Here is a 55,744-nt window from a genome sequence, read left to right as displayed (position 1 = left end):
GGATTTCGGCCGTGCGGTCGACGATCGTGTCGAGCAGATAGGCCAGAACCTTGGCGCCCTGTCCGGGGGCGACCTCGAGCCGCTTCATGTCGGCTGCAAACAGGAAGAACGGTTTCGGTTCGGCATGGCGGATGGTGATCAGCCGGCCCTGGGCGAGGATGAAGCCGATATCGGTGAGGTGGGCGAGGCCGAAATCCACATTCATGACGATCGAGGCGGTCATGTAGACGGCATCGCCATCGGTATAATAGCGGCTCGACGGCTCGATATCCTTCAGCGTTTCGCGGGTCGGCAGCACCACGCCGAGACGCGATTCGATCTGGCGCATGTCGTCTTCGGTCGGATCGAGCATGTCGATCCAGATCACGTCATCATCAAGCGGCTCGGGCGAGCCGGTGGAAGACATCGGCGTCTTCGCCCCTCCGATCTTGTAGAGATGGATCATCAAAACCCCGCTTTTCGAGAGCGCGCGCCGGTAGAAGTTGACCGGTGCGCCGCGCGCCCTTGCCTCAAAGGGCTACCGAAGCATAATGAAGAGGGCAAGACTGTTTTTAGCCCGCGCCCGAGATTTCAGCCGCCATCTAGTAAAAGAGGACGAACCTGACCATCCTTTATGATCTTAGTGTCGGTCCACAAAGAAGTTGAATGATATGAATCAGTTGTGATTCCATGCAGTTGAAGTGGTTCGATGAGGGCATGGAAGCGATGTGGACGAAGGCGAACCGCGGGAAATACAATCGGGATGGTCTGCGCTATTCGAGCGACATTACTGATGTGGAATGGGCGCTGGTCGAGCCTTTGATCCCTCCTGCCAAGCGTGGCGGTCGCAGGCGTGAGGTCGATGCGCGCGAGGTTATCAACGGCCTGCTTTATGTTCTCAGCACGGGCTGCCGATGGCGAGCCGTGCCGAAGGACCTGCCGCCGAAAAGCACGCTTTTCAGCTATTTTGACCTGTGGAACCGGGATGGCACGCTGGGCCGTATTCACCGGGAACTGTACGTGAAATGCCGTGGGGCGATGGCGCGCGAGGCCACGGCGGCAATCATCGATAGCCAGAGCGTCAAAGGCGCGGAAAAAGGGGGCGTTGCATCGACCCATGCGGGTATGATGCGGGGAAGAAGGTCAAAGGCAAGAAGCGCCATATCCTCGTCGATACGGTAGGGTTGTTGCTGCACGTGCTGGTCCCGACATCCAGGATCGCGACGGCGGCTATCAGGAACCTGTCCTCGCCAAGGGCAGAAGAAAGCCATGCCCGAACTTGGCGTCGCGATCGTCAAGCGATCCGACACCGCCAAGGGGTTTGAGGTTCTACCGAGGCGCTGGGTGGTCGAACGAACGTTCGCATGGCTGGGTCGATGCCGCAGGCTGGCCAAGGATTTCGAGAACCTGTCGCGCAATTCGCTCGCCTTTCTCAAGCTAGTGGTTTGATTCCAACGTTTGGAACCCTCGGTTTCGTGCGGTGATGATGTCCTCGGGATCGGCTTTCCAGACAAATGGCTTGGGACAGTCAGCATTGTATTCGCGCACGAAACGGTTGATTGCGGCCTGCAGATCGACGACGGAATGGAAGACCCCGTATTTGAGCCTTCGCCGTGTGAGTTTGGCGAAGAAGCCCTCGACGGCGTTGAGCCAGGAGCAGGATGTCGGGGTGAAGTGGAAGGTCCAGCGCGGATGGCGGGCGAGCCAGGCGCGGACCTTGTCCTTTTTGTGTACGGCGTAATTGTCGAGGATGACGTGGATGGCCTTGTCTTGCGGCACCTCGCGCTCGATGCGGTTGAGGAAGCGGATGAACTCCTGATGGCGGTGGCGCTGCATGTTCTGGCCGATGACCGTGCCATCCAGCACGTTGAGCGCGGCAAACAGAGTGGTGGTGCCGTGGCGCTTGTAATCGTGGGTCATGGTGCCGGCACGGCCCTTCTTCATCGGCAGTCCGGGCTGGGTTCTGTCGAGAGCCTGTATCTGTGATTTCTCGTCAACCGACAGCACCACGGCATGGGCCGGCGGGTCGACATAAAGACCAACGATGTCGGTGAGCTTTTCGGCGAAGGCTGGATCGTTGGAGAGTTTGAACTGCCTCCAGCGATGCGGGCTGAGACCGTGAGCCTTCCAGATCGCCTGAACCGTCGAGGCCGCGATGCCGGCGACCCTGGCCATGGCGCGCAGCGTCCAGTGTGTTGCCTCGTGCGGCGGCGGTTCCTGCGTCAAGCGGACGATCTCGGCAACACGCTCCGGCGGGACCGGCGCCTTGCCGGGTGGCCGGGACCGGTCATGAAGCAGGCCGTCGACGCCCTCATGCATGAACCGCTCCTGCCAGCGCCACACACAGGTTTTCGACTTGCCGGTCTCGGCCATGATCGCCGAGGTGCCCAGACCATCGTCGCTCAGAAGGATGATACGTGCCCGCCAGACGTGCTTCTGTGGGCTGTTCGGGGCCGCGACGATGGCGCTCAATCGCTGCCGGTCGTCGGGAGATACCGTAAAGGAAATGTTGCTGCGCATGCCGCAGACTCGCACATCTCAAAGCGGTTGGGAATCAACCAACGGACTCCTTTGATCCGATCAATCCACTAGCGTCTATACGCCTCATGCTACGAAGGATTTGTTCATAAAGAATAACTTTCTGGACCGACTCTCAGCGACATCCACGGACCGGCTATCGCGTCGGCGATCATAGAGAGCTGCCAGACGCGATTGCTGTGGCCTTCTACAACCACCAACGCCCACACTCAGCCCTTGGTGGCAGACTGCCTGCCGTGGTCTATTGGCTACGAAATGAAACAACCAACCCCGATCAGCAGGTGCAAAGAGCGGCTTAGTTTAAGCCAGATCCTGTCCAATCGATGGGGAGTAGCTCAGTCCACATCCTCGAAATGAACGGCGACAGCTGCCGACTGGCGGAAAGCCGGGCATGAAAAGCCGCAAACCCTCACCGATAAGACCGTTGACTCTGCAATCGGAAAACTCCGGTGGGGCTACACCCTCCGGATGTTCTCCGATTGCAGTGCCAGGTGGCCGACTTTTGCGCAGCCCAATGGCCGACTTTTACTCCGCCGTTGACACGTCGCCCTGCGGAACCTGATTCATCAATTGGCTTGCTCCGCAATGAGGCGTTTGCGCACCGCTGCTCCAACCGTGTATTTGGGATCGACAAAGTTGCCCAGCCGGACGATCCCGCACTGGCTGAGCAGCATGTAGGCATCCCACTTTTCGAATCCGTAATCGGCAACCATCCAGCGGATAAGTTCGCGATAGGCGATGCGGGTGGCGTCCTCAAGTGGGCGAGCGCTGCCAATACCCATGATCAGTTCAGATGTCTCCATGCGTGGCCAGTCGATCGTCCAACCTTTGATCAGGTCGACCCTGATTGTGGTTGTGGTCGGAAACTCGACCGCCACGCCACAAACCTCTCCGTCTCCCTGGCAGGCATGCGCGTCGCCGATGAACAGACGCGCGCCGGGCGAACGAACAGGTAAATAGGTGACCGTGCCCGGCCCCATGTCGGGCAGGTCCATATTGCCGCCGTGATTGTCGGGCGTTAGCGAATTTATTGAATCTATCTCAGGAGAACAGCTCAGAGTACCGATATGCGGTTTGTAGGGTAGAGTGATCCTGTCGCTCCAATAAACATGGCTTTCGTCCAGGTGGATCTTGCGTACAATCTCGGGCAGCGGATCATTCAGGGTCGCCGTATAGGCTGTGCCGGTAAGAGCGCCAAACTCTTCGATCATGCAGCAAGTGCCCAGTGGGTTCTCGCCACGCGGCACCATTGATTCGATATAGACGGCCAGTGCGTCGCCCTTCTCAGCGCCTTCGACCATTATCGGCCCGTTTTGTGGATTGAGAAACGGCATGCGCAATTTATCCTTGGGCTTGTCGCTCTCACTCTTAATTGCGCCTTCGAACGCGTCGCGCGTCTCGACGACAATCCGATCGCCCGGCTTAACATGCAGGACTGGATCGGAATATGGACCCATCGTGTAGTGATAGGTGCCCTGTACTTCCTCGGACAGATGATGCGTATGGGTACCGGCGCCTCCGGCGACGCTGCGTCGGGCAAGAAGTGAGCCAGCGATCCACTCATGAGGAAACGGGGTAATGACTCGAGTTGTTGGATTATTGTTCATTGCTTTCCTCCTTTAGGGCACAGATCTTCCCCTCCCGCAGCGCGTACGCTGTGGGCTGAAGTTCCTGTTCAGCCAGTTTCGCTATTTCATTCGGGTCGATGTTTCCGGCCCGTTTCGTAACCTCGGCGGCAACGAATTCTGGGTATTGCTGATATTCAATTCAGATTTTGACAGAATTTCGTGGCTCATCTCCTCGATACTCATCTGCTGTTTCATGCTGAGGTCGCGTAAAAACCTGAATGCCTCGTCGTCTCCTATTTCGTGCACCTCCATCAATTTGAGGATGGTGCGCACGACAATTGGGCGACACCTGATGCGCTCGTTCAGTTCTTCGATCTCGACTCTCGCGCGGGCGGACTCCGCGAAATTCGAGAACGCCACGAAGAGTGCATGGAACACGCCGCTCGATCCGATCGGCTTCAGCAGATGGGAAGATGGTTTCTGGCTCAGCGCCCATTCAAGCCGGCCTGGTGCCTCGGAACCAACAATCGCTATCAGCGGAACGGGCGGCTCGCCAGCAGGCCAGTTGAACATGCCATCATAACCCCGGTCCACGTCGAAAAAGACGACATGGTGCAGGTGTTCGGTGCTAGGAATCGGAGGCCACTGGACGTCGACCTCGAGGTTCAGGCGCTTAAGCTGGGCCTGCAAATTGTCCCGGTTGGCGTCCCTGGTGAGAAGTATCAGGGCCTTCAGCGATGAGAAATTCGGCAAATGGGTTCTCATTGCCAGCTCACCGGAAGCGAGGTTGACCTGAACCCGGTCGAGATGTCGAGCGGGTCGTTGGCTACCGGCTGACGCAGGGACAATAGGTAGGGATCCGGTTTGACCGGCGCCGATTCGGTTTCCAGAATATCGAAGCTCGCATTCTTGGCCGATCGCGCCAGGCGCGGTGTCAGGTAGCAATGATTGTTGTCGGGATCGACCCAGATCGGACCCTGTGGCGCATCCAGAGTGATGGCAGACAATGCACCGCGCACCGCGTCGATTTCCGCGCTGCCGGCCCGATGTATCGCCTGCGCGAGCAAGGTCACGGAATTGTAGGAAGCCTCAGCGTCAGCTGAAGTGACCCGACCCGAACCGAAGCGATTTCTGTAGCGCTGGATGAAACTGCGGTTGACTTGACTGTCGATCGTTTCGAAATAGACGCTGGAGGCGATGTGACCAACCGCCGCCAAACCGCCGATCTGAAGCAATTCGGGTTCCGAAAGGCTGCAGCTTACAATGGGGGTGGTCTCTGGCCGGAAGGTGGGATCAGAGAGGCCCACCTCATGGTATTTCCTGAAGAACTCGTAGCTGGATTCGCCGATCAGCGTATTGAAGATGAAGTCCGGCTTCATCCGTCTTATGTCATCGAAGAACCCATCGACATCTGTTGAGCCGATGGGCAGGTATTTCTCCGCCAGCACATCGCCGCCTGCCGCATTCAACATGGCACGCATGACGCGGTTGTTTTCCCACGGCCAGATGTAATTGGAGCCGCAGCAATAGGCGTTTGCGCCGTGGTTCTGGATCATGTAGCGGGCCAGCGGAACGATGTGCTGGTTGGGTGGGGCGCCGATATATATCGTGTTGGCGCAGCTCTCGAACCCTTCGTAGTGCGAGGGATACCAAAGCAGCGCGTCGTATTTCTCGATGACCGGTATGATTTCCTTCCTGCTCCAGGAAGTGTAGCAGCCGATCACGTGTTTTACGGCTCCGAGACTCAATATCTCCCTGCCTAACGTGGCATAACTGACCGCATCGCCACCAGGATCCCTGATCGTCGGCGCCAGTTCGAACTCGAATTCGCCTGACCGGTTGACTTCTTCGATCCCCATCAATGCCCCGGCAAGCATCTCAACGCCCACCGCGCTGTAGGGTCCGCTGGTCGAAAAAAGCACTCCGATTTCGATCTTCGGCATCTTTGTCCGTGTATGCATCTCCGCTTCGTCCCAATACACCAGCAAAACAAAAAGCCCCAAAGGCCTTCCGGCCTTCAGGGCTTCATCGCCGCAGTGACCGGCAGATGCCGCGCCACCCTATTTGTGTCTCGCCACTCCCAAGCCATTGCTTGGTCGAAAGTTCGAATCATGGTTTCTCAATTCGCCGCAGTTGTCAACTGCATGTTTTACCGGCGTCACTTTTCCTTGGCGACCGCGAAATCGCGGCCCTGATCTCGCGGCTGTTTAGATTGAAGCTTTTGTCGACGGGGATGTGCCCATCGGCGATCTTGGCCGACGCGGCGCGAACCAGGGCGTCGGAGTGGGACCGCGAAAATGCCAGGCAGTCTTGTGCGTCAGGGCTGAATCCCACGATCGTTCTGATTGCGAGTTTGTGCACCACGCAACTGCCCCGATGTCCGCAGGGTCGGAACTCGATCGCATTAATTTCAGCGCGCCAGCGGAACTCCGGGTGGGGCATTGAATTCCTGCATCCATGTCTCTGCCAGTCATTGGCCTAGTAAAATCATATGTTATTACAGAGTGATAGCGTTATATAAAAATTTATTCTGTCCTCATTGACAATTCACAATTCCTGTATCTATGATGATTCATTCAATCCGAAGAGGTCGCACTTAAGCGGCGGTTTTTCGGGAAAATAGATTTGCAGGGCACCACTCAGGCGCCGCGCAAGTTAGGCAACGAAGCCCAATCGCTGGCAACAGCGGTTGGGCTTTTTTTTTGGTCATAGGGGAGATCGATGGGAACGGTACTGGCGACAGCTTTGAGTGTGGGAATTCTTGGTGCGGTCTGCACCTGGTTCTTTCTTACGGCGGGCACGATTCTGGTGTGGGCCGCCTTCGTGGCATGGGCTTGTTTTTTTCATTCCGGCGGTGACGCCGCCGCCCTGAAGAGCACGATGATTTCCAACCTTTTCGGATCGGTCGTCGGCTGGGTCGGCGCCCTGATGATCCTGACAATCCCGCTCAGCGATGTGTTGACGCCCAATGTCTGGGCGGGAGTGGTCGTCCTGATAACCGTTGTCTTCTACATCATGTCCTCGCAGATTCCGGCGCTCGTTTCAGTGCCCGGCACTACATACGGATATGCTTGCACTTTCGCGTTTCTCCTACAAACTCAGGGCAAGCTGGATCTCGGCGTTATGACATCGGTCAGCCTGGACAACGCGGTGATCGTGGTTCCGATTTCCATGTGGCTCGGGGCATTGTTCGGTTTCGCGTCCGCCAAGTTCGCGGCCTTCCTGACCAAGCCGGAAGCCGCAACCGCATAACCCGATCGGCAGAACCTGAATTAAGCAGCCAAAACCTCAAGGAGGCATAAAATGGCACAAGCGCAAGAGAATGTTCTCATTCCCGATGTTGGTCTGAGAGTGAAAGCCCTGGAATCCCTTTTAGCGGAAAAGGGGGCGATTGACCCGAAATCGCTCGACCTGCTTGTCGAAGCCTTCGAAACCCGAATCGGGCCGAAGAACGGCGCGAAGGTGATTGCCAAGGCCTGGGTCGACCCCGAATACAAAAAGTGGCTCATGAAAGACGGTTCAGCAGCGATCAAGAGCCTGGGCTACTCGGGTGTGCAGGGTGAGAATATGGTCGTGATCGAGAACACGCCGACCGTTCACAATGTCGTCGTTTGCACCCTGTGCTCCTGCTACCCGTGGCCAACCCTCGGACTTCCCCCGATCTGGTTTAAGTCGGCTCCGTACCGGGCTCGCGTCGTGATCGAGCCCCGCGCGGTGCTGCGGGAATTTGGCCTCGAGATAGCTGATGACGTGGAAGTTCGCGTCTGGGACAGCACTGCCGAGTTACGCTACCTGGTCATGCCGATGCGTCCCGCCGGAACCGAAAATTTCAGCGAGTCTCAACTGGCCGAACTGGTCACACGCGATTCTATGATTGGCACCGGTCTGGCACTGGCGCCGGGAAAATAAAGGAAGGGGAATTAGATGAACGGAATTCACGATATCGGCGGTAAGCACGGTTTTGGGCCCGTTGTCGTCGAACAGAATGAGCCATATTTCCACGAGGAGTGGGAAAGCCGGATGCTTGCAATGATGATCGCCTGTTTTGGTGCGGGGGTCTTCAACGTAGATCAGTTCAGGCGTCCCATTGAGACGATGAAACCCGCGCATTACCTGCTGTCAAGCTATTACGAAAAATGGCTTTGCACGGTGGAGCAGAATTGCATCGACGTGGGTGTAGTCACCCGTGAGGAAGTTGATGCGCGTCACAGGCAGCTTATGAAGGAGAAGGTGGCATGATTACCAAGGTAACAGTCGAAATGATGCCTATCGTCCTTGCAACTGGTGATCCGGCACGCGTCGACGAGCCCATCCCTGCCAAGTTCAAAGAAGGCGACAAAGTCGTCGTTCTGGAGGTTAACGCGCCAACGCATAATCGCCTGCCGTCCTACATCAAGGGCAAGGTCGGAACTGTAACATTCGATCATGGTGTGTTCGTGTTTCCCGACACCAGCGCCCACAGGAAGGGACCCAAGCCGCAGCACGTATATACGGTTACGTTCACGGCGCAGGAAGTCTGGGGTGATGCCGGACATCCGTCCGACCGGCTGTATGCTGACATCTGGGACGACTACATGCGGCACGCCTGATCCGGGTTTCGATACCCGCAAGATGCCAGGGAAAGGAGATATCGATGGATGAGAAACTGCAATTTCGAGAAATTCCGAATTTGCCCCGCAACGAGGAGGGGCCCGTATTTGCAGAGCCGTGGCAACTAACGGCCTTCAGTATTGTTCTTGCCCTGCACGAAAAAGGTTTTTTCCAGTGGCGCGAATGGGTCAACTACCTGAGCGCTGAGATCGACCTTGGAAAGGACTACGGTTCCAGCGACTACAACACGATCTACTACAACCAGTGGCTGGCGGCATTGGAAAACCTGGTGAACGACAAGGGTCTGTCAACATTTGACGAACTCATCGCGCGCAAGGAAGAATGGCGCCACGCCGATGAACACCGCGGGTTTGGCGAACCGCTGGTGCTGAATGGTCACCAACATGACCACGATCATCATCATGATCACGGCCATTCACACAGCCATGGCGAAGCCAGCGCTAAGCCCCTTACGGTAGACAAGGCCTGCCGTGCACCGGCGCAACGACTATCGCATTAATTTCACGGCGTGGCGCCTGCCCCGGATCCATCGATTCCGGGTGAGGGTCTGCCCCGTCGCCAGATCAGCAAATCACAGGAGAGATCCGATGACCGCAGAAATTTCGACATCCAGGCTGGCCCAGGGCCAGATCGCTACCAGTTCGTCCACTTCCCGCCACATCCAGGCGACGATTTCACTGGCATTCGGCCTGTTCATTGTGGGCATGGTGGGGTTCTCCCCGCTTTCGGTCGCGCATAATGCCGCCCACGACGCGCGTCACGCCTACGCGTTTCCTTGCCACTAGGAGCAGGTAAGATGCACACCTTGCGATCGATCATTTTCGCATCCGCGCTGTCCGGCCTTTTGGCCGGGCTGGTGGTGACCGGCATCCAGATCTTTGGAACGACGCCGCTTATCCTCCAGGGGGAGGCGTATGAAACCGCCGAGCCGGCGGCGTCGGAGGTTGTGCATCAGTATGGCGTCGAACATCAGCATGACGCGGTCGCCGTCGATCACCAGTCCGCGGCCGGGCACTCTCACGACGAAGAGGCCTGGGCGCCGGCCGACGGCGCCGAAAGGTTTTTCTATACGGCCGGTGCCAATATTCTCATCGGGATCGGTTTTGCCATCGTGCTGACGGCCCTGATGTCGCTGCGCGGCACGCAGGTAAGCGCTCGAGAGGGAATTGTGTGGGGACTGGCGGCATTCACCTCGGTCATGCTGATGCCGTCGATCGGTCTGCCACCGGAGCTTCCGGGATCGGCAGCCGGTCCGCTGCTTGCACGACAGGCATGGTGGATTGTCACGGCGGTGGCGACCGCGGGTGGCATCGGGCTCTCGCTATTGAGGCGTGAGTGGTGGGCTTATGTCGCCGCGTTTGCACTGATCGTGGCTCCGCATTTGATCGGCGCCCCGCAACCGGCGGCTGGAGAGGTCTCTCTTGCCCCGGCGGCGCTGGAGCAGCGCTTCATTTTGGTTGCTCTCGGCACCAGCCTTGTCTTCTGGCTGTTGCTCGGTCCGCTGAGTGCCGCCTTTCTCGGGAGGTTGCGCGATCAGCACCACGCCTGAGGCCACGCAAAGGGGTCAGTGAGGGGTAATGCTCTCTCTTCCCCTGATCCCTGCAACCAGCTACACTGATACGACGAATTCTTACGCTGTTCTGTTTGTAGCGTATGCCGATCAAATACTGCGCAAACACAATAGTTTACTGGTCGTGCCCGTCGTCAGAGTTTTCCGGAGCGCTTGGGCGCTTTTCCTAACGGAGGTTTTGGCTCGGTTTTCGTTTCAGTTTCCGGCCATCAGTATCCTTCCGCCAATCGGACATGACCAAGAGAGCTGGCAAAAGTTAACGCCAATAGGGCATTTCGCCCACGAAGCGGGACGACATGCTCAGGTGAAAGGGGCTTGCCGGCGGGCTTCGTGTTGATCGGCGTCACCTCCATCGTCCCACTTTTGCTGTCCTTCTATTTCAGCTTCACGGATTACGCGCTGCTGGCCCGGAAGGGGTTGGTTGCAGCAAAACTGCCGGAAGCATCAGTGAGCCGGGTCCTGGTTCAGTCGGGGGCAACAATGAAGGGACAGCCAGCCCGGGTGTGGAAACGCGAAGGCTGAATCCGGCAGGCCTTCGCAGCCAGTTTCGCCTTGCAAAGCAGGCTCTAGTTCTCGCCGAGAACCACGACAATCTTCGCTGCCGAGACTCCTCGTTTGTGCGCCTCGAGTGCGGCTTGAAGGCTTTCCAGGCCTTGACCAATCACATGGGCGGCGGGAGCGCAGCGAAATCTACCAGCCGCCAAAGTTTCCGGAAGGAAGTCCGCATAGACCGCTCGGCTCACCTCATTATCCTTGAGGCTGGTTCCGAAGATCAATTTCGTCTCCACTCCAGCCGGTCTATTTTCAGGTGCCGGGAGCGTGGTCGACACGAATTGGCGGCCACCAGACCGGTTGACAGCTTCGAAACACTGATGCATATTCCCGGTGGCGTGCAGCGCTCCAGCGAATGCCTTTCCCTCAAGAGCGCGCACTACGCGATCGACGACTTGCGGATCGGAATGGTCGAAGACGGCGCTGGCCCCAGCTCTTCAACCAGCTTCATGTTGCTCGCAGAAGCGGTCGTGACACACCGATATCCCGCGGCGACAGCGAGCTGGATCGCATTGCATCCGACGCTCGACGAACCGCCCCAGACGAGGATCGCCTCGCCTGTCGGCTGAGGCGTCAGCGTCGGGTGTCGCAAAGCGAGATGATCGACCTCGAACAGGCCACATGCGGCCGTCCCCAACCCCAGCGGCAGGACGGCCGCCTCCGTGAAGGAGAGACTCGGAGGGAGCTGCGACGCCATATTCTCAAGGATGAGGGTGTGCGTCTGGAAGGCTCCATGGGAAGGGCTATTGGTTGTTGCGCCGACCGACTGCCCCAGCACCCGATCTCCGACCTTGAACCTGTCCACGTTGCTTCCGACCGCGACGACCTCGCCGGAAACGTCGCTTCCAAGAATTGTCGGGTAGTCGAGCCATGGAAAGATTGGAGTTTCCTGGAGGATCCAGTCAACGGGATTGATCGCGATCGCGCGGTTGCGGACGAGGATCTCCTCCGGGCCGGGTGGTGGCGTTTCGACCTCGCCGATTTCGAGAGGAATTCCGACAGCCTTCTGCCAAGCCGCTAATGATCGTTCCATGTTCTGTCCTCTCTTGGCGTCAGTCATTCGAGCTTGCAGTTCGAAGGAGAATCTTGCCGACTACCGTTGCCGATTTCTGGGCTGCGTGAGCCTTGTGGATCTGGTCAAGAGGGAGCTCCATTCCGATATGGGGGGTGTGGGCGCCGGCGGACAGGCAGGCGGTCACGTCTTTCACCGCGAGCCGTATAGCATCCTCCGGAATTGAGGGAAGGAAGACGAAGCGGAGTACGTGGCTTCCCATCATCGTGCTTCTGAACGGCATTGTGAGAGTGGCTGACGGATCCTCTGTGGCATATGCCGCTACAGTGCCGTTCGTTGCCAAACATGCCAGATCGACGTCGATGTTGTGGGCGAGGTCGACGTCGACGATCCGGTCGACGCCGATACCGCCTGTGGCGCTTCTGATTTTGGCGGGGATGTCATCCGCATGTCTGTTGATAACGAGGTCGGCCCCCGTCTCGCGAGCGATCCTTTCCTGTTCCGGACGGCTGACGGTAGCTGAGACCCAGGCCCCCGCCCATTTCGCCAGCAGGATCGCGGCGGCACCGACGGCGCCGCCGCCGCCCTGAACAAGCACCCGCAGGCCGTGAACATCGCCGTCGGCAAAGAGGCACCTGTGTGCTGTCAGCGCCGCGATGCCAAGGGAGGCCCCCGTTTGGAATGACGCATTTGCGGGTAGAGAAACGGCCAGATCGGCAGGCACAACCGAATATTCGGCGGCTGTCCCGAATGCGCGACCGAACTGGGCGCGCGATATCCAGACACGTTCACCGATCCTGCTCTCAGAAACGCCAGCGCCGACCTTGTCGATCGTCCCTGCACCATCGTGATGGGGGACGATGCGCGGAAAGGCCATCGGCATGCCCGCGAAGCCAGACCTTGCCTTGACGTCTGTGGGATTAAGCCCGGAGTAGATGATCCTGACTCTCACTTCACCGTGTCCCGGTTCAGGGTCCGGGAGGTTTCCGACGACGAGGACTTCGTCGGCAGTGCCCTGCCGGTCATAATAGGCTGCTTGCATTGCGACATTCTCACTATTGCTGATTTGTGGTTAGGCGGAGACCGCGCGTCGGGCTGCATTTCCCAACGCAACAGACCAATCTTGATGTCCGAAACCGACGGCATCGGCGCTGGACAGGCTTTCGCGCAGCGCGTCCAGGACCTTCGTCGGAACGGACGCGTTTCTGGAGACGGCGGACAAAAGCGACATGTCCTTCATTGGCAGCGCCAGGCCGCTTGGCTGAAGGGGACTGGCCCCAAGGACGGAGGCGGCATAGTTGCGGTAGACCGGAGAAGAGAACAGGGTATTCGTCATTAATGACATGAATGCGCCGGCGTCGCCGTCCGTGGCACGGACGAGCCCTGCCGCTTCCGCCATGGCCTCGATCGCGGCCCCGATCATGAAGTTCCCGCAAAGCTTCGCGACGCTGGCCTGCCGCGGCTCCACGCCGACCCTCCAGACACGCCCGAAGCATTCCAGATAAGGCCGGGCCCTCTCGATGGCGGCCTCACCGCCCGCGACACAGATGTTGGCCTCACCGCGCGCGACCGCCTCAGGACGGCCGAAGAGCGGCGCCGCAAGATAGCCCACCCCAAGTGACGCGTGCAGACTTGCCAGCTCTTCCGTCAAATCCGGACTGACGGTGGAGAGGCAAACGTGCAGCGATCCAAGGTCGGAAGCCCGTTCAAGTCGTGCCGGGGTGAACACCGAACGAACCGCCTCGTCATCGAAAAGTGCGGACAGGACGATATCGGCGGCGAATGCGTCCGAAATATCGGACGCCGGGATCACCCCAGGCCTGATGAGCTTGTCGATGGCGGTCCTGGAGCGGTTCCAGACGATTACTTTTTCCCCGAGAGACAGCAAACGCGGGACGATCGCCGAACCGATCTGCCCAAGTCCAATGACTGATGCCGACATGCGCTTTCTCCTGTTTGCGAAAACGATATCGTTCATGTTATTCTGTTACTATATGACTTTTATCCTGTTGCTATGGTGATGGGTCTTCAGGAGAGAACATTGAACTCGACAAGACTGTCCCGCGTTCCTGAGCGTCAGGAATTGTCCGATTTCGTAAGGTACTGCCGGGAGCGCGCTTCACCGGAAAAGCTCGGCCTGCGGGACAGCGGGCGGCGTCGGACGAAGGGTCTGCGGCGCGAGGAAGTCGCAACGCTCGCCGGTGTCGGACTGACTTGGTACACTTGGTTTGAGCAGGGGCGTGACATCCATGTGTCGGACGATTTTCTCGCTCGCCTTGTTCGGGGGCTGAAGCTTGAACGCGCGGAGCAAGAGCATCTCTACGCGCTTGCTGGACGCGATCTCAAGCCGCGCGTGGTGGAGCGGTCCGATGTCCCTACCGCCCTTGTCGCGATGATTACTGCCCTGCCAAATGCGGCCTACATCCTGAATCTGCGGTGGGACGTGCTGGCGTTCAACGACGAGGCCGAACGGCTGTTCCCGGCCTTGCGCGAGCCCGATCCGAACATGCTCGGGATCGTGTTCTTTTGCGAAGCCTATCGGAATATTGTCCGAGATTGGGAGCGCTCGGCGCGACAGATGTTTCTCAAAGCCCGGCACGACTACCTCACAACCGGGAAGGACCCGATCCTTCGCTGTCTCCTCGACAAGGTGATGGACGAATTCCCCACCGCGCGAGACTGGTGGAAAGACCCCGAGGTCGTCCGTATCGGCAATACTATGAAGGAGTTGCGCGCCGGCGCTGGCTGGAAGCGCTACGACCTGAGCGTACTCCTCTACGAAGGTCGGCCGGATATTCGGATCGTCGTCTACGGGCAGCAAGCGTGACTAGCGTCAGATCCAGGTTGCCGCCCTGCATTTAATCGCAAGTTTTCCAAGCCATTTGATAGGGGAACAAAGCTCGCTTCGGCGAAACTCAGCAAACGCCTCTGACCAATACGCCCCCGGAATTGCACCGCCTCCTCGGATGCGATTGCCCGCTCTGTCACTCCGTGGGCGGGCAGGCCACTTGCTTCTGAACGCCGCGCTCAAAAAGAACGCCAGCTTGAACGGCGTTACAGCAGCGCCCATGGCGGCAATTTTCTATCAGCCTTTTTGTGTATGCAAGCTCAACGGATGAAATAACAGAACCGAAGCGCTAGTTGTCTGAAATTGAGGGGAATACGCCCTTGCGGACATTTCGGAGTTCTCTAGCCTAACATTTCAGCAAAGGCCTACTCGGCAAGGTCACGTTAAAAAGTGGCGCCGACCGGCCATCGGGAAGAGAGGAACCGGAAGGTGACCACGACTGCGCACGCCTCCGAAACGCAACCTATTGCCACCTCACCCTGCGGCACATTCGCTGGCGTGACTGATGATAGCGTTTCGATTTTCCGTGGTGTCCGCTATGGCGCCCCTCCGATTGGCTCGCTTCGCTTTGCGCCGCCTCAACGTGCGGAAGTCGCTGAAGGTATTGTGGATTCATCGCAGTTCGGATCGATATCGCCTCAGGATATCGATCCGCTCCCCATGGCTGTTCCCGGGACCGAGGCTATCTACTACGCGTCGCAAAGCGTGTCGGACGAAGATTGCCTTAATCTGAATATCTGGACACCGGATATTGCCGGTAAGGCGCCTGTCCTCTTCTGGATCCACGGCGGCGCATTCCTGTGCGGTTCGGGCAGCGGTTCGTGGACCGATGGCGCTCGCATGGCGCGCGACCACGGTATCGTCGTTGTCAGCGTCAACTACCGGCTGGGCTATCTTGGCGGGCTCTTCCTTGGCGATTACGACGAACGATACAGCAACCAGGCAATCCAGGACCAGACACTCGCCCTGAAGTGGGTTCAACAGAACATCGCCGCCTTCGGTGGAGATCCGGACCACGTGACAGTCGGCGGGCATTCGGCGGGGGCAGTTTCCGTAGCCTCGCTGCTCATTGCACCCGGCGCACGCGGCCTTTTTCGCCGTGTATTCCTGGAAAGCGGACATCTCGAGATGATGACTGAAATCGGGAAAGCGCGGGAGACGACCGATTTCCTCCTGCGTCAGTTGTCGGTGGACCCGGCGGGAGATGTGCTGGCCCAGCTTCGCGACATTTCCATTTTCCGCATCCTTGCCGTGCAGCGTATGTTCGGCATCGGGCGTCGGGTCTTTCCCACTGTGCTGGATGGCGTTACGTTGGCGTCGGATCCCTACGCCGCGCTCTCCGAGCGGAGTGACATCGATATCCTGATTGGCTCTACAAGTGAAGAGGACAGGCTGTTCCCGATCACCGGATGGGCGCCGCCGGAGCGGTCTCTGCCAGCGACAATTGCTGCTTATCTGCGTGACCCCGATGCACAGTCCGAGGCCGCCGCGCTCTATGCGCCCGTGTTGAAGGCCGTCGGAGGCGATGCTGCAAACGTAGGACACGTGATCGCAACAGAACATGGATGGGGCGAGCCGGTGCGTTACCTCGCCCATAGGCATGCTGCGGCGGGTGGTCGCGGCTTCGTTTATGAATTCGGCTGGAAATCACCGGGGCTTGGCGGGCGGACCGGCGCTGCCCATGTCGTCGACCTGCCGTTCTTTTTTGACAATCTCGATGCAACGGGCGTGGCCGATATGCTGGGGTCGGAGGTCCGCGATGCGCCGGTGCGGGCACTGGCCAAAGGGCTGAGCAGCGCGCTCGCGGCATTCGTCAAAACCGGCGATCCGAGCGGTCCGCTGGGGACTTGGCCGGCCTACGCGTCGCGTCAACGCGCAACCATGATCGCAGATCTCGAACCACACGTGAAAACTGATCGACTTGCCGAGAGGCTCGACTTTTGGGAGCGGCACCGCGACAGTTCCGCTCCTGTCCTGTCAAACATCTTCGGCACTGAATTCGAACAGAGAAAAACGGGGGACGCCGGCGCATGAGCGCGGTGCGAGGGTCCGTTTCCGGCGAAATCGGCAGACTGGCACCCGGGATGGCTTCGGCTGATGCATTTCTGCAAGGACGCTCTTTCCGGGCGCCGGCCATACTTGGTCTGGCCCGACGAGGGTGTTGCCGGCCGCATAACCAGGAAGAGGGCGTTTCCTATCCAGCGCCATGACAGGAGGACACGATGACATTTACTTTGCCGGAATGCCGCACGAGACCCATTCCGCTCATTGGCGCCGCTGCCATAATTGCCATCCTCGGTGCCAGCCTTCCCACCCAGAGCATCGCGGAGACCCTGACGATCGCCGCAAGTTCCGCGCCGACAACGCTTGATCCGACGCTGAGCGCAAATGGGCTGCCAAGTGTCTGGTACCCAAATCTCGCTTACGCTTCGTTGATCCGGCGCGCTCCGGACGGTACCGCGCAGCCAGGGCTTGCGCTCGACTGGGCCTATTCCGAGGACCGTCTGTCGTTCGTCATGAACCTGCGCGAGGGCGTAAAATTCAGCGACGGCACCGACCTGACCGCCGAGGGCGTGGTCGAATGGCTGGAACGCTATAAGGAGAAGGGCCAATTCACCGCATGGCTTGCCAATGTTTCCAAGATCGAGGCGTCTGGCCCGTTTCAGGTGACGCTCACGCTGTCGACGCTCGATCCTATGCTGCCATACGGTCTGGACCAGGGCGGCATGGCCGGTGCAGTCGTTTCACCCGGCGGGTTGGCCGACCCGGATAAGCTTGGCACCGCTACCTTCGGCGCCGGACCGTACATGATCGACAGCGAGCGCACGATCATCGAATCGCAGTACGTATATGTGAAGAACCCGCACTATTGGAATCCTGACGCCCAGTACTGGGATGAAGTGGTGATCAAGGTCATCCCTGACGGCAATGCCGTCCTGTCTTCGTTGCGAACGGGCCAGGTGCAGGTTGCCGAGGGACAGGCGACGGACGCCGAGGCCGCAGAAGCGGCCGGACTCAAGATTTTCAGCGCACCTTCTGCCATGGTCGGGGTATACCTCGGCGATATTGGCGGCAACATCGTCCCGGCATTGGCGGATGTGCGTGTCCGGCAAGCCCTGAACTTTGCAATCGATCGCGCCGGGATTGCCGCGGCCCTCTATGGAGAATACGGCGCGCCGACGACCCAATTCGTTCCGGACGGAATCGGCGGTTATGTGGCCGAACTGGAACGCTTCTATTCCTACGACGCTGAGAAGGCGAAAGCGCTGCTGGCCGAGGCGGGATATCCCGACGGTTTCTCCTTCGATCTGTTGCTTCAGCCAGCCGTTCCCGGCGGCGACCTTCTGGGGCAGGCCATGGCCGCCAACTGGCAGGCGGTCGGCGTCGACGTGACACTGAAACCGAGCGAGGGCTTCTCGACTTATGTTCCGATGTATTTCTCAGGCGACTATCCCGCAACCACGCTAACGTTTCAGTACTCCGTTCAACTGACCGATACGCAGCAACTGGTGACCAGTGATGCCGTGTACAATTTTTCGAAATTCGTGGATGAGAAAGCGGATTCTCTGGCGGTGGAGCAGCGCAAATACGACATCGACACGCCCGAAGGCGTAGCAGCCGCCGAGGCATCCGAGCGTTACATGGTCGAGAACGCATTCCTTGTGCCGGTTGCCAGCGTCGACGCACTGATCTTCGCGAGCGACGACGTCACGGGTCTGGACTTCACCACCTATCCCTGGCCCGACCCCTCGAACTGGAAACCGGTCGAGTGACCAGAAAACCACGTCACTCTCGACCAATAGGATGGCCGGAGTACAGGGCGGGACGATGAAGATTCTTCAGGGACTGGGCTTCAGGTTCATCGGTTCGCTTGTGCTTCTGCTGGTGATCCCCACGATAACCTTTTTCCTTCAGGGCTTGTTCCCGTCCAACATCACACGCGGGATACTCGGGCTTCAGGCTTCGGAAGAGGTCGTCCAGGCGTTCAACAGGAAGCTCGGCCTCGATCAGCCTTTGCTTGTGCGATATTTCGACTGGCTCGGCGACGCGGTTCAGGGCAATCTGGGAAATTCCTACATCAGCGGGCAGTCCGTGCGTGAAATCCTGGCGCCACGGCTGGGCGTAAGCCTGTCGCTGATCTTCGGATCGCTCATCGTATTTTCGATCGTGGGCGTAGCACTTGGCGTGCTCTCTGCCACGCGCGGGCGCTTTGTGGGCCGGTCAGTCGATGTCGTGTCGACGCTCGGGATCGCGATCCCCAACTTCTGGTTCGCCGTGATCCTGATCGCGATCCTGGCGGTCCAGATCCCGATCTTTCCCGCAACGGGTTTCGTGTTCTTTCATGACAGTCCCTATTGGTACTTCATGTCCCTGGTTCTTCCCGTGATCGCGCTTGCTTTCGGGGGCATCACGGCGGTGGCGAAGCAGACCCGTGACCAGATGCTGGTCGCCATCGCCAGCCCCTGGGCCCGCACCCTGCGCGCAAACGGAGCATCCGAACGGTCGATCATCTACAAGCACGCCCTGCGCAATGCGGCGGCCCCGGTCATCACCGTCATGGGGATCATCTTCGTGGGGTCGCTCAGCGGGTCGGTCGTGATCGAGAACATCTTCGTATTGCCCGGCCTCGGCTCGCAATCGCTGGCATCGACGCTGGCGTCTGACCTGCCGGTCGTCCAAGGGATCGCCGTCTATTTCACCATCATCGTGGTGCTGGTCAACGTCGTCATCGATGTTGCCACCACGATCCTCAACCCAAGGATCAGATAGCCATTTCCATTACCGCAGACAGGACCGAAGGAGCGGCCACAAGCGCCAAAAGCAGACCTGCAGCGCGCTTTCGCTTGATGCGCGGTTACCTGCGCCAGCCCCTCGGCGTTGCGGGGGGGCTGTGCCTTGTTTTTGTAGTGCTCGCCGTCATAATCGGCCCCAGCCTCATGTCGCAGGGGCCATTGGACGTAAACCTGACCAATGCGCTGTCGCTCCCTTCCGCCGAACACCTGCTGGGTACCGACAGGCTGGGCCGTGATGTTCTGAGCCGGCTGCTGTGGGGCGGTAGGGTCAGCCTTGGCGGATTGGCGGAAGCGCTGGCTATCGCTTTGATACTCGGCATCGCGCTGGGGCTGCTGGCTGGATATTTCGGCGGACTTGTCGACAACACAGTCTCACGCGTGACCGAAATTTGCATGGCGACACCAGCCATTGTCGTGATGCTGATGATCTACGGTATCAGTGACAATAATTCGCATCTGGGGATGATCACGCTGGGCGTCCTGACCTCACCCAATATCACCCGCGTGACGCGAACCGCCGCCCGCGCCGTGCGCGAGGAAACCTATATCGCTTCCGCACGCGTTCTGGGGCTCGGGCGTTTGCGCATCATCTTCGATCACGTGCTGCCGAACGTCTGGGGCCCGATCATTGTCAATGCAGCGGTGCTTGCTGCAATCATCCTGGGCGTACAGGGCGGACTGAACTACATCAACCTGGGCGTAAATCCGCCTGAACCCAGCTGGGGTGGCATGGTTGCTGACGCGCAGAAGGTCCTGTCAAAGCAACCCTATCTTATGCTGCCGGGCGGTATGACGCTGACATTGGTCATCATGTCCTTGCTGCTGGTCGCGGACGGGTTGCGCGATGCGATGGCACTTGGCCGGGAGCGCTTCGAGCCGCATGAGGGCATCGCCGCGCAGCCGGCGACAAGATCAGAACCGGCGAACCCGGCGAACCCGGCGACCGCCCTGTCCGTTCGCGGCCTGTCCGCGTCGATCCGTGGGTTGGAGCTGGTGCGGAACGTATCTTTCGATCTGGCTGACGGAGAAACGCTTGGCATTGTGGGCGAAAGCGGTTGCGGCAAGTCGGTCACCGCCTCGGCAATCCTCGGTCAGCTTGGCGACGGCTTCGCAATAGATGGCGAGGTGCATTTCGGACAGGTAGAGCTGAACAGCGCGCCGCGCGGCGTCAGGGCTAGCAGCCGGGGCAGCGGAATTGCCTATGTCTCACAAGACCCGATGGTTGCCCTTGATCCGTGTTTCAGGGTCGAAAGCCAGCTTGGCGAGTTGGTTGGCAGGCACGATAAGCTGCGCGGCCGCATGCGCCGGGCGCGCGTGCTGGAGCTTCTGACCCAGGTTGGGTTGCCGGATCCGAAAGACACCGCTGCACGTTTCCCACATCAGCTTTCAGGTGGGATGATGCAGCGCGTGGCAATCGCATGTGCGCTGGCCGGTCGTCCGCGCGTTCTGATCGCTGATGAGCCGACGACCGCGCTGGACGTCACCATTCAGGGCGAAATCCTCGATCTGCTGCGCCGACTTGCAGCGGAGTCTGGCACGTCGATCATTTTGATCACCCATGACCTGGGCGTCGTTGCGGATATTTGCGACAAGGTTGCCGTCATGTATGCGGGAGAGGTCGTGGAGGTTGCCGAGGTTGCGGATCTGTTCATGCACCCAGCACACCCCTACACCAGGGCAATGCTTAGCTCCAACCCGACCGCAGCCGTGCCCGGTGCCAAGTTGCCCACAATTCCCGGAATGGTCCCCGCCCCGTCGCAATGGCCGCGCGGATGCCACTTCCATGACCGCTGCGCCAGCGGACTGAATGCTTGCACCCTGGATGCCATACCGCTTTCAGATGTAATCGGGAGTGACGGCCATGAAGTCCGTTGCATCCGGGCCGACGAACTGGCCGTTGCCAGCAACAGCGAGGAAGCTGGGCATGACTGACGATCGCGCCGTGCTCGAGGTGAAAAATCTGAAGGTCACTTATACGCGGGGTTTTGCGCGGGCTCCGGTTACGGCAGTTTCGGACGTTTCCCTTGCAGTGCGACGGGGCAAGACGGTGTCGATTGTCGGAGAGTCCGGCTCAGGAAAGACCACGATCGGCGCCGCAATCCTCGGTCTGCAGTCCGTCGCAAGCGGCTCCATTATATTGAACGGCAAAGATATAACCGGTCTGACGGGAAAGGAAAGGCGTACGATCAGGGGAAAACTTCAGGCGGTGTTCCAGAATCCGTCAAGTTCCCTCGACCCCAGCAAAACTGTCGGTCACGCGATTGCCGAGCCGCTGAGCGTCGCGCAGCCGGATCTTGGCGCCGGCGCGGTTCGCAACGCTGTGGTTGCGGCACTGGAGCGGGTTGGGCTGAAAGCGGAGGCGATGTACCGCTATCCAGGGGAATTCTCCGGCGGCCAGTGCCAGCGCATCGCCATTGCCCGCGCCCTGATCATGAACCCGGAGGTTGTTATCTGCGACGAAGCGGTCAGCGCGCTGGATGTCTCGGTGCAGGCGCAAGTGCTGAACCTGCTGGACGATCTGCAGCGCAAGGACGGAGTCAGTTACATATTCATTTCACACAATATGGCTGTCGTGCGCCATATCTCGGACCGGGTGGTCGTGCTCTATCGCGGAAGGGTGATGGAAGACGGACCGGCCGAGGCTGTCTGTAATGATCCCGCGCATCCCTACACTCGCGCCTTGCTGGCTTCGGTTCCGGTTCCTGACGTCGCGGCTCAGAAAGAGCGACGCAGATTGCGCAACGAAACGGCGCAGGCGGCATCGCCGGCCGTCCCCCTTCTCACCTCCGGCTGCCCTTTCGCGCCACGCTGCGCATATGCGCGCTACGCCTGCACCCAGGCGCTTCCACCGCTTTCGACCATGGACGATGGAAGGAAGGTCGCCTGTGTTCGTATTGATGAGATTGAAAAGTCCAACAGACTAGAAGCGCTTTCTATCAGCCCGATTGTTTTGCCTAAAACGGATACTCTAGTGGTTTGATTCCAACGTTTGGAACCCTCGGTTTCGTGCGGTGATGATGTCCTCGGGATCGGCTTTCCAGACAAATGGCTTGGGACAGTCAGCATTGTATTCGCGCACGAAACGGTTGATTGCGGCCTGCAGATCGACGACGGAATGGAAGACCCCGTATTTGAGCCTTCGCCGTGTGAGTTTGGCGAAGAAGCCCTCGACGGCGTTGAGCCAGGAGCAGGATGTCGGGGTGAAGTGGAAGGTCCAGCGCGGATGGCGGGCGAGCCAGGCGCGGACCTTGTCCTTTTTGTGTACGGCGTAATTGTCGAGGATGACGTGGATGGCCTTGTCTTGCGGCACCTCGCGCTCGATGCGGTTGAGGAAGCGGATGAACTCCTGATGGCGGTGGCGCTGCATGTTCTGGCCGATGACCGTGCCATCCAGCACGTTGAGCGCGGCAAACAGAGTGGTGGTGCCGTGGCGCTTGTAATCGTGGGTCATGGTGCCGGCACGGCCCTTCTTCATCGGCAGTCCGGGCTGGGTTCTGTCGAGAGCCTGTATCTGTGATTTCTCGTCAACCGACAGCACCACGGCATGGGCCGGCGGGTCGACATAAAGACCAACGATGTCGGTGAGCTTTTCGGCGAAGGCTGGATCGTTGGAGAGTTTGAACTGCCTCCAGCGATGCGGGCTGAGACCGTGAGCCTTCCAGATCGCCTGAACCGTCGAGGCCGCGATGCCGGCGACCCTGGCCATGGCGCGCAGCGTCCAGTGTGTTGCCTCGTGCGGCGGCGGTTCCTGCGTCAAGCGGACGATCTCGGCAACACGCTCCGGCGGGACCGGCGCCTTGCCGGGTGGCCGGGACCGGTCATGAAGCAGGCCGTCGACGCCCTCATGCATGAACCGCTCCTGCCAGCGCCACACACAGGTTTTCGACTTGCCGGTCTCGGCCATGATCGCCGAGGTGCCCAGACCATCGTCGCTCAGAAGGATGATACGTGCCCGCCAGACGTGCTTCTGTGGGCTGTTCGGGGCCGCGACGATGGCGCTCAATCGCTGCCGGTCGTCGGGAGATACCGTAAAGGAAATGTTGCTGCGCATGCCGCAGACTCGCACATCTCAAAGCGGTTGGGAATCAACCAACGGACTCCTTTGATCCGATCAATCCACTAGGATGAAGCCGAGGGCGCTTACATTTAGCTTGTTGTAGCGCGATGCTATTCGGCACCATTGCTTGCGTTTGGGGAAGAAACCCTCGATCGCCTTCTTGATAGCGGTCAGTTGTTTGCCCGTTGGCGAAAGGGCAGATTGATCGATTGCAAAACGCAGTTTAGACGAAATACTTTTTTGATCTATCGAGTTTTATCCCAAAAAGAAGTCAGAAATTCTGCTCTCTCTCCATTAGAGTTTTCGAAGAGGGACGCAATGAAAGCAATCCATTCTAGATCACTCGTCGTTTCCAATGGGATCACCCCTGCACAGGATCAACTCAGGCGGATGATTTTCATCTTTGTCTTGTTGGGTTTCGAGGGCGGTTCGCAGCTTAAAAATGCTGCATTCGGCTGCAGGACGATGCCGTGGCAACAGCCCTGAATTGTCCTGGCGCCCGCTGCCTGGAGTAATGGCACGCGCGGGGCGTGCTCTCAATCTTGCCGATTTGCGTCTGGTAGATGGAACTTTGAGGAATGAAAAGGTCGATAGATGATGAACAGCGGCTACCGAGCGCATCCAGAATATCGTGATCACGAGAAGGTGGTATTCGTAGAGGACGAGGGCTCGGGATTGCGGGCAGTCATCGCCATTCACTCGACCGCTCTTGGGCCCGCAGCGGGTGGATGTCGAGTCTGGCGCTACGAAAACGAAGAGAACGGGCTCCGCGACGCCTTGAGGCTGTCGCGCGGGATGACCTACAAGAATGCGATCGCCGGTCTCGATCTTGGCGGCGGAAAAGCGGTGATCATGCTGGGTGAGCGTCAGACAAAGACCGACGCCATGATGCTTGCCTTCGGCCGGGCGGTCGAGGAACTGGGCGGCCAGTACTACACCGCTGAAGATGTGGGCGTGAACATCGCCGATATGCAACTCGTATACACCCAGACCCGTTTCGTGGCCGGTCTTTCGCAGGGGCAATATGCAAGCGGAGACCCGTCTCCGATCACTGCTCGCGGGGTTTTCGAAGGGATCAGGGTCGCCTGTTCGAAGGTCTTCGGCACTCCCTCGCTCGATGGCGTTCGGATCGCCGTTCAGGGCATCGGCAATGTCGGATGGAGCCTTTGTTCGCTGCTTTCGCAAAGCGGCGCCGAATTGATCGTGACCGATGTGGACGCCAAAAGATGCGACCGTGCGGTCGAGGCCTTCGGGGCGAAACCCGGCTCATTCGAGCGCTTTCATGCCACGGACTGTGATGTCTATGCGCCTTGCGCGCTGGGCGGCGTTCTCACCCGCCTTTCCATTCCGCAGATCAAGGCGAAGATCGTTGCCGGAGCTGCCAACAATCAACTTGAGCGGGAGGCCGATGCCGATGCGCTGCACGCGCTTGGGATCACCTATATGCCTGATTTTCTGATCAACGCCGGGGGCATTCTCAACGTGGCAGCCGAAATCCGGCAGGTCGGCGACCCGCATTGGCTCGACGGCAAATTTGCTTCTTTGGTGCATCGTATGGGATTCGTTCTCGACGCGGCAGCTGATCAGAACATTTCGCCAAACCGGGTCGCTCTGGATCTCGCGGAAGAGATCATCAGGCGTGGTCGGCAAATTTGATCCTGATCGTCAAGGAGGGATTTTCCCATCGACGCATTGCTTAAGCACAGGCGTTTCAAAGGGTGCAACGTCGCTTCGCGGACGTCGTTTGCTGGCGATAAGCGAGGCTGACTTGCTTGACGAAGAGCGTTGGGATGATGGCGGCATTGGTGGCCGAAAAGGTTGGAAATCCGCCCTTGCAGACATTGATATCGGGCTTTAGCCTCAAGACTATAGACAAATCCAGCCATGGCTCCGGCAACCGCTTTCAGCATGGATGAGAATGACCGCACAAGCGGCAAAAAGGGGAATAATATGCGTGTTTTGAAAAACTCTGGTAATTTATCTCGGAAACGACGCACGTGGTTTGCCACGGTCGCCCTGACGCTTGGTGTACTCGGCGTCTCGGCCTTGCCTTCGGCCGCCGAGATTTCCGACGGTGTCGTCAAGATCGGCATATTGAATGACCAGGCAGGTCCCCTGTCAGATCTTGCCGGTCCCGGCTCGGTCGTGGCGGCCAAGCTGGCCGTGGAGGATTTCGAGGCGATGGGCGGAAGCCCGCTCGACGTGGAAATCGTAACGGCCGATCATCAGAACAAGGCCGATGTCGGTGTGCAGATTGCACGGCGCTGGTATGACGCCGAAGGCGTGGACATCATTGCCGATATCGGCAACTCTGCCGTCGCGCTGGCAGTGCAGTCGCTTGCCCGCGAACAGGAAAAGCTGGTGATCTACGCCGCCGTCGGCACCACGGAAATTACCGGTAGTCAGTGCTCTCCAACCGGTCTTGCCTGGCTGCACGACAGCTATAATCTGGTCTCTGGCCCGGTCAGGAAGCTGGTCTCGGATGGGCAGGACACCTGGTTCTTCATCGCCGCCGACTATGCATTCGGTCATAATATGGTGAACGAGTCGGAAGCCATTCTGACCGAGGCTGGTGGCACCACCGTCGGTTCGGTTTTCCACCCTCTCGGCAATGCCGACTACGCGTCATTTCTTTTGCAGGCGCAGAGTTCCGGTGCAAAGGTGGTCGCTTTTGCCAATGCCGGAAGTCAGCTTGTGAGTTCAATGAAGCAGTGGCAGGAGTTCGGGCTGGATGCAGGTGGTCAGAAGCCTGTGGCCGAGCTCATGTTTCTCTCCGATGCTCACGCCATGGGAGTGGAAACCGCGCAGGGCCTCAACACCGTCACAGCCTGGTATTGGGATCTGAATGATCAGACCAGGGCATTTGCCGACCGCTTTTACGCCGCCAACGGCACCATGCCGACCGCGCCTCAGGCGGCGGTCTATTCCATGGTCCTTCACTACCTGAAAGCTGCCGCAGCCATCGATTCCGATGACACGAACGAGGTTATTGCGCAGATGCGGGCCACCCCGGTGGACGACTTCTACGCGCCCGGCGCAACATTGCGAGAAGACAACAAGCTGATCCATGACTTCTATCTCGTTCAGGTGAAGACCCCTGAGGAAATGGACAAGCCCTGGGCCTATTATAACGTCGTCGAAACGATCCCTGCATCGGAAGCCTATCGTCCGCTGAATGAAAGCGATTGCCCGTTCGTCGTGAAATCAGCTCAGTAGGGCTGGACGTCGGTTTCAATCTCAATCGCAGCGGGGCAAGTCCATTGACAGACTACCTTGTCGAGACCGCAAGGCTCACAAAGGAATTCTCGGGTTTTTTCGCGGTCAGCAACGTTACCCTGAAGGTGCGCAAGGGCACGATCCACGCCCTCATCGGTCCCAACGGGGCAGGCAAAACCACCTGCTTCAATCTGTTGACGAAGTTCATCAGGCCGAGCACCGGCACGATCAAATACAAGGGCAGGGACATCACCGGCCTCGGGGCTGCGGATGTCGCCCGCCTGGGTATGGTGCGGTCGTTCCAGATATCTGCGGTGTTCGCGAAAATGTCCGCCCTCGACAATGTTCGCGTTGCCCTGCAGCGCGAACGCGGCGGCTCGTTCGATTTCTGGCGATCGCGCCGCGTGCTTGACCGATACCGCGACAGGGCGGCCGAACTGCTCGACGATGTCGGCCTGTCCGAATACGCATCGGCGCCTGCGGGCGAACTATCCTATGGTCGTAAACGGGCGCTCGAGATTGCGACCACACTGGCTCTCGATCCCGAAATGCTGCTGCTTGATGAGCCGATGGCCGGCATGGGCCAGGAGGATATCGACCGTATCGCGGACCTGATCCTGCATGTCGCGCGGAAGAGGACAATACTGATGGTTGAGCACAATCTCAACGTAGTGGCAAAATTATCGGATGAAATCACTGTCCTGACGCGGGGGCAGATACTGACCAATGGCAGCTATGACGAACTGACAAGAGACCCGCGGGTGCAGGAAGCCTACCTTGGAGCCGGGCATGGCTGAAGCTGTGTACGGAGACAGAATGGACGCCGCGACGGCTTCGGAAAACCTTCTGGAATTGCGAAATGTCGAGGCATGGTACGGTGAATCCCATGTGCTGCACGGTATCGACTTCGCTGTTGCCAGGGGTGAGGTCGTTACATTGCTCGGCCGCAACGGTGCGGGCAAGACCACCACGCTCAAATCGATCATGGGCATCATCGGTAAGCGCAGCGGTTCGATCTGTTTTGATGGAGCCGAGCTGATTGGCAAGTTCTCCGACAGGATCGCCCGCGCAGGGGTTGCCTATTGTCCGGAAGAGCGCGGTATCTTCTCGAGCCTCACAGTACGCGAAAACCTTTCCCTTCCGCCGGTCGTGCGCAAGGGCGGCATGACCTATGACGAGATCTACGCGCTGTTTCCAAACCTCAAGGAACGCACCGCGAGCCAGGGCACCAAATTGTCCGGTGGCGAGCAACAGATGCTGGCAATTGGCCGCATCCTGCGAACCGGGGCCAGATTCGTGATGCTGGATGAACCCACCGAGGGGCTGGCTCCGGTGATCGTCCAGCAGATCGGCCGTACCATCGAACAGCTGAAGGCCAAAGGCTTCACGATCCTGCTCGTCGAGCAGAATTTCCGCTTCGCCGCCAGCGTGGCCGACCGCCACTATGTGATCGAGCAGGGGAAGGTCGTCGACAGCTTCTCCAACACCGAGCTTTCGAGCAATACGGACGCGGTCAAAGCCTATCTCGGCGTCTGATCGGCAACCTTTAGAAATCAGGACGATATTCGTGCAGGCACTCTTGGCGCAATTACTGGTGGGACTGATCAACGGCTCGTTTTATGCGTTGCTCAGTCTTGGACTTGCCGTGATCTTCGGCATGCTGAACATCATCAATTTTGCGCATGGCGCGCTCTATATGATTGGCGCATTCTGCGCCTATTTCCTGCTGACTTATCTCGGGCTCGGCTATTGGTGGTCTCTGCTTCTGGTGCCGATCATCGTTGGTGGGTTCGGCATACTGCTAGAGCGCTTGCTGATACGGCGGGTCGCCAGCCTCGATCATCTTTATGGCCTGCTTCTGACCTTCGGTCTGGCCTTGGTCTTGCAAGGCGTGTTTCTGGCCTGGTTCGGGTCGTCCGGGCTCCCTTATCCGATTCCCGCGCAGATGAAGGGGGCGATCAATCTCGGCTTCATGTTCCTGCCGAAATATCGCGCCTGGGTCGTTGTGTTTTCGCTGCTGGTCTGTATCGCCACATGGTACATGATCGAGCGGACGCGCCTGGGGTCTTATCTTCGGGCGGCGACCGAAAATCCGGCGCTGGTTCGTGCCTTCGGCATCAACGTGTCGCTGATGGTCACGCTGACTTATGGTTTTGGTGTTGCGCTCGCTGCACTCGCCGGCGTTTTGTCGGCGCCGATCAATCAGGTTGCGCCGCTGATGGGCGCCGATTTGATGATCGTGGTGTTTGCGGTTGTCGTCATCGGCGGCATGGGATCGATCATGGGATCGATCATTGCCGGTTTTGCGCTCGGCGTTGTGGAAGGTCTGACCAAGTATCTATACCCTGAAGCTGCAAGCACGGTGATTTTCGTCCTCATGGTGCTGGTCCTGCTGCTGCGGCCGTCGGGGCTTGCCGGACGACAGACTGACGCCAAGCCTGCGTCCGATGGCGGGCAACCCGCTGGCGCTTCCTCGGGCAGGGCCTATGAAAAATACGCAATTCCCGTGCTTGCCTGCATCCTGCTGCTGCTGCCGCTGACGCAGATTTATCCGTTCTTTGTCATGCAGGCACTTTGCTTCGGGCTGGTCGCAAGCGCCTTCAGCCTGCTGATCGGGTATGCCGGGCTTCTGTCGTTCGGACATGCGATGTTCTTCGGAACCGCCGGCTATATTACTGCGCATGCACTCAAAGTCTGGGGCGTGTCGCCCGAAATCGGCATTGTTCTCGGCGTCGTGTCATCCATGCTTGTTGGCGTGGTTGCCGGGTTCATCTCGATCCGCCGGCAGGGCATCTATTTCGCGATGATTACCCTCGCATTGTCGCAGATGATGTATTTCGTCTACATGAAAGCACCTTTCACCCATGGGGAGGATGGCATTCAGGGAATTCCGCTCGGCCATCTTTTCGGAATTTTCGATCTGTCTGACACGAACACGCTTTACTACGTGATTGTCGCTGGCTTCCTCATCGGCATCATGTTCGTTTACCGGATCATGAACTCGCCCTTTGGCGAGGTCCTGTTGTCGATCCGGGAAAATGAGCAGCGTGCCATATCGCTTGGCTACAAGGCTGATCACTACAAGTTTCTGGCATTTGTCCTTTCGGCAGCCCTGGCCGGGTTTGCCGGTTCGCTCAAGGTTTTCGTGGGGCAGAACGCTTCGCTGACCGATGTCCATTGGGCGATGTCGGGTGAAATTGTCCTGATCACGCTGATCGGCGGGCTGGGCACGCTGATGGGCCCTGTGGCCGGCGCATTCGTCATCATCGCCATGCAGCAATACCTTGCGGGTTTCGGCCAATGGGTAACCGTCATGCAGGGCGCCGTTTTCATTCTCTGCGTTCTGGTTTTCCGTCGCGGTCTGGTGGGAGAAATTGCTTCGCTTGTGCAAAGGGTTCGCCCGTTCAAAGCCATCACCGCCGCAGAAAAGCTGCAGGTTGAATGAGATCATGTGCCCCGCTTTCCCAGGCGTTGCCGACAACGCCCTTCTCGAACACCTCGACCGGCTCATCGCCTTCAACACCGTAAGCGCCCGTTCCAATCTCGCGATCATCGGCTGGATCGAGCACTATTGCCGAAACCATGGCGGACGTACACGCCGCTTTGAAAACGAAGGCGGCGACAAGGCCAATCTGCTGGTCAGCTTTGGTCCGGACAGGCCCGGTGGCATTGTGCTTTCGGCCCATACCGACGTTGTTCCGACCGAAGGGCAGGCGTGGAGGGGCGACCCGTTCCGGATGCGCCGCGGCAATGGCCGTCTGATCGGGCGCGGTACCGCCGATATGAAGGGTTTCATCGCATGCTGCCTTGCGGCGGTGCCTGAGGTTTCGCAAATGGCGCTGGAACGCCCTCTGCATCTGGCCTTTTCCCATGACGAGGAGACCGGTTGCAACGGTGTCAGGCCGATGGTGGACTGGATCGCAGGATCGGGACTGGCGCCACGGCTCGCCATCATCGGAGAGCCATCTTCCATGCAGGTGGTCAATGCCCATAAGGGCTGCCTGATTACGCGCGTGCGGGTTTCGGGAAAGCCGGGACACTCCTCGAAACCGGAGATTTGTGTGAACGCGGTCACCGTCGCAGCACGGCTGATCACCGAAATCGAACATCGCCACGTCGCTTTACGCGACGGCCCGCGCTTCGAGCGACTGGATCCGCCCCAAAGTACGACGCAGGTCAACAGGATTGTCGGCGGCAACGCGCTCAACATTGTTGCGGAAGACTGCGAATTCCTGTGGGAGGCGCGCTTCATACCCGGGGAGAATGACCAGGTTCTGCTCGATGACATCAGGGCATTTGCGGCAGCAGAACTGGAACCTGCCATGAAGGCGGTCGAGGCGTCCTGCGGCATCGATTTCAGCATTGAAGCCCACGTTCCGGCACTTGAGCCGAATGCCGATCCGGCGCTTGAACGGGACGTCATGGCGCTTCTCGGTCAGAGCGAAGCGGACGCGGTTTCCTATGGTTCAGAGGCCGGCATTTTTCAACGCGCCGGCATTCCCGCCATCATCTGCGGTCCCGGCGATATGGCCGATGCACACCGGGCAGAAGAATATGTCACCGAGGCCGAACTGCGGACATGCGTCGACTTCCTGGGATCGTTGATCGGCAAAATGAATATTTCGCCACAGCTTACGGCGTCTAGATTTTAAGGTCAGGTTCGCATGGTTTCCGGTTCAGTTGGGAATGACCGAATGCATGCGCTTCAGGCAGCGCAGCGTGAAACTGGAGCGGGAATGGCGTATGCCCGGAACCTTGTAAAGTCTGGTGCGCAGGAATTCCTCGTAGCCCGCCGTTCCGTCGACGGCGACCTTCAGAAGATAGTCATACTCGCCGGTGGTGAGATAGACCTCCAGCACTTCTGGCATCGACGCCATGGCGCGCCCGAATTTTTCGAGAACGTCATCATCGTGGCGATCAAGCGTGATCTCGATGATGACAGTCTCCGCAGCCCCGAGAAGGGCCTGGTCCAGTATTGCGATGTAGCCGGTGATGTAGCCGTCGGATTCAAGTCTGCGGATGCGCTGCCAGCACGGACTTGGCGACAAGCCGACACGTTCGGCAATCTGGGTATTGGAGAGGCGGGCGTCCTCAAGCAGCAACCTGAGAATTTTGCGATCGATTGCATCAAGGGGTTTCAATGAATGAACTCCAGATATTTGGTTGCCGATATCGTGAACTGCAGAGTTATCATTCGCATAAATTCGCATTTTGCAGTCAAAAAATATATAAAATTCTTCATTTGCAGAAGAAATAGTTATCTTCGTGTTTGTGGGCTTGGAGCATTGAAACATTCGGGGAAATTCGGTCATGGGCAGTATTGAATACGACCTCCTGATCAAGGGCGGGCGGGTGATCGATCCCGAAAGCGGTTGCGACGAGATCGCCGATGTCGGCATTCGTGCCGGCAAGATCGTGAAGATCGGTGCGCTTCAGTCTGGCAGAAGCATCATCGACGGGTCGGGCAAGGTTGTCTGTCCGGGCTTCATCGACCTCCATGCCCATGGCCAGTCGGTGGCGGCCGACTGGATGCAGGCGTTCGACGGGGTAACGACGGCGCTTGAACTCGAAGTCGGCGCGCTGCCGGTTGCCGCCTGGTACGAAAGCCAGCAAGCCAGAGGACGGGTTCTCAATTATGGCGCAGCCGCAAGCTGGATTTTCGCGCGAAAGCAGGTGATGGGCGGGATCGTACCCGTTCCCGGCAAGCATCCGATGGAGATGATGGGCGAGGGGGCCGACAATCGCGGCGGCTGGTCGAGCGACGTCGCCGATCCAACGTGCGTTGCCGACATCTGTTCCATTGTCGAGGCGGGAATACGCGAAGGGGGCATCGGCATCGGAATTCCGAGCGGTTATGCTTCGGGCGCCGGCGTCAAGGAGATGACGCAAATCTGCAGCCTTGCCGCGCGCTACGGGATGCCGACTTTCACGCATATTCCGTTCATGTCGAATGTCGATCCTGAGAGCTCGGAAGAGGCTTACATCCGCATTATCGGTTACGCGGCTGCAACCGGCGCCCACATGCATATCTGCCATCTCAATTCGACGTCGCTCGGCGATATCGCCCGTTGCCGGGAGCTGTTGCTGAATGCCCAGGCCCGTGGTCTGCCGATTACCGTCGAAGCCTATCCCTATGGCACCGGTTCCACCGTGGTCTCTGCCAGTTTCTTCGCAGCCCCGGATTTTACCCAGCGCACGGGGTCCGGTTATGACAGCATCGAGCTTGTCCACAACCGCCACCACATGCGCGACCGCGACGAACTCATGGCTGTCCGCAGCGAGGAGCCGGCTGCCCTCGTTGCCTGGCATTTCCTTGATGTCGAAGCCGATGAAGCCAATCAGCGACTGCTGGATCTGTCGGTGCTCTATCCTGGCGGCATCATCGCATCCGATGCCATGCCGTGGGTCGAGCCCGACGGTACGATCTACCGGGGAGAGGAGTGGCCCCTGCCGCCAACGCTTTCCGCCCATCCGCGCTCTGCGGGCACGTTTACCAGGTTCCTTGGCGAGTATTGCCGGCTTGGCGGCAAGATCGGGCTTGTCGAGGCGATCGCCAAATGCACCGTCCTTCCCGCCCGTGTGCTCGAACCCTGCTTGCCCGCGTTCAGGCGCAAGGGACGTCTTCAGGAGGGTTGTGATGCCGATATCGTGGTTTTTGACCCGGCGACAATCTCCGACAGGGCGCACTTTGCTGATATGACGCGCTCTGCGGTCGGCATGGAAGCGGTCATCGTCGGTGGCACGCCGGTGATTGTCCACGGCGAACTGGACACGGCTGTCCGGCCGGGCAGGCCACAGAGGACGGAGGTGGCCCGTGGCTAGTTTTCCGGTATGCGAGCCGGTGCCGGTAGTGCTGGTGACCGGATTTCTCGGCGCGGGAAAGACGACCCTGGTCAATGGACTGCTTGAGGCAGATCATGGACTGACGCTGGCGGCGATCGTCAACGACTTCGGAGCTATCAATATCGATGAGACGCTCCTGTCGGCGGCAGGGCAGCCGGTCTACGGCCTGGCCAATGGCTGCATCTGTTGTTCGCTGCAAGGCGATTTGCTGAGGACGCTGCGCTTCATCCTTGCCGTCAAGCCTCACCCCGATGCAATCGTCATCGAGGCGAGCGGCACTTCAGATCCGCGCGGAATCATCGAGACCCTTTGCGATCCGGTGCTGCGCGATGCGGTAAAGCTCGATGCGGTGGTGACGGTGGTCGATGCCGAAGACTTCGACGAAAGAGACGCGCTCTGGCGTTCCCAGCTCTATGCTTGTGATTTCGTGGTGCTGGCAAAGACTGAAGGCGCAATTCCCGAAAGGCTCCAGGTGCTCGATCTGATATTATCGGAGGCGAAAAAGGCGCACGTTTTCAAGTGCGGTATCAAGGACAGAATTCCTGTGGACGCTTTGCTCGGCAATAGTCGGGATCGCCCATCTGCGTTTATGGCGCGTGGGCCTCTACCAATTCGCGATGAACGTTTCCGGCGACTGGACTGGTCGCATCCGGAACCAGTTTCACTTGAACGGTTTCAAAGCGTGATTCAGCACCTCGTGCCGGTTCTGGTGCGGGCCAAAGGGTATGTGAGGGTGAAGGGAAAAGCCGGGACCTATCTCTTCCAGCTGGTCGGTCGCCGCGCCAGCATGGCGCCTGTCGAAACACAGCATCTCGGTTCGCAACTCGTCTTCATCGGATACGCGGAAAAATTCGATGCAGAGGCTGCTGCCACTGAGCTTGAAGCCCTGAAGCGCGGATAATCCGTTTATCGTATCCACGGAGCAATCATGTCGGAGATCATCGTTCTTGGTGCCGGAATGGTCGGCGTCGCAACAGCCCTCTCACTGCAGGCGAGAGGGCATGATTGCGTCATCGTTGATCGGTCGCCGCCAGGGAGGGAAACCAGCTACGGCAATGCCGGTATCATTCAAGCAGAGGCTGTCGAACCCTATTCATTGCCGGCCAACCCGCTGCTGCTGCTGGCAATGGCGCTCGGCCGCAAGAACGCGGTTCGCGTTGACTGGCTGACGCTTCCCGCGCAGGTGCCGGCGCTCCTGTCCTACTGGCGTTCGTCGATGCCCGGTTCGCTTCGCAAGATCATTCCCGTCTGGCGGGGGTTAATCGAGGAAGCCATCCCGCGCCACGCGGCGTTGATCGAGGCTGCGGGCGCTGGAAACCTGGTCCGCGAGAACGGCTACTGGGAAGCCTATGAAACGGAGGCAGGTCTGGCCGCAGGTGTGCTGGCGGCCGAGCGGCGGAGAGCAATCTACGGGCTTGAATTCACGACGGCCGACCGGGATGCGCTGCAGCGGGAGGAGCCGGCGCTAAAACGGTCGCTGGCTGGTGCAATAAACTGGTCGGCCGCCTGGTCGTGTGCTGATCCCGGCGAGCTCGTCGGCTCTTATGCCGCGCTGTTCGAAAAACGGGGCGGACGGATCATTTCCGGCGATGCCGCATCGCTTGAACGGTCTGGTCACAGGTGGTCCGTTGCCGGAGAAACCGCCGCCGCAGTGGTCGTTTCGCTCGGTCCCTGGTCGCCGCAACTCGTCAGTCGCTTCGGCTATCATGTCCCGATGGTGCGAAAGCGCGGCTATCATCGACATTACCGAAGCGACGAGACGTTGAGCCGGCCAATGATGCTTTCCGACCATTCCGTAGTCATGTCGCCAATGCTCAAGGGGCTGCGCATCGCATCTGCGGCCGAGCTTTCCAGCGCGGCACCAAGCGATGATCCGAGGCAGCTTTTGCGCGGCGAAGCGGTGGTGAGAACCTTGCTTGATATCGGCGAGCCGGTTGAGGCCAAGCCGTGGTCGGGGACCCGCCCGTGCCTTCCGGGAATGTTGCCGCTGGTCTGCAAGGCACCGCGACACGAGGGGTTGTGGTTCCATTTTGGTCACGGCCATCAAGGCTTCACGCTCGGGCCGGTCACCGCGGAGCGGCTGGCGCGTGCCTTTGACGGCGATGGCAGTGCGATCAAGGGGCTCGACGCGGCTCTGCTCCGGTAGCTGGCCGCGCCTTGCGTCTTCACATCCGTGCGGCGGCCTCAGCAACGAGTTTCAGGCGGCGTTTCTTGGCTGTCTTGATCCTGTCTTGCATGATGGCCAGCACCTCTGCGGGAGCGGTGTCGGGGGAGCCGGCATCGAAAGGCGGCGCCGGGTTGTATTCGATGCGCAGCTGGATCGTTTCGGCGGCCTGTTGGCTCACAAGTTCGGCGATGACCGTCAGACCGAGATCGATGCCGGCGGTGACGCCGCCACCGGTAATGCGATTGCGGTCGATGCAGACCCGTTCCGTCGACACGATTGCGCCGAGCATGGGCAGGGCTTCACGCGCGCTCCAGTGGGTCGCGGCCCGGTATCCCTTGAGCAGTCCTGCGGCAGCGAGCACGATGGAGCCTGTGCAGACCGAGGTGACATATTGCGCATTTTCAGCTTGCCGACGCAGGAATGACAGCACTTCCTCGTCAGCGAGCAGATCATCGGTTCCATAGCCGCCCGGCACGCAGATGACGTCGAGGGGAGGGCAGTCTGCGAGCGTCATCGTCGGGGTGATGAAAAGTGGCGTATCGCTTTGAACCGGATCGAGGCTCTTCCAGAGAAGATGCACTTCTGCGTCGGGATGACTTGCGAAAACCTGAAGCGGGCCGGTCATGTCCAGCTGGGTGATGTTTGGGAAGACGAGAAGGCCGATTTGCAGGGGTTTGGGCATTTTGGAACCTCAAAAAAATCTTGACCTCGGCAAACTGCCATGTTCAAACTTTCATCGAAATGTCTTAGTTCCCTCATTTACGGACATATGCGTTGATCGCCATACTGATCTTTCCCGATTTTCAGTTACTCGATGCTACCGGCCCGGCCTCGGTGTTCGAGATCGCGCAGCGCTTTGTCCCCGTTCCGCCGAATATCCGAATGGTCACCGCGCAACCCGGCCCGGTGCGCAGTTCATCCGGCGTCGAGGTTCTCGCCTCGGGCCTCAGGGCGGACCGAGCGATCACCACGCTTGTGGTGGCCGGAGGCCTCGGCGTGGAAAACCTGTTGGCTTGCGACAAGACCATGTCTTTCATTCGCAGGATGGCCAGGCGAGGGGTGAGAATTGCGAGCGTATGCTCTGGCGCCTACCTGCTTGCGCAAGCTGGTTTGCTGAAAGGCCGAAAGGCAACGACGCACTGGTGCCGCACCCAGGACTTCGTGACGCGTTTCCCGGATGTCAGGCTCGACCCGGAGCGGATTTTTCTGCGGGACGGAAACATCTGGACATCTGCGGGGATCACCGCCGGCATAGACCTCGCGCTGGCGATCGTCGCTGAAGATTTCGGTGATGATATCGCCAAGGAAACCGCGCGCCAGCTCGTGCTTTATCATCGGCGTGGCGGCGGGCAGTCCCAGTTCTCGTCATTGCTCGAGTTGAAGACACCGGATGGCCGCTTTGCGCCCTTGCTTTCATGGGTGCGCGAAAATCTCGACAAGCGCCATACGGTGGAAAGCCTTGCCGAGCGCGCAGGTCTCAGTCCTCGTCATTTCGCTCGCGTGTTTACTGCGGAAACGGGCGCCACGCCGTCGAAAGCGATCGAGCGGTTGCGGCTGGAGGTAGCACGAGAGCGTGTGCAGTCCTCTGGGGAGTTGATCGAGCGCGTGGCGGAAACGACCGGCTTCGGCGATGCGGAGCGCATGAGGCGCGCATTCGTGCGCGCATTCGGCCACCCGCCGCAATCGGTACGCAGGTCGGCACGTTCAGAATAGAGCGCTGCGGCGCGGATCAGACATGCAGCGCGCGTCCCAGCACGCGCAGAGCCGCTTCCTGAAAAGCCTCTCCAAGCGTCGGATGGGCATGGATGGTTGCAGCCACGTCTTCCGCCACCGCCCCCATTTCGAGCGCCAGACCGAAGGCCGCGCTCAGTTCAGATACGCCGTTTCCGACCGCCTGAATGCCGACCACCAGTCCATCGGACTTACGGCAGGCCATCCGCACAAATCCGCTGTCGTCCTGCATCGTCATTGCGCGCGCGTTGGCGGAAAACGGGAAAATCGCCACATCGACGTCGGTCCCCTGTCGTGCCGCCTCCTCCGGCGAGAGGCCGACGGTGACAATCTCGGGGTCGGTGAAACAGACCGCCGGGACCGACACATGGTTCCAGCGTCTTCTGGCGCCCGAAATAAATTCTGCAACCAGCGTTCCCTGCGCCATGGCGCGATGCGCAAGCATCGGTTCACCGGTAACATCGCCGATTGCGTAGACTTCGCGCATGGATGTCCTGCACCGGTCATCGACACGAATGAAACGGCCATCCATCTCGAGATCCAGCTCCTCAAGCCCCCATCCTTGCGTGAGTGGATTACGCCCGACCGTGACCAGTATCTTGTCGGCAGCAATCTCGCGCATTGTTGTGCCGATCCTGACACGCAGCGCATTGCCGTTTTCCGTCAAACCTTCAGCGCTTGCGCCGGTCAGTACCTCCATTCCAAGCGCGGCCAGCCGGTTGGCGACGGGTTTTGTCAATGCCGCATCATATTGCGGCAGAATGCGCTCGCCGCGTTCAATCACGGTCACCCGGGAACCAAGTTTCTGATACGCGGTCCCGATTTCGAGCCCGATATAGCCACCGCCGACAACAGCCAGTTTTTCAGGCACGGCCTGGAGCGACAGGGCTTGGGTCGATGAAATCGTGTCGCCGCCAAAAGGCAGTTGCGGCAGGCTGATCGGCTGGGAACCGGTGGCGATAACCACATGCTCGGCGCGTATGCGGATGATGCCGTTTTCGGTCGTCAGGTCTACCGTTTTCCCGTCGACAAAACGCGCATGGCCGGTAAACTGGCGCACCTTGGCCTTCTTGAGAAGGCCGCCGACCCCCGATGTCAGCCGCGACACGATCTTGTCTTTCCATCTGATTGTCGAAGGCAGGTCAATGGTGGGGGCGCCGGCGGCGATGCCCAATTCGTTGTTCGCCCCGAAAGACCTTGCCCGCGCAAACTCCTCGCCCGCATGAATGAGAGCCTTGGAAGGGACGCAGCCAATATTGAGGCAGGTCCCGCCCACGCTGCCGGCATCCACTATGACGGTGTCGAGACCCAGTTGCCCCGCGCGGATCGCGCAAACATAGCCCCCCGGCCCGGCGCCGATCACCAGTACCCTGCACTTGATTTCGTCCATACTATCCCTCGACAAACATGACTGCGGGACCTTCGAGCAGCACCTTCAATTTCTGCACGAAAACCGCGGCGTCCCAGCCATCGATCACCCTGTGATCGAAACTGCATGAAATATTCATCATCTGGCGCGGCTCGAACGCGCCCTCGATCCAGATAGGCCGCCGCGCAATTTTGTTGATGCCGACAATGGCGACTTCCGGGCGGTTGATGATCGGTGTCGTTGCCAGCGCGCCGAGTGCACCCAGCGACGAAATCGAGATCGTTGAGCCACTCAGTTCCTGGCGGGTGGCAGCACCCTTGCGCGCGGCCTCGGCCAACCTCGCGATTTCTGTTGCTGCGTCCCAGAGCCCCATTGCTTCAGCATGGCGGACGACTGGCACCATAAGGCCGTTCGGTGTTTGCGTGGCGATGCCGATGTGAACTGGCTCGAACTGGCGGATAATATTCTCGTCATCGAGAAAATGTGCATTCAGGCCGGGTTGTTCGGCGACGGCGCGCACAATTGCGCGCATGATGAAAGGCAGCATCGTCAGTTTGCCCCGCACGACCGCGTGATCCCCATTCAACAGCCTGCGCAAGTCTTCCAGCGCGGTAACGTCCACCTCCTCGACGATGGTGATATGCGGGATATGGCTATTGGCGGCTGCCATGCGCTCGGCGATTTTCCGCCTCAGTCCCACGACCTTGATATCCTCCACAGCGGTTTTGCGGTGTGGGCCCGCTGCGGCTGTCGCGATATCGGCATCCCCCGAATAGTCGGTGAGATCGTCATGGGTGATCCGCCCCGCAGGGCCGGAGCCGGGTACAAGCCGCAAGTCGATCCCCGTATCAAGGGCGCGCTTGCGTACGGAGGGAGATGCGACCGGTCGCGTTGCGACAACACGGGCGGGTGAAAATGACTGTTTTCGTTCGTTCTCGACCGTGGCCGTTCTTGTTTGTTTGACCGGATCCGGCGACGGCGCGGGAGGCGTCTCCACCTCTGGTGCCTTCCGGGGGGCATCAGCCGCTCCGTTCTCTTGGTTGCCAATTTTCGTGGTGGGCTCGCCAGATCCGGATTTCAACGGCCCGGTATAATTGCCTTCGCCTTCCACATCGAGGTGGATGAGTTCGGCGCCGACGGCAATCCGGTCTCCTATGTCCCCTGCGAGCCAGATCACCTTGCCGCTTACGGCCGTGGGAATTTCTACCGTCGCCTTGTCCGTCATCACGGCGGCGATTACGTCGTCTTCACGGACGATATCGCCCGGCTTGACCTGCCATTCGACCAGCTCGGCCTCTGCAATACCCTCGCCGACATCTGGCATTCTGATCGCATATGTGCCCATCTAAGCCTCCTGCATCACACGTGCATACGCCTGTTTCACGCGCGCGGGGCTGGGAAAATAATCCCATTCCTGCGCATGCGGATATGGCGTGTCCCAGCCGGCAACCCTCTCGATACCGGCTTCGAGGTGATAGAAGCAGCGCTCCTGAACTATGGCGGCCAGTTCCGCGCCAAACCCCGATGTTCGTGTCGCTTCATGAACGATGACGCACCGTCCGGTTTTCTTTACCGATTCAGTGATGGTTTCCTCATCGAGCGGCAAAAGCGTGCGCAAATCGATGACTTCGGCGTCGATGCCGCTTTCCTCCACCGCCGCCAGCGCCACATAGACCATGGTTCCATAGGTCAGGACGGTCAGTGCCTTGCCCTCACGCCGGATCGCGGCCTTGCCGAGCGGCACGGTATAGTGATCGTCCGGCACCTCGGAGAGCGCATGCTTTTTCCACGGCGTTACCGGTCGGTCGTGATGCCCATCAAAAGGTCCGTTGTAGAGGCGTTTGGGTTCCAGAAAAATGACCGGATCAGGGTCTTCAATGGCTGCGAGCAGAAGCCCTTTGGCGTCATAAGGGTTCGACGGCACGATCGTTTTTAGACCTGCGACATGGGTAAAAAGCGCTTCGGGGCTTTGGCTGTGGGTCTGCGCACCGAAGATGCCGCCACCTGTGGGCATGCGGATCACCAGCGGACAGGTGAATTCACCAGCCGAGCGATAGCGCAGTCGTGCCGCCTCCGACACGATCTGGTCATAGCCGGGATACATGTAATCGGCGAACTGGATCTCGACGCAGGGACGCAAGCCATAGGCCGCCATGCCGACTGCTGCGCCAACAATGCCCAATTCGCTGATCGGCGTGTCAAAGCAACGGTGATTGCCGTATTTCTTCTGCAGGCCCGCCGTGCAGCGAAACACGCCGCCAAAATAGCCGACGTCCTCGCCGAAGACGACCACCTTTTCATCGGCGTCCATAGCGACATCCTGCGCATTCTGGATTGCCTCGATCATCGTGCGTCGCGTCATGATCAATACCCCGCCTGATGTCGTTGGCGGACGAGATGCGGCGGCATCACCTCGAAGACGTCCTCGAAGATGTCGCGCTGTGAAGGCATCCGACCGGATTGCAGCGTGCCGATGGCTTCAGATGTCTTCTGGGCTTTCAGGACAGTCTCCATGATTTCCGCCTCGGCCTGCACATGGCGCTCTTCGCTCCATATCCCACGGGCAATCAGGTGCGCTTTGAGCCGCAGGATGGGATCACCTAGCGGCCAGGCATCGCTTTCCTCCTTGGGGCGATAGGCTGTGGGGTCATCGGAGGTGGAATGCCCGCCCGCACGATAGGTTACATACTCGACAAGGGTGGGGCCGAGATTGCGCCGGGCGCGTTCGGCAGCCCATTTCGCCACCGCGTGAACGGCGAGAAAGTCATTGCCGTCAACGCGCAGCGACGGAATGCCGAAGCCGTGACCGCGCGCCGCCAGGGTTCCCGAACCGCCGCGTGCTATGCCCTGAAACGTGGAAATCGCCCATTGATTGTTGACGATATTGAGGACCACCGGGGCCTTGTAGGTCGATGCGAATACAAGCCCGGCGTGAAAGTCGCTTTCTGCCGTCGAGCCGTCGCCGATCCAAGCGGCGGCAATCTTGTCGTCACCCGAGATCGCCGAAGCCATCGCCCAGCCAACGGCCTGAATGTACTGGGTCGCGAGATTGCCGGATATCGAAAAGAAGCCGTGTTGCCTGGAAGAATAGAACACCGGCAACTGCCGCCCGCGCGCACTGTCGCCGTCATTGGAATAGACCTGGTTCATCATCGAGGTCATCGGATAGCCGGCCGCAATCAACAGACCAGCCTGGCGATAGGTCGGGAAATTCATGTCTCCGGCTTCAAGAGCCTTGCCGAATGCACAGCTGATCGCTTCCTCACCCAGATGCTGCATGTAGAAGGAGCACTTGCCCTGACGCTGGGCAATCACCATGCGCGCGTCATAGATACGCAGCGTCATCATGTCCTTCAGCCCGGTTTTCAGTTCCTCATCGTTCAGCAAGCCCGCCCAGGGACCGACAGCCTCTCCTTCGCGGTTCAAAACGCGGATAATCGAGAAGGCCAGGTCGCGCATGCCTTGCGGATCCTCGTCAATCGCGGGGCGACGCACCTCGCCGGCGCCATCGACCTCAACCCAGGAAAAATCAGGCTTGTCGCCGGGCCGGAATTCGGGTTCCGGCACGCTCAAGGACAAGGGCGAATGGGGGGCTTTCATCTTACCTGTATCCGGCAATTCGCAGACCTTCCGTTTTCGCAGACATTTCAGCGCTTGCGTCGTCAGCCTTGATGTCGCAGCAGTCGAACACGCCCGGCATTTTCCGAACGCGCTCCATCCAGGTTTCCGCGCGCAGAGGACCAACCGGTTCATAATCGATACGCACTTCCGCGATATCGGTCTCGTCCGTGGCAATTGTCGCGATTGTCATCGAGACAAGCACGAAGTTCATTCTCCGCAACTCGTCGAGCGCGCGCATCGCATGGTCGAACACAGTCGTCGTTCTGAAGCGGGATGTTCTCATGTTGCCTCCGAAGAACATTTTAGCGGAGAGGCTCGAAAATTTTTCACTTATCTTTGGGGATATTTGCCTATCCCAGAAATTTTCTTCTGAATTTTTCGTCCTGTTCCGGCGATTGTTTCAACCAATAATCACTCGGAGACGTGCGTTCTCGCGGATCCCGCCTATCCGCAAGCCTATTTGTTCCGGAAAACCGGCTCACGCTTGTTTGCGAAGGCGTCCATGCCCTCTTTTTGATCTTCGGTTGCAAACAGCGAATAGAAAGCCCGGCGTTCGAACCGGATACCCTCCTGAAGGGGCGTCTCGAAAGCGCGGTTGACGGCATCTTTTGCAAGCAGGACGGATGGCCGGCTAAAGCCGGCGATAGCCCTGGCCGCTTCAAGCGCCACAGTCATGACCTGATCATGCGGGACGATCCGCGCGACCAGGCCGGCACGTTCTGCTTCCTCGGCATCCATCATGCGCCCGGTCAAAATAAGGTCCATCGCCTTTGCCTTGCCCACTGCATGCGTCAAGCGCTGGGTGCCGCTCCAGCCGGGGATGACCCCAAGCTTGATTTCGGGTTGCCCGAATTTCGCCTTTTCCGATGCAATGACGATATCGCACATCATCGCGATCTCGCAGCCGCCACCGAGCGCGAACCCGTTGACCGCGGCGATCATCGGCGTACGGGTGGCCGCAAAGCGTTCCCATTCGGCCTGCTTGTCGGCCATGAACATATCCATATAGGATTTGCCGGCCATCTCCTTGATGTCCGCACCGGCGACAAAAGCCTTGTCCCCTGCACCCGTCAAGACGATGCAGCCGATTGCCTCATCCGCATCAAACCCGGCGGCGGCGGCCAGCAATCCGTCCATGACCGTGTGATTGACCGCGTTCAGTGCCTCCGGGCGATTGATGGTAATGATGCCGACGCCGCCATCTATTGAAGTCTCTATTTCGCTCATATTATCAACTCCGCGCCGCTGTTTTCAGATACTCAATGATGCCCGAGAAATCCTTGCCCGCTCCGCTTCCAGACGCGAAGCGGTCGTAGAGTTGTCTGGCATTCAAACCCATTGGCGTCGATTGTCCCACCTGGGCTGCTGCCTCCTGGGAGAGGCCAAGGTCTTTGAGCATTAATTCTGCCGCAAATCCTGGCTTGTAGTCGTTGTCAGCGGGGGATTGCGGACCAATGCCGGGCACCGGACAATACGTATTGACCGACCAGCATGCCCCCGAAGATGTCGATATGACGTCAAAGGCAGCTTGCGCGGAAAGCCCCAGCTTTTCGGCCAGAGCAAACGCTTCGCAAGCACCGATCATGGAAATGCCCAAAAGCATGTTGTTGCATATTTTGGCGGCCTGTCCCGTTCCCGCTTCCCCGCAATGGACCGCCTTTTGCCCCATGGTATCGAACAGCGGCTTTGCCATTTCAAATGCCGCGTCGCTGCCGCCGACCATGAAGGTGAGCGTGCCGGCAGCGGCACCGCCGATCCCGCCGGACACTGGCGCGTCAAGCGGCAACAGGCCGGCCGCTGATGCCATCTCGTGCGCCTTTTTGGCGCTGCCTACATCGATGGTCGAGCAATCGATGATCGCGGCGCCTTTTCGGGCAGCGGGAACCACATCTTCAAACACTCTGAGAGCGATAGCGCCATTGGGCAGCATTGTGATGATGAACGCGGCGTTGCCCACGGCTGCGGCCGCATTTTCAGCAATGGTCATGCCCTCTGCACCTGCCTTTTCGCGGGCGGCGGCAATGGTGTCATAGACGACGAGGTCGTGCCCCGCTTTTTTCAGGTTCACGGCCATTGGCAGGCCCATATTGCCAAGCCCGATGAAAGCAATCCTGCTCATTGGCGCATCTCCCTAAGCCTTGATCTGCAACTCTTCCGCACCCAGCGGTGCAAGCATGGCGCAAACCGTCTCGCGGTCAACGTCCTCCAGTCGTGTAATCCGCCATTTCGGATTGCGGTCCTTGTCTATGATCTGCGCCCGAATTCCCTCGAGAAAATCGCCGTCAGACATCGACCGGTAGGTGAAGCGGAATTCGTGCCGCAGCGCTTCCGACACTGTTTCCAGCGATCGCGCCTGACGGACAAGTTCAAAGGCACAAGCGACAGCGAGTGGACACCCGCGCCTGATCATCGCCGCAGCCCTCTGCGCGAACTCGGAATCATCGGCCTCAAGCGAGCGCAGGCAATCCAATGCAGTTTCACCCCCGAAGTGGCGCTCGATAACGTCGATATGGCGAGCAAGAGCGCTCTCGCCTGCCGAACGTTCAAAGGCATCGATCGCGTCGGGATCGGCCGTTTCCTCAAGTCTGGTCTTCAGCGCTGCGAGATCGCCTGCGTTCACCGCAATATCGGCAAATCCGGAAAAAATCGCATCGCCGTCATTCATACGCCAGCCGGTCATGGCGAGAAATTCACCCAGATGGCCTGGTGCGCGCGCCAGGACGAACGAACAGCCCACATCGGGTACCAGGCCAATACCGCATTCCGGCATCGCTATCATCGAGCGTTCGGTCACAATGCGGTGTGAGCCATGAGCTGAAATTCCGGCGCCGCCGCCCATGACAATGCCGTCCATCAAGGCGACATACGGGGTAGCGCAACCGGCGATCAAGGCATTCATCCGATATTCGTCCGCCCAGAAACTGCGACTGCAGGAAAAATCACCCTCTCGGCCGGTTTGATAAATCTCCGAAAGATCGCCACCGGCACAGAAGGCACGTTCACCCTCTGCGTCGATCAGGATCATGTCGACGTCACCGGTTCTCGACCAGTGATCCAGCGCATGCTCGATCTCCAGCGTCATTTCATGGTTCAACGCATTGAGTGCCTGCGGGCGACTCAGGGTAATCCGACCGGTGCGGCCGACGTTGCGGATATGTATATCGTTCGTGGCCATTCTAGTTGTCCGCCAGCATTTGCCGGGCGACGATCACACGCATGATCTCGTTTGTGCCCTCAAGGATTTGATGCACCCTCAGATCACGCACGATTTTCTCGATCCCATAATCCTCGAGATAGCCATAGCCGCCGTGGATTTGCAGCGCCTCGTTGGCCACGCGGAATGCGGTGTCTGTGACAAAGCGTTTGGCCATGGCGCAAAACTTGGTTGCCTGTGGTGATTTGGCATCCAGATAGGACGCGGCCTGATAAAGGAAGGTTCGCGATGCCTGTAGTTCAATCTCCATATCGGCGAGTTTGAACTGGATACTTTGCAATTGGCTCAAGGGCTGCCCGAAAGCCACGCGTTCCCGCACGTAGACGACTGACTTATCCAGCGCAGCCTGCGCACCACCAAGCGAACATGCGGAGATGTTAAGTCGCCCGCCGTCGAGACCCGCCATGGCATATTTGAATCCGTCGCCCTCTTCGCCAAGCAGACAATTGTCGGGGACAAAGCAGTCGTCGAGCTGCACTTCGGTCGTGGGCTGCGCCCGCCACCCCATCTTGTGCTCCAATGCGCCAAAACCCAGCCCATCCGAACCGTTCTCGATCAAATGCGCCGAAATGCCCTTGGGGCCTTCCGCGCCGGTGCGGCACATTACGACATAAAGGTCTGAATAGCTGCCGCCGGAGATGAAGGATTTGGTGCCCGAAACCCTATAGCCGCCAGCCACTGAAACCGCTTTGGTACGCAACGCCGCCGCATCTGAGCCGCTACCGGGCTCGGTCAGGCAATAAGAGGCGACTTTTTCAAAGGCGCAGAGTTGCGGTAGCCATTTCCCGCGCTGCGCATCGGAGCCGAACCGGTCGATCATCCAGGCGCACATATTGTGAATTGAAATGAATGCGGCGACCGACGGACATGCCGCCGACAGCGCTTCGAAAACAAGCACCGCTTCCAGCCGCGACAATCCCGACCCACCATGTTCGGGAGAGACATATATGCCGCCCAGACCGAGCGCACCGACCTGTTCGAGAAATTCACGCGGGATCGTGCCGGCCCTTTCCCATGCGGAAGCATGCGGCGCCAAGTGTTCGGCGGCAAAACCGCGCGCCGTCTCGACAATGGCTCTTTGTTCTTCGGTCAGATCGAAATCCATGGCCTTATGTCCAATCAGTTCATGGTTGGAATGGCGAAATCGGCACCTTCCTTGATGCCAGAGGGCCAGCGCGAGGTGATCGTCTTGGTCCGGGTGTAGAAGCGGAAGGCATCCGGGCCGTGCTGGTTGAGATCGCCGAAGCCCGAACGCTTCCAGCCGCCAAATGTGTAATAGGCCAGCGGCACCGGAATCGGCACGTTGATGCCGACCATTCCCACGTTGATCCGGCTGGAGAAATCACGCGCGGTATCGCCGTCCCGGGTGAATATCGCGACCCCATTGCCATATTCATGGCTCATGGCGAGGTCTAGGCCTTCCTCATAAGTCTTCGCGCGCACAACGGATAATACCGGCCCGAATATTTCCTCCTTGTAGATGCTCATGTCTTTGGTGACATGGTCAAACAAGCAGGCCCCCATGAAGAAGCCGTTCTCATAGCCCTGCATCGAAAAGCCACGACCGTCGACGACAAGCTCAGCGCCTTCCTCGACACCTTTGTCCACATAACCGCGCACACGGTCCAGCGCAGTGACGGTAACAAGCGGCCCGAAATCAGCGTCGTCGCCGGCCGAGTATGGCGCGATTTTGAGGTTCTCGACCCGCGGCGTCAGCTTGGCCAGCAAGCGGTCGGCGGTATCTTCGCCCACCGGTACCGCAACAGCGATCGCCATGCAGCGTTCACCGGCGGCACCGTATCCGGCGCCAATCAGCGCGTCTACAACCTGATTCATATCCGCATCGGGCATGATCAGCATGTGGTTCTTCGCGCCGCCGAAGCACTGCGCCCGCTTTCCGTTGGCGCTGGCGCGCGTGTAGACATATTCGGCGATCGCCGTTGAGCCGACAAAGCCCACTGCCATGATGTCGGGGTGATCGAGAATACCGTCAACCGCAGCTTTGTCGCCGTTGACGACATTGAGAATTCCGGCGGGCAATCCGGCCTCCACCATCAATTCAGCCAGCATGAGCGGCACGGACGGATCGCGCTCGGACGGCTTCAGAATAAATGCATTGCCCGCTGCAATGGCGGGGCAGAACTTCCACATCGGGATCATGGCGGGAAAATTGAAAGGAGTGATACCGGCGACCACGCCGAGCGGCTGGCGCACCGAATGGATGTCGATGCCGGGACCAGCGCCATCGGTGAACTCGCCCTTCAGAAGGTGCGGGGCGCCGATGCAGAACTCCGCCACTTCAAGGCCTCTGATGATATCACCCCTGGCGTCCGGCAGCGTCTTGCCGTGCTCGCGCGACAGTGCTTCGGCAAGCCTGTCCATGTCGCGGTGCAGCAGTTCGACAAACTTCATCATAACACGTGCCCGCTTTTGCGGATTGGTGGCGCCCCAGCCAGGTTGGGCGGCCTTTGCATTTGCAATGGCTGCGTTCAATTCGGCGCCGCTGGCCAAGGCCACTCTCGCCTGCACTTCGCCTGTGGCCGGATCGAATACATCGGACGTCTGCCCGCTCGTTCCCGCCACAGCCTTGCCGCCGATGAAATGGCCTATCTCGCGCATTGATACCCCTCCTGAAAACTCTGAAACCGGAAAGTAATATGATTGATTGCGCAAATCTATGCGCTTGATTGCCCTTCTATTGTGCGGATATGATCATATCCATGAGTTTTGACTGGAATGATTTGCGCTATTTCCTTTCCGTTGCGCGTACCGGGCGGCTGACCGAGGCGGCGCGGCGTATGGGGACCGATCATGCAACGGTCAGCCGCCACGTGACCAATCTGGAAGGCCGGTTGGGTGCGGAGTTGTTCCGCCGTTCGCCACGCGGCTATTCCCTTACCGATGCGGGCGAAAAGTTATTGGTGCGCGCCGAAACAATGGAGAGTTCGGCAGCCAGTATCGAAAACGATATCGCGGGCGAAAAATTCGCCCTGGGCGGCATGGTCCGGATCGGTGCCCCGGAGGGTTTCGGATCGGTTTTTCTTGCGCCGCGCCTGGGTAATCTCACCTTGCTTCATCCCCAGCTGGATTTGCAGATCGTGGCCATGCCCCGCGTCTTCAACCTCACCAAACGTGAGGCGGATATCGCGATCGGCCTGGAACGGCCGGAGAAGGGGCGGCTTTATTCCCGTAAGCTTACAGATTACACGCTGCATCTCTACGCCGGGCGGCGGTATCTTGAACAAAACGGTCCGATCCAACGCCGGCAGGATATCGCCAGCCATCCTCTGATCGGCTACATTCCCGAGCTTATCTTTTCGCCACAACTCGATTATCTCGGCCAGATCGATGACCGGGTGGTTCCGCGGCTTTCGAGCACCAGTCTGTTCGCCCAGCTTCATGCCGTAAAGGCCGGCGCCGGGCTTTGCATCCTTCCCGATTTTATGGCGGCTGAAGATCCGAATATTGTTCCGGTTCTAACGCACGAGATCGAACTCCTGCGCACGTTCTGGATCATTGCTCATCTGGATGCCCGCGAATCCTCGCGCATACAAACAGTGATCAACTTCGTCGCGGAGGAGGTCTCTGCGTGCAGGTCCACATTCCTGCGAAAGCGATTGTTTTGACCGGACGCATTATCAACAGAGGTGATCCCTCTATTGTGAACTCATTTTGCGCCGCCGCTCGCACAAGACGATCAGCCGGATTTTCCGTTTTCAGGGAAAAACCGCTCCGCGAGCGGCAGGCAGGCAGCACCCAGCGTCAGCGGTTTACGAGCGCGCGAACCCTGGTGTACGGCGACCCGCGAGGCTTCGCCGTGATTGACCTCGCCGAGCGTCTCGTGGACGGCCAGCACGAGGCGTTGCAGCGCCTGGTGGTGTAGGGCGCCATCAATGATGACGGTATTGCAGCCAACAATGCTCAAGGCGGCATGGCTGCATAGCCAAGACCGTCAGCCAGCCGCCGCAATTTTCGGGATCATCCAACTCCTTTTCATCGGCGGAGGCGAGCGTATTGAGCGGTGCCATCCCGCCTGCGCCGTCCGGGACCATGATAGTCTAGCGTAGTTTGTCCTTCGATAGTACGCGAAAGACAACGATAGGCAGTGCTTCGTCCGCAGCAGTAAGCGCGGATCGCTTCTACCAACAACAGGTCGGCCAGCCGTGCACTGACGATTTCGCCGCCAATTCTGTCTCTCTGGATCTCGTCGTTCATCAGGTTGAGGATCGTTGCTATTGCTCCCGACCCAGGTGTGGTGCGGGAGACGAGCAGAAAGTCCGGCAGCATGCCGAGCAAGAAGTCTGCATTGTCAGCGGCAAATGTGACCGTTCCTCCGATCCCTATTGTGTCATCGCCGCCGAAGCGCGTCACATCGCAGCCGGAAGCTCCATAAAAGACCTGTCCGTCGATCGGCGTTTGCGTCGGATCGCTGGCCACGACATAGGGGGTGCATCCAATCAGACAGACGTCGCCCGCTTGCAGAAATTGGGGCTCGCGCGACGGCAGCAGCATCCAGCTTGTGCCACGCGGCACCGCAACGAACTTGAGCCGATCCATCGCGGGAAACGCGAGAGCCCAGTCCCCTGCGGCCTCCATGCGGGTGCGCCGCGTCACCCTCGCACCAAGGGCATCGAGAACATTCGATAGTGGGTCGGACACCAGTTTGGACGATCGCGACAACTTCATAGCCTGCAAAGCATAGAGCATCTTCCTAAGCGTGGCCATTTTCGTCCGAAGGACTCGGTAATGGAGATCGGCAATGAGCGTCGAAGGCAAAGTCGTCGCGATTACGGGGGCGAGCAGCGGCATTGGATGCGCCACCGCTAAACTGCTGGCCGAACATGGCGCTTTCGTCGTGTTGGGCGCCCGCAACGAGAAGGCGCTCGCAGCGATCACGGACAAGATCACCGCTGCAGGCGGCAAGGCCGCGTTTCAGAGGACCGATGTCCGCCATCGCCAAGATCTTGAATCGCTTATCGCGTTGGCGGTCGAATGTGGCGGCAAGCCTGATGCCATCATCAACAACGCTGGGATCGGGCCGATCTCACGCTTCGACGTACTGCGTGTCGAGGATTGGGATGCCATGATCGACGTCAATCTTCGTGGCACACTTTATGGGATCGCCGCCGCGCTGCCCGTGTTTACGCGGCAGGGAAGCGGTCACGTGATCAACGTTATCTCGACGGCGGGCCTCAAGATACTACCGATAATGGGCGTCTACGCCGCGACCAAGAATGCAGTCCGTACGGTGACGGAAGCCCTGAGGTAGGAGGCGGGACCGAACCTTCGTGTCACAGAGATTTCACCGGGAATGGTCGCCACCAACTTCGGAGATTCGATTACAGACCAGGCAGTCAAGGAGGCCATCGGGAAGCGCTTAGGAGATATCGCAATCCCTCCCGATGCCGTCACACGGGGCATTCTCTTTGCACTCGAGCAGCCGCCCGAAGTCGATGTTGGCAGCCTAGTCATACGACCGACAGCGCAAGACTGACGTAAAGGCGGCTTGCCAGATACTGGAGATCGAGCCTGGCGAGTTGATGGCCGAGTGTCGGCCAGCGCTTACCCCGACCAGCAAGAGCGGATTGGAAGCAGAGATCTTACTCTATGACACGCTTTCTGGCGGCGCCGGTTTGTCGTGGCCAAGCGTTGCGCTTCGGCGCTCATCGGCTTCGACATGCCGCCCGTCTTGCTGCCAGGCCAGGCGACTCGACGGTTATCGAAATCGATCCGGGCCCGTTCCAGTTTGAGAATCTCCGACATGCGCGCCGCGAATTCGAACTGAAGCCGGATGGCGAGAAGGATGAAGGGATGTTCCAGTCCTTCGGCTTCGGCACGGTCGAGATATTCGTAGAGCTTCCGCAACTCGCCATCGGTGATCAGGCGGGTCTTGCCGCGCTCGGGGTACTTGGGGACATGTCGGCAAGGGTTCGATCCGTCGGGGCGCATGCCTCAGACTTCCGCCATGTTGAACATCTTTCGGATGGCGGCGAGCACCCGGTTCGCGTTGGTGGGACTGTGCCCCATCTTCTTCATGAGATGCGAGATATCGGCTCGCGTCACGTCCGGCACTTTCAGGTGTCCGAGGATCGGAATGATATAGCGCTTGCCGTAGCCACGGTTGGACTTGACGGGCGAAGGCTTGTTCCTGCTTTCGGAATAGTCGGTCATAAACTGGTCGAACAGTTCCTTGACCGTGGGCGCCTGACGGGCGGCAGCCCGTTTGGCGCTGGGATCGACACCGCGCCGGACCTCGGCGAGCCAATCCTGGGCGATCCCGCGTGCCTGCTCGACGGTGATTTCCCCGTACCGGCCAATCGCAGGCTTTCGGCGTTGATCGTTGTGCGCCACATACGCGACCATGAAAATCTTGCGGCCAGCCGGGGTGACCTTAACGAGAAAGCTGGGTATCGTCGTATCCCGGAGTTCGTAGTCGCGCTCCTTCGGGGTCGCTGCGTCGACAGCAGTCTTGGTGAGTTTGATTTTGGGCATTCCTAACCTCCGTTGAGGTCGGATTTCAGGTGCAATATAGGGGCACCATCTTCTCTGCATATCGCCGCCCGCCAATCCGGGACGTCGCTCCGATTGCTCCGGGGTAGCGGCCTTATTCGCCGTTCTTTTCCGCACTCCGCGCATGGCGGCCGCGGTGCCAGCGCGAACGTCGCGGCGCTATCCGTTGGGCGGGGTGAGGGAAGGTGATCTCGATCTTCAGCCCGTCCTCGCCATACTGACGGTCGATCGTGCCCTGCAACTCGCCGATGATGTTGGCGTCGATCAGGCGGGTGCCGAAGCCCTTGCGTTCCGGCGGGGCGACCGGGCCGGCGCCGGTTTCCTCCCATATCAGCTTCAGCTTGCGCTGGGCGCCTGTGCCCTGAAAGCTCCATGACACCTTCAGCCCGGCGCCGTCGCCCGACATGCCGCCATATTTCAGCGCATTGGTGGCAAGCTCGTGGAAGGTGAGGCTGAAGGCCTGGGTGGCCTTCTCGTCGATCTCCGCAGTCGGGCCATAGACCTCGTAATGCGATTCGCCATCGCCGAAGACCTGTTCCAGTTCCTTGTTCAGAAGCTCCTTCAGGTCGGCGCGCTGCCAGCGCGAACGGGTCAGCACGTCCTGCGCCGTCGACATCGCCTGCAGCCGGGCGGAATAGGATTCCACGAACTGCTCCAGGCTTTCGGAGTGATGGGCGGTCTGGCGGGCGATTGCGAGCATGCGGGCGATCGAATTCTTGATCCGGTGCTTCATCTCCTGAAGCATCAACTCGCGTTCCTGCAAAGACTTCTCCGTCACGCGCTGAACCTCGCGGGCCGCGGCCAGCGCCTTGATCTGCCACTGCGCGGCAAGCGCGAGAGCGACCGCCAGAAGCAGCGCGACACAGCCGACGATAAACGGCGTGATATCGAAGGCGGCCTTTTCGAAAGCCGCGCTGGGCGTCATCTCCAGCACCCATGTCCTGCCCGCGATATCGACCTCATCGTGGACCGAAAGCGCGCTTCGCGCCAGTGCGGAATCATAGGTCTCGGACTTGAACAGCAGGGTTTCGGGCGCGTCCTTGTCATAGGCTTCGATGGCGACCGGCAGCGCGGGGGAGGTGTTCATCACCGCCCGGTAGAGGTCGCCGGCGCGAAAAGGGGCGTATATGAAGCCGGAAAGCGGCAGGTTGCCTTCCGCGTCGTTCTCTCCGCGATCCATTTTCAGGGGCAGGTAGAGCAGAAAGCCGGGCTGCTTGTTCTCGGTGATTTCCTGTACCAGCTCCACCGGCCCGCTGGCGCGCGGCGTGTCGGTGGCGAATGCCTTGGCCATGGCGTCGCGGCGCACCGGATCGGAGTACATGTCGTAGCCGATCGCCGCGCGATTGCGCTCATTGTCCGGCTCCAGCATCACGATCGCGGCCCGGAAATCCTGGTCGGTCTCGGGCCAGATCCTGCGGTGCTCGCCATTGGCGCGGCCGATCATGTCTTCGGCGCTGCCTTCATTGCCGGTATAGATCATGCGGGCAAAACCGATGCCCTGAATGCCGTCATAGCGGTCTTCGGTATCGAGACCGCCGACATAGGTCCGGAAGGCGGGGCGATCGATGTTTCCATCGGTTGCCTCGAAGAACGCCTTGGTGGCTTCCAGCAGCGACATGTGCTGGTAGAAACGGTTGACGATCCTGTCGGCGGCATCGCCCGCAACGCTCTCGAATTTCGCGCGGCGCTCCACCTCTGATGCCCGGTAGATCGAAAACGACATGCCGAGGCCGATAATGGCGACCACCAGAAAGACCAGTGCGGGAAGCACACGGCTGATGGTCGAAATATTGCCGTTATCGGGCTTGTCGAACAAATTGAGCATGTCTTTTTCGCCGGTCGACCGGTTATAGCCGGCCAATTTCACTCATTCGCGCCAAGAAAGTGAAACGACTTCGGGTATTCGCGAGATTGTACCGATAGAAGCGCGTGACCGATGAAGCATTTGGTTCATTTTGCTTGTGCGCACCGGCACCAGGTGCCTGTGATCGTACATTCCTGTTTTTCGGAGGCTTGTCAATCATCGGCGGCGGGATGGAACTCCCCTCCGCGGTGGCGCGTTTATCCGGCATAGTCAAAGCTAAGCTGAAAGGAGCAGGCTTATGAATTGGGACCGTATCGAAGGCAACTGGAAACAGTTTACCGGCGAAGTACAGGCCAAATGGGGCAAGCTGACCAATGACGATCTCGACGTCGTCGCCGGCAAGCGCGAAAAGCTCGTCGGCAAGATCCAGGAGCGCTACGGCAAGGAGCGCGATGAAGCAGAACGCGACGTGGACAACTGGATGAACAGCTCCCGCTGATATCGCGGCATCAAGAAACATAAGGGCGGTGACGCGAAGGCGTCGCCGCTCTTTTTTGTTTTGAAAGCGCAGCGAAAAACGCGGGCCGCCCGAAGACGACCCGCCCTTATATGTTGGAGAATTTCTTTCCTATCGGCTGCGCGCGAAGTTCACGATGACCGCGACGGCGAAGAACAGCAGAAACAGGAAGAACAGAATCTGCGCGATACCTGCTGAAGCGCCGGCGATACCGCCAAAACCGAGGGCGGCGGCGATCAGGGCTATCACCAGGAAAACAGCGGCATAGTAAAGCATGGGCATTCTCCTTGTGTTTTGTACAAGGAAAACGCCCGAGTGCCGGGGGAGTTCCAAACCCGACGAAAAAGGACGACCGGAGCCGCCCCTCATGGTTATCGATCGGTTGACGCCTTATGCAGCCTGTTCGTGATGCTCCTGGAAGAACAGCGCCTGGCTGATCAGCGCCTTGACCATGTCGGGGTTGAACGGCTTGGTGACCAGGAAGGTCGGTTCCGGCCGTTCGCCGGTCAAAAGTCGTTCCGGGAATGCGGTAATGAAGATCACCGGCAGCGATTCGGCGGCGAGGATATCGTTGACCGCGTCGATCCCCGAACTGCCGTCTGCAAGCTGGATATCGGCGAGCACCATGCGCGGGCGCGAGGATTTGAAAAGCTCCACCGCTTCCTTGTGGGTGCGCGCGATGCCGGTGACGCGGTGGCCCAGACTTTCCACCATCTGCTCGATATCCATGGCGATCAGCGGTTCGTCCTCGATGATCATGATATCGGTGGCAACCTGCCGGGCGATTTCCGAGGAGGCGTCGTCGACGAGGTCGGAAATCCGGTCGCTCTCGACATCCAGAATTTCGGCCGTTTCCTTATGGCTGAAGTTTTCGAGCGAAATCAGCAGAAAGGCCTGACGGGGCTTGGCCGGCAACGCCATCAGGTTGGCCGCGGCGCGTTTTTCCCAGGAGAAGGGCGATTCGATTTCCCCGATTTCGATTGTCGTGGAACTGAAGAGCTGAGAGAAGAGTTTATAAAGCGAGACTTTATCATCGCCGTCGTCAGGGAAAAGCGAAACATCTTCAATCAGCGTTTCGAGCACGGCGGCAACGTAGGCGTCGCCCGATGTCTGGGAGCCGGTAACGGCACGTGCGTAACGCCTCAGATAGGGTAGATGGGCGGCGATACGGGTTGAAAGCGACATGTCTGGTAGTCTCCTGCCTCGATAGGTCGTTGCGGGTCA

General features: G+C 59.2%; 58 protein-coding genes and 2 pseudogenes (1 of these 60 running past the window's edge). 31 read left to right on the top strand and 29 right to left on the bottom strand.

All coding sequences use genetic code 11. The annotated features are described in order from the left end of the window. Positions 1-445, bottom strand: partial view of a magnesium transporter CorA family protein gene (locus HQ843_RS03075; protein ID WP_180899882.1) — the beginning only. It extends 533 nt beyond the left edge of the window; 445 of the gene's 978 nt are visible here — the first part of the coding sequence; its start codon is at positions 443-445; its stop codon lies beyond the left edge, outside the window. Between the two features lie 224 nt (positions 446-669). Between HQ843_RS03075 and HQ843_RS29950 the strand changes: the two genes are divergently transcribed. Both HQ843_RS29950 and HQ843_RS29945 read left to right on the top strand, forming a co-directional pair. Then, positions 670-1,161, top strand: coding sequence for an IS5 family transposase (locus tag HQ843_RS29950; RefSeq protein ID WP_371822082.1), 492 nt, complete (start codon positions 670-672; stop codon positions 1,159-1,161). Between the two features lie 87 nt (positions 1,162-1,248). Further along, positions 1,249-1,428, top strand: a complete 180-nt coding sequence (locus tag HQ843_RS29945; protein ID WP_371822083.1) for a transposase — start codon at positions 1,249-1,251, stop codon at positions 1,426-1,428. On the opposite strand, the gene HQ843_RS03065 is transcribed toward HQ843_RS29945, so the two are convergent. From HQ843_RS03065 to HQ843_RS03050, 4 genes are all read right to left on the bottom strand, one after another. Then, the gene (locus tag HQ843_RS03065) at positions 1,417-2,499 is read right to left on the bottom strand and encodes an IS630 family transposase (protein ID WP_180899062.1); all 1,083 of its coding nucleotides are present in this window, start codon (positions 2,497-2,499) and stop codon (positions 1,417-1,419) included. The two genes, HQ843_RS29945 and HQ843_RS03065, sit on opposite strands and share 12 nt — an antisense overlap. Positions 2,500-3,083: 584 nt before the next feature. Continuing rightward, the gene (locus HQ843_RS03060; protein ID WP_180899883.1) at positions 3,084-4,124 is read right to left on the bottom strand and encodes an acetamidase/formamidase family protein; all 1,041 of its coding nucleotides are present in this window, start codon (positions 4,122-4,124) and stop codon (positions 3,084-3,086) included. Positions 4,125-4,205: 81 nt separating this feature from the next. Beyond that, positions 4,206-4,850, bottom strand: coding sequence for an ANTAR domain-containing response regulator (locus HQ843_RS03055; protein ID WP_180899884.1), 645 nt, complete (start codon positions 4,848-4,850; stop codon positions 4,206-4,208). After that, positions 4,847-6,088, bottom strand: a complete 1,242-nt coding sequence (locus HQ843_RS03050; RefSeq protein ID WP_246710262.1) for a transporter substrate-binding domain-containing protein — start codon at positions 6,086-6,088, stop codon at positions 4,847-4,849. The genes HQ843_RS03055 and HQ843_RS03050 overlap by 4 nt, the downstream gene beginning before the upstream one ends. Before the next feature lie 718 nt (positions 6,089-6,806). Here HQ843_RS03050 and HQ843_RS03045 point away from each other — a divergent pair. From HQ843_RS03045 to HQ843_RS03010, 8 genes are all read left to right on the top strand, one after another. After that, positions 6,807-7,337: a DUF1097 domain-containing protein gene (locus HQ843_RS03045; RefSeq protein WP_180899885.1), complete on the top strand. Its 531-nt coding sequence runs from the start codon at positions 6,807-6,809 to the stop codon at positions 7,335-7,337. 51 nt (positions 7,338-7,388) lie between these two features. Continuing rightward, on the top strand, positions 7,389-7,994 hold the full coding sequence (gene nthA / locus HQ843_RS03040; protein WP_180899886.1) for a nitrile hydratase subunit alpha: 606 nt from the start codon (positions 7,389-7,391) through the stop codon (positions 7,992-7,994). Positions 7,995-8,009: 15 nt separating this feature from the next. Then, a complete protein-coding gene (locus HQ843_RS29760) occupies positions 8,010-8,324 on the top strand; it encodes an SH3-like domain-containing protein (protein ID WP_180899887.1) in 315 nt (104 codons plus the stop codon). Beyond that, entirely contained in the window at positions 8,321-8,674 is a 354-nt protein-coding gene (locus HQ843_RS29755; protein WP_180899888.1) for an SH3-like domain-containing protein, read from the top strand. Before HQ843_RS29760 ends, HQ843_RS29755 begins: the two co-directional genes overlap by 4 nt. A 44-nt stretch (positions 8,675-8,718) precedes the next feature. Then, the gene (locus HQ843_RS03025) at positions 8,719-9,195 is read left to right on the top strand and encodes a nitrile hydratase accessory protein (RefSeq protein ID WP_180899889.1); all 477 of its coding nucleotides are present in this window, start codon (positions 8,719-8,721) and stop codon (positions 9,193-9,195) included. Between the two features lie 88 nt (positions 9,196-9,283). Then, entirely contained in the window at positions 9,284-9,481 is a 198-nt protein-coding gene (locus HQ843_RS03020) for a CbtB domain-containing protein (protein WP_180899890.1), read from the top strand. A gap of 11 nt (positions 9,482-9,492) precedes the next feature. Continuing rightward, positions 9,493-10,245 carry a CbtA family protein gene (locus HQ843_RS03015; protein ID WP_180899891.1) on the top strand — a complete coding sequence of 251 codons (753 nt, stop codon included), beginning with the start codon at positions 9,493-9,495 and terminating at the stop codon, positions 10,243-10,245. A 336-nt stretch (positions 10,246-10,581) separates the two neighbouring features. Then, positions 10,582-10,788, top strand: coding sequence for a hypothetical protein (locus HQ843_RS03010; protein WP_180899892.1), 207 nt, complete (start codon positions 10,582-10,584; stop codon positions 10,786-10,788). Between the two features lie 44 nt (positions 10,789-10,832). Here the strand turns inward: HQ843_RS03010 and HQ843_RS29295 are convergent, their stop codons facing one another. The 4 genes from HQ843_RS29295 to HQ843_RS02995 all read right to left on the bottom strand — a co-directional run bounded on the left by HQ843_RS29295 (position 10,833) and on the right by HQ843_RS02995 (position 13,808). Beyond that, on the bottom strand, positions 10,833-11,042 hold the full coding sequence (locus HQ843_RS29295; RefSeq protein WP_246710261.1) for a hypothetical protein: 210 nt from the start codon (positions 11,040-11,042) through the stop codon (positions 10,833-10,835). A gap of 155 nt (positions 11,043-11,197) precedes the next feature. Further along, positions 11,198-11,878, bottom strand: a complete 681-nt coding sequence (locus HQ843_RS29290; RefSeq protein ID WP_246710260.1) for a zinc-binding alcohol dehydrogenase family protein — start codon at positions 11,876-11,878, stop codon at positions 11,198-11,200. Beyond that, complete coding sequence (locus HQ843_RS03000) at positions 11,871-12,872, bottom strand: NADPH:quinone reductase (protein WP_180899893.1); 1,002 nt, start codon at positions 12,870-12,872, stop codon at positions 11,871-11,873. The genes HQ843_RS29290 and HQ843_RS03000 overlap by 8 nt, the downstream gene beginning before the upstream one ends. A 30-nt stretch (positions 12,873-12,902) precedes the next feature. Then, positions 12,903-13,808 carry an NAD(P)-dependent oxidoreductase gene (locus HQ843_RS02995; RefSeq protein WP_180899894.1) on the bottom strand — a complete coding sequence of 302 codons (906 nt, stop codon included), beginning with the start codon at positions 13,806-13,808 and terminating at the stop codon, positions 12,903-12,905. A 63-nt stretch (positions 13,809-13,871) separates the two neighbouring features. On the opposite strand from HQ843_RS02995, the gene HQ843_RS02990 reads away from it, so the two are divergent. From HQ843_RS02990 to HQ843_RS02965, 6 genes are all read left to right on the top strand, one after another. After that, positions 13,872-14,657: a helix-turn-helix transcriptional regulator gene (locus HQ843_RS02990; RefSeq protein ID WP_180899895.1), complete on the top strand. Its 786-nt coding sequence runs from the start codon at positions 13,872-13,874 to the stop codon at positions 14,655-14,657. A 450-nt stretch (positions 14,658-15,107) separates the two neighbouring features. Further along, positions 15,108-16,712 carry a carboxylesterase/lipase family protein gene (locus HQ843_RS02985; protein ID WP_180899896.1) on the top strand — a complete coding sequence of 535 codons (1,605 nt, stop codon included), beginning with the start codon at positions 15,108-15,110 and terminating at the stop codon, positions 16,710-16,712. Between the two features lie 188 nt (positions 16,713-16,900). Beyond that, positions 16,901-18,451: an ABC transporter substrate-binding protein gene (locus tag HQ843_RS02980; protein WP_180899897.1), complete on the top strand. Its 1,551-nt coding sequence runs from the start codon at positions 16,901-16,903 to the stop codon at positions 18,449-18,451. 55 nt (positions 18,452-18,506) lie between these two features. Beyond that, complete coding sequence (locus HQ843_RS02975; protein WP_180899898.1) at positions 18,507-19,448, top strand: ABC transporter permease; 942 nt, start codon at positions 18,507-18,509, stop codon at positions 19,446-19,448. Positions 19,449-19,630: 182 nt separating this feature from the next. Further along, on the top strand, positions 19,631-21,403 hold the full coding sequence (locus tag HQ843_RS02970; RefSeq protein ID WP_180899899.1) for a dipeptide/oligopeptide/nickel ABC transporter permease/ATP-binding protein: 1,773 nt from the start codon (positions 19,631-19,633) through the stop codon (positions 21,401-21,403). Then, positions 21,396-22,451: an ABC transporter ATP-binding protein gene (locus HQ843_RS02965; RefSeq protein WP_180899900.1), complete on the top strand. Its 1,056-nt coding sequence runs from the start codon at positions 21,396-21,398 to the stop codon at positions 22,449-22,451. Before HQ843_RS02970 ends, HQ843_RS02965 begins: the two co-directional genes overlap by 8 nt. Here HQ843_RS02965 and HQ843_RS02960 read toward each other — a convergent pair. After that, on the bottom strand, positions 22,440-23,522 hold the full coding sequence (locus tag HQ843_RS02960) for an IS630 family transposase (RefSeq protein ID WP_180899062.1): 1,083 nt from the start codon (positions 23,520-23,522) through the stop codon (positions 22,440-22,442). The genes HQ843_RS02965 and HQ843_RS02960 overlap by 12 nt on opposite strands. 600 nt (positions 23,523-24,122) lie before the next feature. Between HQ843_RS02960 and HQ843_RS02955 the strand changes: the two genes are divergently transcribed. The 8 genes and pseudogenes from HQ843_RS02955 to argE all read left to right on the top strand — a co-directional run bounded on the left by HQ843_RS02955 (position 24,123) and on the right by argE (position 31,396). After that, positions 24,123-25,184, top strand: coding sequence for a Leu/Phe/Val dehydrogenase (locus tag HQ843_RS02955; RefSeq protein ID WP_246710259.1), 1,062 nt, complete (start codon positions 24,123-24,125; stop codon positions 25,182-25,184). Continuing rightward, positions 25,168-25,386 carry a hypothetical protein gene (locus HQ843_RS02950; protein ID WP_180899901.1) on the top strand — a complete coding sequence of 73 codons (219 nt, stop codon included), beginning with the start codon at positions 25,168-25,170 and terminating at the stop codon, positions 25,384-25,386. The genes HQ843_RS02955 and HQ843_RS02950 overlap by 17 nt, the downstream gene beginning before the upstream one ends. Before the next feature lie 92 nt (positions 25,387-25,478). Then, the gene (locus HQ843_RS02945; RefSeq protein ID WP_180899902.1) at positions 25,479-26,744 is read left to right on the top strand and encodes an ABC transporter substrate-binding protein; all 1,266 of its coding nucleotides are present in this window, start codon (positions 25,479-25,481) and stop codon (positions 26,742-26,744) included. Between the two features lie 44 nt (positions 26,745-26,788). Continuing rightward, positions 26,789-27,541 (top strand): ABC transporter ATP-binding protein, encoded by a 753-nt coding sequence (locus tag HQ843_RS02940; protein ID WP_180899903.1) that lies wholly within the window; start codon positions 26,789-26,791, stop codon positions 27,539-27,541. Continuing rightward, positions 27,534-28,280, top strand: coding sequence for an ABC transporter ATP-binding protein (locus HQ843_RS02935; protein ID WP_180899904.1), 747 nt, complete (start codon positions 27,534-27,536; stop codon positions 28,278-28,280). The genes HQ843_RS02940 and HQ843_RS02935 overlap by 8 nt, the downstream gene beginning before the upstream one ends. A 31-nt stretch (positions 28,281-28,311) precedes the next feature. Continuing rightward, positions 28,312-29,166, top strand: a pseudogene (locus HQ843_RS29940) (branched-chain amino acid ABC transporter permease); the annotation flags it as partial. A gap of 78 nt (positions 29,167-29,244) precedes the next feature. Next, on the top strand, positions 29,245-30,189 hold the full coding sequence (locus HQ843_RS29935) for a branched-chain amino acid ABC transporter permease (protein WP_371822206.1): 945 nt from the start codon (positions 29,245-29,247) through the stop codon (positions 30,187-30,189). A 4-nt stretch (positions 30,190-30,193) separates the two neighbouring features. Then, positions 30,194-31,396, top strand: coding sequence for an acetylornithine deacetylase (gene argE / locus HQ843_RS02925; protein ID WP_180899905.1), 1,203 nt, complete (start codon positions 30,194-30,196; stop codon positions 31,394-31,396). Positions 31,397-31,420: 24 nt separating this feature from the next. Here the strand turns inward: argE and HQ843_RS02920 are convergent, their stop codons facing one another. Further along, positions 31,421-31,885 (bottom strand): Lrp/AsnC family transcriptional regulator, encoded by a 465-nt coding sequence (locus tag HQ843_RS02920; protein ID WP_246710258.1) that lies wholly within the window; start codon positions 31,883-31,885, stop codon positions 31,421-31,423. 169 nt (positions 31,886-32,054) lie between these two features. On the opposite strand from HQ843_RS02920, the gene HQ843_RS02915 reads away from it, so the two are divergent. From HQ843_RS02915 to HQ843_RS02905, 3 genes are read left to right on the top strand one after another with little or no spacing between them, the layout of a single operon-like run. After that, complete coding sequence (locus HQ843_RS02915; RefSeq protein ID WP_180899906.1) at positions 32,055-33,566, top strand: amidohydrolase family protein; 1,512 nt, start codon at positions 32,055-32,057, stop codon at positions 33,564-33,566. Then, entirely contained in the window at positions 33,559-34,488 is a 930-nt protein-coding gene (locus HQ843_RS02910; RefSeq protein ID WP_180899907.1) for a CobW family GTP-binding protein, read from the top strand. The genes HQ843_RS02915 and HQ843_RS02910 overlap by 8 nt, the downstream gene beginning before the upstream one ends. A 27-nt stretch (positions 34,489-34,515) precedes the next feature. Further along, positions 34,516-35,733: an NAD(P)/FAD-dependent oxidoreductase gene (locus tag HQ843_RS02905; RefSeq protein ID WP_180899908.1), complete on the top strand. Its 1,218-nt coding sequence runs from the start codon at positions 34,516-34,518 to the stop codon at positions 35,731-35,733. Positions 35,734-35,752: 19 nt separating this feature from the next. On the opposite strand, the gene HQ843_RS02900 is transcribed toward HQ843_RS02905, so the two are convergent. Further along, positions 35,753-36,436, bottom strand: a complete 684-nt coding sequence (locus tag HQ843_RS02900; RefSeq protein WP_180899909.1) for a DJ-1/PfpI family protein — start codon at positions 36,434-36,436, stop codon at positions 35,753-35,755. A gap of 92 nt (positions 36,437-36,528) precedes the next feature. On the opposite strand from HQ843_RS02900, the gene HQ843_RS02895 reads away from it, so the two are divergent. Further along, positions 36,529-37,467: a GlxA family transcriptional regulator gene (locus HQ843_RS02895; protein ID WP_180899910.1), complete on the top strand. Its 939-nt coding sequence runs from the start codon at positions 36,529-36,531 to the stop codon at positions 37,465-37,467. A gap of 16 nt (positions 37,468-37,483) precedes the next feature. Here the strand turns inward: HQ843_RS02895 and lpdA are convergent, their stop codons facing one another. The 10 genes from lpdA to HQ843_RS02845 all read right to left on the bottom strand — a co-directional run bounded on the left by lpdA (position 37,484) and on the right by HQ843_RS02845 (position 48,308). After that, positions 37,484-38,875: a dihydrolipoyl dehydrogenase gene (gene lpdA / locus HQ843_RS02890; protein ID WP_180899911.1), complete on the bottom strand. Its 1,392-nt coding sequence runs from the start codon at positions 38,873-38,875 to the stop codon at positions 37,484-37,486. Position 38,876: 1 nt separating this feature from the next. After that, complete coding sequence (locus HQ843_RS02885) at positions 38,877-40,199, bottom strand: dihydrolipoamide acetyltransferase family protein (protein ID WP_180899912.1); 1,323 nt, start codon at positions 40,197-40,199, stop codon at positions 38,877-38,879. Further along, a complete protein-coding gene (locus HQ843_RS02880; RefSeq protein WP_180899913.1) occupies positions 40,200-41,216 on the bottom strand; it encodes an alpha-ketoacid dehydrogenase subunit beta in 1,017 nt (338 codons plus the stop codon). It lies immediately after the preceding gene. A gap of 2 nt (positions 41,217-41,218) precedes the next feature. Beyond that, positions 41,219-42,454, bottom strand: coding sequence for a 3-methyl-2-oxobutanoate dehydrogenase (2-methylpropanoyl-transferring) subunit alpha (locus tag HQ843_RS02875; RefSeq protein WP_180899914.1), 1,236 nt, complete (start codon positions 42,452-42,454; stop codon positions 41,219-41,221). A 1-nt stretch (position 42,455) separates the two neighbouring features. Continuing rightward, positions 42,456-42,758: a hypothetical protein gene (locus tag HQ843_RS02870; protein ID WP_180899915.1), complete on the bottom strand. Its 303-nt coding sequence runs from the start codon at positions 42,756-42,758 to the stop codon at positions 42,456-42,458. Between the two features lie 173 nt (positions 42,759-42,931). Beyond that, entirely contained in the window at positions 42,932-43,702 is a 771-nt protein-coding gene (locus HQ843_RS02865) for an enoyl-CoA hydratase-related protein (protein WP_180899916.1), read from the bottom strand. 4 nt (positions 43,703-43,706) lie between these two features. Further along, entirely contained in the window at positions 43,707-44,594 is an 888-nt protein-coding gene (gene mmsB, locus HQ843_RS02860) for a 3-hydroxyisobutyrate dehydrogenase (RefSeq protein WP_180899917.1), read from the bottom strand. Positions 44,595-44,606: 12 nt separating this feature from the next. After that, positions 44,607-45,650: an enoyl-CoA hydratase/isomerase family protein gene (locus HQ843_RS02855; protein ID WP_180899918.1), complete on the bottom strand. Its 1,044-nt coding sequence runs from the start codon at positions 45,648-45,650 to the stop codon at positions 44,607-44,609. Position 45,651: 1 nt separating this feature from the next. Further along, the gene (locus HQ843_RS02850) at positions 45,652-46,794 is read right to left on the bottom strand and encodes an acyl-CoA dehydrogenase family protein (RefSeq protein ID WP_180899919.1); all 1,143 of its coding nucleotides are present in this window, start codon (positions 46,792-46,794) and stop codon (positions 45,652-45,654) included. A gap of 14 nt (positions 46,795-46,808) precedes the next feature. Beyond that, positions 46,809-48,308, bottom strand: coding sequence for a CoA-acylating methylmalonate-semialdehyde dehydrogenase (locus HQ843_RS02845; RefSeq protein ID WP_180899920.1), 1,500 nt, complete (start codon positions 48,306-48,308; stop codon positions 46,809-46,811). Positions 48,309-48,409: 101 nt separating this feature from the next. Between HQ843_RS02845 and HQ843_RS02840 the strand changes: the two genes are divergently transcribed. Further along, complete coding sequence (locus tag HQ843_RS02840; RefSeq protein WP_246710257.1) at positions 48,410-49,315, top strand: LysR family transcriptional regulator; 906 nt, start codon at positions 48,410-48,412, stop codon at positions 49,313-49,315. Positions 49,316-49,386: 71 nt separating this feature from the next. Here HQ843_RS02840 and HQ843_RS02835 read toward each other — a convergent pair whose 3' ends face one another. Together HQ843_RS02835 and HQ843_RS02830 are read right to left on the bottom strand one after the other, a co-directional pair. Then, positions 49,387-49,614 carry a hypothetical protein gene (locus tag HQ843_RS02835; protein ID WP_180899922.1) on the bottom strand — a complete coding sequence of 76 codons (228 nt, stop codon included), beginning with the start codon at positions 49,612-49,614 and terminating at the stop codon, positions 49,387-49,389. Between the two features lie 68 nt (positions 49,615-49,682). Next, complete coding sequence (locus HQ843_RS02830; protein ID WP_246710256.1) at positions 49,683-50,498, bottom strand: cupin domain-containing protein; 816 nt, start codon at positions 50,496-50,498, stop codon at positions 49,683-49,685. Here HQ843_RS02830 and HQ843_RS02825 point away from each other — a divergent pair. Then, positions 50,449-51,183 (top strand): annotated as a pseudogene (locus HQ843_RS02825) (SDR family oxidoreductase). The gene HQ843_RS02830 and the pseudogene HQ843_RS02825 overlap by 50 nt on opposite strands. A gap of 68 nt (positions 51,184-51,251) precedes the next feature. Here HQ843_RS02825 and HQ843_RS30185 read toward each other — a convergent pair. The 3 genes from HQ843_RS30185 to HQ843_RS02815 all read right to left on the bottom strand — a co-directional run bounded on the left by HQ843_RS30185 (position 51,252) and on the right by HQ843_RS02815 (position 54,024). Next, positions 51,252-51,638: a hypothetical protein gene (locus HQ843_RS30185; protein WP_457769307.1), complete on the bottom strand. Its 387-nt coding sequence runs from the start codon at positions 51,636-51,638 to the stop codon at positions 51,252-51,254. A 3-nt stretch (positions 51,639-51,641) separates the two neighbouring features. Next, positions 51,642-52,181, bottom strand: coding sequence for an integrase arm-type DNA-binding domain-containing protein (locus HQ843_RS30180; protein ID WP_457769306.1), 540 nt, complete (start codon positions 52,179-52,181; stop codon positions 51,642-51,644). Between the two features lie 112 nt (positions 52,182-52,293). Next, positions 52,294-54,024 carry a CHASE domain-containing protein gene (locus tag HQ843_RS02815; protein WP_180899923.1) on the bottom strand — a complete coding sequence of 577 codons (1,731 nt, stop codon included), beginning with the start codon at positions 54,022-54,024 and terminating at the stop codon, positions 52,294-52,296. 277 nt (positions 54,025-54,301) lie between these two features. Here HQ843_RS02815 and HQ843_RS02810 point away from each other — a divergent pair, with 277 nt between their 5' ends. After that, positions 54,302-54,502 (top strand): CsbD family protein, encoded by a 201-nt coding sequence (locus HQ843_RS02810; RefSeq protein ID WP_180899924.1) that lies wholly within the window; start codon positions 54,302-54,304, stop codon positions 54,500-54,502. 129 nt (positions 54,503-54,631) lie between these two features. On the opposite strand, the gene HQ843_RS02805 is transcribed toward HQ843_RS02810, so the two are convergent. Both HQ843_RS02805 and HQ843_RS02800 read right to left on the bottom strand, forming a co-directional pair. Further along, on the bottom strand, positions 54,632-54,796 hold the full coding sequence (locus HQ843_RS02805) for a DUF1328 domain-containing protein (RefSeq protein WP_180899925.1): 165 nt from the start codon (positions 54,794-54,796) through the stop codon (positions 54,632-54,634). Positions 54,797-54,910: 114 nt separating this feature from the next. After that, positions 54,911-55,705, bottom strand: coding sequence for a response regulator (locus HQ843_RS02800; protein WP_180899926.1), 795 nt, complete (start codon positions 55,703-55,705; stop codon positions 54,911-54,913). Between the last annotated feature and the right edge of the window lie 39 nt (positions 55,706-55,744).

The sequence above is a fragment of the Martelella sp. NC20 genome (genome assembly GCF_013459645.1).
Classification (GTDB): Bacteria; Pseudomonadota; Alphaproteobacteria; order Rhizobiales; family Rhizobiaceae; genus Martelella.
Note: the sequence above shows the minus strand (reverse complement) of the source record. Positions and strands in the feature narration are given on the sequence as shown.

Excerpts from the sequence above, each read along its gene's own strand:
- mmsB (WP_180899917.1), bottom strand. The coding sequence starts at position 44,594 with ATGAGCAGGATTGCTTTCATCGGGCTTGGCAATATGGGCCTGCCAATG.
- HQ843_RS02840 (WP_246710257.1), top strand. The coding sequence starts at position 48,410 with ATGAGTTTTGACTGGAATGATTTGCGCTATTTCCTTTCCGTTGCGCGT.
- HQ843_RS03015 (WP_180899891.1), top strand. The coding sequence starts at position 9,493 with ATGCACACCTTGCGATCGATCATTTTCGCATCCGCGCTGTCCGGCCTT.
- HQ843_RS02845 (WP_180899920.1), bottom strand. The coding sequence starts at position 48,308 with ATGCGCGAGATAGGCCATTTCATCGGCGGCAAGGCTGTGGCGGGAACG.
- lpdA (WP_180899911.1), bottom strand. The coding sequence starts at position 38,875 with ATGGACGAAATCAAGTGCAGGGTACTGGTGATCGGCGCCGGGCCGGGG.
- HQ843_RS02960 (WP_180899062.1), bottom strand. The coding sequence starts at position 23,522 with ATGCGCAGCAACATTTCCTTTACGGTATCTCCCGACGACCGGCAGCGA.
- HQ843_RS02800 (WP_180899926.1), bottom strand. The coding sequence starts at position 55,705 with ATGTCGCTTTCAACCCGTATCGCCGCCCATCTACCCTATCTGAGGCGT.
- HQ843_RS03065 (WP_180899062.1), bottom strand. The coding sequence starts at position 2,499 with ATGCGCAGCAACATTTCCTTTACGGTATCTCCCGACGACCGGCAGCGA.
- HQ843_RS02995 (WP_180899894.1), bottom strand. The coding sequence starts at position 13,808 with ATGAACGATATCGTTTTCGCAAACAGGAGAAAGCGCATGTCGGCATCA.
- HQ843_RS03020 (WP_180899890.1), top strand. The coding sequence starts at position 9,284 with ATGACCGCAGAAATTTCGACATCCAGGCTGGCCCAGGGCCAGATCGCT.
- HQ843_RS02805 (WP_180899925.1), bottom strand. The coding sequence starts at position 54,796 with ATGCTTTACTATGCCGCTGTTTTCCTGGTGATAGCCCTGATCGCCGCC.
- HQ843_RS02955 (WP_246710259.1), top strand. The coding sequence starts at position 24,123 with ATGATGAACAGCGGCTACCGAGCGCATCCAGAATATCGTGATCACGAG.
- HQ843_RS02810 (WP_180899924.1), top strand. The coding sequence starts at position 54,302 with ATGAATTGGGACCGTATCGAAGGCAACTGGAAACAGTTTACCGGCGAA.
- HQ843_RS30185 (WP_457769307.1), bottom strand. The coding sequence starts at position 51,638 with ATGCGCCCCGACGGATCGAACCCTTGCCGACATGTCCCCAAGTACCCC.
- HQ843_RS02935 (WP_180899904.1), top strand. The coding sequence starts at position 27,534 with ATGGCTGAAGCTGTGTACGGAGACAGAATGGACGCCGCGACGGCTTCG.
- HQ843_RS03000 (WP_180899893.1), bottom strand. The coding sequence starts at position 12,872 with ATGCAAGCAGCCTATTATGACCGGCAGGGCACTGCCGACGAAGTCCTC.
- HQ843_RS29755 (WP_180899888.1), top strand. The coding sequence starts at position 8,321 with ATGATTACCAAGGTAACAGTCGAAATGATGCCTATCGTCCTTGCAACT.
- HQ843_RS02830 (WP_246710256.1), bottom strand. The coding sequence starts at position 50,498 with ATGCCGCTGCTCGCCCCCGTAATCGCGACGACTTTGCCTTCGACGCTC.
- HQ843_RS02975 (WP_180899898.1), top strand. The coding sequence starts at position 18,507 with ATGAAGATTCTTCAGGGACTGGGCTTCAGGTTCATCGGTTCGCTTGTG.
- HQ843_RS03055 (WP_180899884.1), bottom strand. The coding sequence starts at position 4,850 with ATGAGAACCCATTTGCCGAATTTCTCATCGCTGAAGGCCCTGATACTT.
- HQ843_RS02880 (WP_180899913.1), bottom strand. The coding sequence starts at position 41,216 with ATGACGCGACGCACGATGATCGAGGCAATCCAGAATGCGCAGGATGTC.
- HQ843_RS02815 (WP_180899923.1), bottom strand. The coding sequence starts at position 54,024 with ATGCTCAATTTGTTCGACAAGCCCGATAACGGCAATATTTCGACCATC.
- HQ843_RS02855 (WP_180899918.1), bottom strand. The coding sequence starts at position 45,650 with ATGGCCACGAACGATATACATATCCGCAACGTCGGCCGCACCGGTCGG.
- HQ843_RS02875 (WP_180899914.1), bottom strand. The coding sequence starts at position 42,454 with ATGAAAGCCCCCCATTCGCCCTTGTCCTTGAGCGTGCCGGAACCCGAA.
- HQ843_RS29760 (WP_180899887.1), top strand. The coding sequence starts at position 8,010 with ATGAACGGAATTCACGATATCGGCGGTAAGCACGGTTTTGGGCCCGTT.
- HQ843_RS02870 (WP_180899915.1), bottom strand. The coding sequence starts at position 42,758 with ATGAGAACATCCCGCTTCAGAACGACGACTGTGTTCGACCATGCGATG.
- HQ843_RS02915 (WP_180899906.1), top strand. The coding sequence starts at position 32,055 with ATGGGCAGTATTGAATACGACCTCCTGATCAAGGGCGGGCGGGTGATC.
- HQ843_RS03025 (WP_180899889.1), top strand. The coding sequence starts at position 8,719 with ATGGATGAGAAACTGCAATTTCGAGAAATTCCGAATTTGCCCCGCAAC.
- HQ843_RS29945 (WP_371822083.1), top strand. The coding sequence starts at position 1,249 with ATGCCCGAACTTGGCGTCGCGATCGTCAAGCGATCCGACACCGCCAAG.
- HQ843_RS02965 (WP_180899900.1), top strand. The coding sequence starts at position 21,396 with ATGACTGACGATCGCGCCGTGCTCGAGGTGAAAAATCTGAAGGTCACT.
- HQ843_RS02905 (WP_180899908.1), top strand. The coding sequence starts at position 34,516 with ATGTCGGAGATCATCGTTCTTGGTGCCGGAATGGTCGGCGTCGCAACA.
- argE (WP_180899905.1), top strand. The coding sequence starts at position 30,194 with ATGTGCCCCGCTTTCCCAGGCGTTGCCGACAACGCCCTTCTCGAACAC.
- HQ843_RS29950 (WP_371822082.1), top strand. The coding sequence starts at position 670 with ATGCAGTTGAAGTGGTTCGATGAGGGCATGGAAGCGATGTGGACGAAG.
- HQ843_RS02865 (WP_180899916.1), bottom strand. The coding sequence starts at position 43,702 with ATGAGCGAAATAGAGACTTCAATAGATGGCGGCGTCGGCATCATTACC.
- HQ843_RS03060 (WP_180899883.1), bottom strand. The coding sequence starts at position 4,124 with ATGAACAATAATCCAACAACTCGAGTCATTACCCCGTTTCCTCATGAG.
- HQ843_RS02900 (WP_180899909.1), bottom strand. The coding sequence starts at position 36,436 with ATGCCCAAACCCCTGCAAATCGGCCTTCTCGTCTTCCCAAACATCACC.
- HQ843_RS02850 (WP_180899919.1), bottom strand. The coding sequence starts at position 46,794 with ATGGATTTCGATCTGACCGAAGAACAAAGAGCCATTGTCGAGACGGCG.
- nthA (WP_180899886.1), top strand. The coding sequence starts at position 7,389 with ATGGCACAAGCGCAAGAGAATGTTCTCATTCCCGATGTTGGTCTGAGA.
- HQ843_RS02885 (WP_180899912.1), bottom strand. The coding sequence starts at position 40,199 with ATGGGCACATATGCGATCAGAATGCCAGATGTCGGCGAGGGTATTGCA.
- HQ843_RS02945 (WP_180899902.1), top strand. The coding sequence starts at position 25,479 with ATGCGTGTTTTGAAAAACTCTGGTAATTTATCTCGGAAACGACGCACG.
- HQ843_RS03045 (WP_180899885.1), top strand. The coding sequence starts at position 6,807 with ATGGGAACGGTACTGGCGACAGCTTTGAGTGTGGGAATTCTTGGTGCG.
- HQ843_RS02980 (WP_180899897.1), top strand. The coding sequence starts at position 16,901 with ATGACATTTACTTTGCCGGAATGCCGCACGAGACCCATTCCGCTCATT.
- HQ843_RS30180 (WP_457769306.1), bottom strand. The coding sequence starts at position 52,181 with ATGCCCAAAATCAAACTCACCAAGACTGCTGTCGACGCAGCGACCCCG.
- HQ843_RS29290 (WP_246710260.1), bottom strand. The coding sequence starts at position 11,878 with ATGACTGACGCCAAGAGAGGACAGAACATGGAACGATCATTAGCGGCT.